This is a genomic window from Streptomyces sp. ISL-98 (genome assembly GCF_018614055.1).
In the GTDB taxonomy this organism is placed as follows: Bacteria; Actinomycetota; Actinomycetes; order Streptomycetales; family Streptomycetaceae; genus Streptomyces; species Streptomyces spiramyceticus.
The window spans coordinates 1-52,613 of sequence record NZ_JAGGPB010000077.1; the positions used below are offsets into that span (position 1 = coordinate 1).

45 protein-coding genes and 1 riboswitch are annotated in these 52,613 nt (G+C 70.3%); of the genes, 12 read left to right on the forward strand and 33 right to left on the reverse strand.

All coding sequences use genetic code 11. From position 1 onward, the window contains the following. Positions 1-78: 78 nt before the first annotated feature. The 7 genes from J7I98_RS36520 to J7I98_RS36550 form a co-directional block, all read right to left on the reverse strand. Complete coding sequence (locus J7I98_RS36520) at positions 79-831, reverse strand: DUF3159 domain-containing protein (protein WP_214929373.1); 753 nt, start codon at positions 829-831, stop codon at positions 79-81. A 3-nt stretch (positions 832-834) separates the two neighbouring features. Continuing rightward, positions 835-1,233: an OB-fold nucleic acid binding domain-containing protein gene (locus tag J7I98_RS36525; RefSeq protein ID WP_214929374.1), complete on the reverse strand. Its 399-nt coding sequence runs from the start codon at positions 1,231-1,233 to the stop codon at positions 835-837. 33 nt (positions 1,234-1,266) lie between these two features. Beyond that, positions 1,267-1,950, reverse strand: a complete 684-nt coding sequence (locus J7I98_RS36530) for a response regulator (protein ID WP_214929375.1) — start codon at positions 1,948-1,950, stop codon at positions 1,267-1,269. Between the two features lie 91 nt (positions 1,951-2,041). After that, the gene (locus tag J7I98_RS36535; protein WP_214929376.1) at positions 2,042-4,585 is read right to left on the reverse strand and encodes a sensor histidine kinase KdpD; all 2,544 of its coding nucleotides are present in this window, start codon (positions 4,583-4,585) and stop codon (positions 2,042-2,044) included. Between the two features lie 225 nt (positions 4,586-4,810). Next, positions 4,811-5,590 carry a DUF3710 domain-containing protein gene (locus tag J7I98_RS36540; RefSeq protein WP_214929377.1) on the reverse strand — a complete coding sequence of 260 codons (780 nt, stop codon included), beginning with the start codon at positions 5,588-5,590 and terminating at the stop codon, positions 4,811-4,813. Position 5,591: 1 nt separating this feature from the next. Then, positions 5,592-6,107, reverse strand: a complete 516-nt coding sequence (gene dut / locus J7I98_RS36545; protein WP_214929378.1) for a dUTP diphosphatase — start codon at positions 6,105-6,107, stop codon at positions 5,592-5,594. Beyond that, positions 6,104-6,646, reverse strand: a complete 543-nt coding sequence (locus tag J7I98_RS36550; RefSeq protein ID WP_214929411.1) for a PaaI family thioesterase — start codon at positions 6,644-6,646, stop codon at positions 6,104-6,106. Before J7I98_RS36550 ends, dut begins: the two co-directional genes overlap by 4 nt. A gap of 124 nt (positions 6,647-6,770) precedes the next feature. Between J7I98_RS36550 and J7I98_RS36555 the strand changes: the two genes are divergently transcribed. Continuing rightward, positions 6,771-7,229, forward strand: coding sequence for a DUF3093 domain-containing protein (locus tag J7I98_RS36555; RefSeq protein ID WP_214929379.1), 459 nt, complete (start codon positions 6,771-6,773; stop codon positions 7,227-7,229). On the opposite strand, the gene J7I98_RS36560 is transcribed toward J7I98_RS36555, so the two are convergent. From J7I98_RS36560 to J7I98_RS36575, 4 genes are all read right to left on the reverse strand, one after another. Continuing rightward, the gene (locus tag J7I98_RS36560) at positions 7,226-8,086 is read right to left on the reverse strand and encodes a hypothetical protein (protein ID WP_214929380.1); all 861 of its coding nucleotides are present in this window, start codon (positions 8,084-8,086) and stop codon (positions 7,226-7,228) included. The two genes, J7I98_RS36555 and J7I98_RS36560, sit on opposite strands and share 4 nt — an antisense overlap. A gap of 13 nt (positions 8,087-8,099) precedes the next feature. Continuing rightward, positions 8,100-8,396 carry a DUF4193 domain-containing protein gene (locus J7I98_RS36565; RefSeq protein WP_214929381.1) on the reverse strand — a complete coding sequence of 99 codons (297 nt, stop codon included), beginning with the start codon at positions 8,394-8,396 and terminating at the stop codon, positions 8,100-8,102. Between the two features lie 393 nt (positions 8,397-8,789). Further along, positions 8,790-10,022 carry a HAMP domain-containing sensor histidine kinase gene (locus J7I98_RS36570; protein ID WP_214929382.1) on the reverse strand — a complete coding sequence of 411 codons (1,233 nt, stop codon included), beginning with the start codon at positions 10,020-10,022 and terminating at the stop codon, positions 8,790-8,792. 6 nt (positions 10,023-10,028) lie between these two features. After that, entirely contained in the window at positions 10,029-10,682 is a 654-nt protein-coding gene (locus J7I98_RS36575) for a response regulator transcription factor (protein ID WP_028814147.1), read from the reverse strand. A gap of 331 nt (positions 10,683-11,013) precedes the next feature. Between J7I98_RS36575 and J7I98_RS36580 the strand changes: the two genes are divergently transcribed. Further along, a complete protein-coding gene (locus tag J7I98_RS36580; RefSeq protein WP_214929383.1) occupies positions 11,014-11,187 on the forward strand; it encodes a hypothetical protein in 174 nt (57 codons plus the stop codon). A 138-nt stretch (positions 11,188-11,325) separates the two neighbouring features. Here the strand turns inward: J7I98_RS36580 and J7I98_RS36585 are convergent, their stop codons facing one another. Both J7I98_RS36585 and J7I98_RS36590 read right to left on the reverse strand, forming a co-directional pair. Further along, positions 11,326-12,126: an inositol monophosphatase family protein gene (locus tag J7I98_RS36585; protein WP_214929384.1), complete on the reverse strand. Its 801-nt coding sequence runs from the start codon at positions 12,124-12,126 to the stop codon at positions 11,326-11,328. A 48-nt stretch (positions 12,127-12,174) separates the two neighbouring features. Then, positions 12,175-13,314 carry a ferrochelatase gene (locus J7I98_RS36590; protein ID WP_214929385.1) on the reverse strand — a complete coding sequence of 380 codons (1,140 nt, stop codon included), beginning with the start codon at positions 13,312-13,314 and terminating at the stop codon, positions 12,175-12,177. Positions 13,315-13,406: 92 nt separating this feature from the next. On the opposite strand from J7I98_RS36590, the gene J7I98_RS36595 reads away from it, so the two are divergent. Both J7I98_RS36595 and J7I98_RS36600 read left to right on the forward strand, forming a co-directional pair. After that, positions 13,407-14,663, forward strand: coding sequence for an MFS transporter (locus J7I98_RS36595; RefSeq protein ID WP_214929386.1), 1,257 nt, complete (start codon positions 13,407-13,409; stop codon positions 14,661-14,663). Continuing rightward, on the forward strand, positions 14,614-15,942 hold the full coding sequence (locus J7I98_RS36600; RefSeq protein ID WP_214929387.1) for a D-arabinono-1,4-lactone oxidase: 1,329 nt from the start codon (positions 14,614-14,616) through the stop codon (positions 15,940-15,942). Before J7I98_RS36595 ends, J7I98_RS36600 begins: the two co-directional genes overlap by 50 nt. Before the next feature lie 22 nt (positions 15,943-15,964). Here J7I98_RS36600 and J7I98_RS36605 read toward each other — a convergent pair whose 3' ends face one another. After that, positions 15,965-16,726: a hypothetical protein gene (locus J7I98_RS36605; RefSeq protein WP_214929388.1), complete on the reverse strand. Its 762-nt coding sequence runs from the start codon at positions 16,724-16,726 to the stop codon at positions 15,965-15,967. A 491-nt stretch (positions 16,727-17,217) separates the two neighbouring features. Here J7I98_RS36605 and sepH point away from each other — a divergent pair, with 491 nt between their 5' ends. Further along, entirely contained in the window at positions 17,218-18,282 is a 1,065-nt protein-coding gene (sepH, locus tag J7I98_RS36610) for a septation protein SepH (RefSeq protein WP_214929389.1), read from the forward strand. A 67-nt stretch (positions 18,283-18,349) separates the two neighbouring features. On the opposite strand, the gene J7I98_RS36615 is transcribed toward sepH, so the two are convergent. Continuing rightward, positions 18,350-19,177, reverse strand: a complete 828-nt coding sequence (locus tag J7I98_RS36615) for a sulfurtransferase (RefSeq protein ID WP_214929390.1) — start codon at positions 19,175-19,177, stop codon at positions 18,350-18,352. A 173-nt stretch (positions 19,178-19,350) separates the two neighbouring features. Here J7I98_RS36615 and J7I98_RS36620 point away from each other — a divergent pair, with 173 nt between their 5' ends. Continuing rightward, positions 19,351-20,130, forward strand: coding sequence for a VOC family protein (locus J7I98_RS36620; protein ID WP_214929391.1), 780 nt, complete (start codon positions 19,351-19,353; stop codon positions 20,128-20,130). Here the strand turns inward: J7I98_RS36620 and J7I98_RS36625 are convergent. Genes J7I98_RS36625 through J7I98_RS36640 form a run of 4 tightly spaced genes read right to left on the reverse strand, consistent with a single transcriptional unit; the run spans position 20,105 to position 25,860 of the window. Continuing rightward, positions 20,105-20,794, reverse strand: coding sequence for a thymidine kinase (locus J7I98_RS36625; protein WP_214929392.1), 690 nt, complete (start codon positions 20,792-20,794; stop codon positions 20,105-20,107). The genes J7I98_RS36620 and J7I98_RS36625 overlap by 26 nt on opposite strands. Positions 20,795-20,847: 53 nt before the next feature. Then, on the reverse strand, positions 20,848-22,035 hold the full coding sequence (locus J7I98_RS36630) for an alkaline phosphatase family protein (protein ID WP_214929393.1): 1,188 nt from the start codon (positions 22,033-22,035) through the stop codon (positions 20,848-20,850). Continuing rightward, positions 22,035-22,622: a DUF5998 family protein gene (locus tag J7I98_RS36635; RefSeq protein ID WP_214929394.1), complete on the reverse strand. Its 588-nt coding sequence runs from the start codon at positions 22,620-22,622 to the stop codon at positions 22,035-22,037. The genes J7I98_RS36630 and J7I98_RS36635 overlap by 1 nt, the downstream gene beginning before the upstream one ends. Before the next feature lie 40 nt (positions 22,623-22,662). Next, positions 22,663-25,860 carry a GNAT family N-acetyltransferase gene (locus J7I98_RS36640; RefSeq protein WP_214929395.1) on the reverse strand — a complete coding sequence of 1,066 codons (3,198 nt, stop codon included), beginning with the start codon at positions 25,858-25,860 and terminating at the stop codon, positions 22,663-22,665. Positions 25,861-26,016: 156 nt separating this feature from the next. Between J7I98_RS36640 and J7I98_RS36645 the strand changes: the two genes are divergently transcribed. Next, a complete protein-coding gene (locus J7I98_RS36645; protein ID WP_214929412.1) occupies positions 26,017-26,298 on the forward strand; it encodes an HPr family phosphocarrier protein in 282 nt (93 codons plus the stop codon). 152 nt (positions 26,299-26,450) lie between these two features. Here the strand turns inward: J7I98_RS36645 and J7I98_RS36650 are convergent, their stop codons facing one another. The 4 genes from J7I98_RS36650 to J7I98_RS36665 form a co-directional block, all read right to left on the reverse strand. After that, positions 26,451-27,140 (reverse strand): GntR family transcriptional regulator, encoded by a 690-nt coding sequence (locus J7I98_RS36650; RefSeq protein ID WP_214929396.1) that lies wholly within the window; start codon positions 27,138-27,140, stop codon positions 26,451-26,453. A 196-nt stretch (positions 27,141-27,336) separates the two neighbouring features. Further along, the gene (locus tag J7I98_RS36655; RefSeq protein ID WP_214929397.1) at positions 27,337-28,158 is read right to left on the reverse strand and encodes a M23 family metallopeptidase; all 822 of its coding nucleotides are present in this window, start codon (positions 28,156-28,158) and stop codon (positions 27,337-27,339) included. 12 nt (positions 28,159-28,170) lie between these two features. Further along, a riboswitch (cyclic di-AMP (ydaO/yuaA leader) is annotated at positions 28,171-28,340 on the reverse strand. 229 nt (positions 28,341-28,569) lie between these two features. Beyond that, positions 28,570-29,952, reverse strand: a complete 1,383-nt coding sequence (locus J7I98_RS36660; RefSeq protein WP_214929413.1) for a pitrilysin family protein — start codon at positions 29,950-29,952, stop codon at positions 28,570-28,572. 20 nt (positions 29,953-29,972) lie between these two features. Then, entirely contained in the window at positions 29,973-31,361 is a 1,389-nt protein-coding gene (locus tag J7I98_RS36665; protein ID WP_214929398.1) for a pitrilysin family protein, read from the reverse strand. A 226-nt stretch (positions 31,362-31,587) separates the two neighbouring features. Here J7I98_RS36665 and J7I98_RS36670 point away from each other — a divergent pair, with 226 nt between their 5' ends. Next, positions 31,588-34,041, forward strand: a complete 2,454-nt coding sequence (locus J7I98_RS36670) for a DNA topoisomerase (ATP-hydrolyzing) subunit A (protein ID WP_214929399.1) — start codon at positions 31,588-31,590, stop codon at positions 34,039-34,041. A 15-nt stretch (positions 34,042-34,056) separates the two neighbouring features. On the opposite strand, the gene J7I98_RS36675 is transcribed toward J7I98_RS36670, so the two are convergent. Then, a complete protein-coding gene (locus J7I98_RS36675; protein ID WP_214929400.1) occupies positions 34,057-35,145 on the reverse strand; it encodes a GTP-binding protein in 1,089 nt (362 codons plus the stop codon). A gap of 181 nt (positions 35,146-35,326) precedes the next feature. Between J7I98_RS36675 and J7I98_RS36680 the strand changes: the two genes are divergently transcribed. The 3 genes from J7I98_RS36680 (at position 35,327) to J7I98_RS36690 (ending at position 38,364) form a co-directional block, all read left to right on the forward strand. Next, a complete protein-coding gene (locus J7I98_RS36680; protein ID WP_308378058.1) occupies positions 35,327-35,944 on the forward strand; it encodes a DUF6082 family protein in 618 nt (205 codons plus the stop codon). 69 nt (positions 35,945-36,013) lie between these two features. Then, positions 36,014-37,690 (forward strand): sensor histidine kinase, encoded by a 1,677-nt coding sequence (locus J7I98_RS36685; RefSeq protein ID WP_214929401.1) that lies wholly within the window; start codon positions 36,014-36,016, stop codon positions 37,688-37,690. Then, positions 37,687-38,364, forward strand: coding sequence for a response regulator (locus tag J7I98_RS36690; RefSeq protein WP_214929402.1), 678 nt, complete (start codon positions 37,687-37,689; stop codon positions 38,362-38,364). Before J7I98_RS36685 ends, J7I98_RS36690 begins: the two co-directional genes overlap by 4 nt. Before the next feature lie 40 nt (positions 38,365-38,404). Here J7I98_RS36690 and J7I98_RS36695 read toward each other — a convergent pair whose 3' ends face one another. The 3 genes from J7I98_RS36695 to J7I98_RS36705 form a co-directional block, all read right to left on the reverse strand. Further along, the gene (locus tag J7I98_RS36695; RefSeq protein WP_214929415.1) at positions 38,405-39,997 is read right to left on the reverse strand and encodes a cation acetate symporter; all 1,593 of its coding nucleotides are present in this window, start codon (positions 39,995-39,997) and stop codon (positions 38,405-38,407) included. An 11-nt stretch (positions 39,998-40,008) separates the two neighbouring features. Further along, positions 40,009-40,494 carry a DUF485 domain-containing protein gene (locus tag J7I98_RS36700; protein ID WP_308378059.1) on the reverse strand — a complete coding sequence of 162 codons (486 nt, stop codon included), beginning with the start codon at positions 40,492-40,494 and terminating at the stop codon, positions 40,009-40,011. A gap of 142 nt (positions 40,495-40,636) precedes the next feature. Then, positions 40,637-42,757: a type IIA DNA topoisomerase subunit B gene (locus tag J7I98_RS36705; protein WP_214929403.1), complete on the reverse strand. Its 2,121-nt coding sequence runs from the start codon at positions 42,755-42,757 to the stop codon at positions 40,637-40,639. Positions 42,758-43,189: 432 nt separating this feature from the next. Here J7I98_RS36705 and J7I98_RS36710 point away from each other — a divergent pair, with 432 nt between their 5' ends. Further along, positions 43,190-43,420 carry a hypothetical protein gene (locus tag J7I98_RS36710; protein WP_214929404.1) on the forward strand — a complete coding sequence of 77 codons (231 nt, stop codon included), beginning with the start codon at positions 43,190-43,192 and terminating at the stop codon, positions 43,418-43,420. 107 nt (positions 43,421-43,527) lie between these two features. Here the strand turns inward: J7I98_RS36710 and J7I98_RS36715 are convergent, their stop codons facing one another. From J7I98_RS36715 to J7I98_RS36740, 6 genes are all read right to left on the reverse strand, one after another. Beyond that, entirely contained in the window at positions 43,528-44,361 is an 834-nt protein-coding gene (locus J7I98_RS36715) for a serine protease (protein ID WP_214929405.1), read from the reverse strand. Between the two features lie 169 nt (positions 44,362-44,530). Beyond that, on the reverse strand, positions 44,531-46,087 hold the full coding sequence (locus tag J7I98_RS36720; protein ID WP_214929406.1) for an RNA polymerase sigma factor: 1,557 nt from the start codon (positions 46,085-46,087) through the stop codon (positions 44,531-44,533). 366 nt (positions 46,088-46,453) lie between these two features. Further along, entirely contained in the window at positions 46,454-47,341 is an 888-nt protein-coding gene (locus J7I98_RS36725; protein WP_214929407.1) for a FadR/GntR family transcriptional regulator, read from the reverse strand. Between the two features lie 159 nt (positions 47,342-47,500). Further along, positions 47,501-49,348 (reverse strand): ATP-binding cassette domain-containing protein, encoded by a 1,848-nt coding sequence (locus J7I98_RS36730; protein WP_214929408.1) that lies wholly within the window; start codon positions 49,346-49,348, stop codon positions 47,501-47,503. 108 nt (positions 49,349-49,456) lie between these two features. Beyond that, entirely contained in the window at positions 49,457-50,221 is a 765-nt protein-coding gene (locus tag J7I98_RS36735) for an NUDIX domain-containing protein (protein WP_214929409.1), read from the reverse strand. A gap of 98 nt (positions 50,222-50,319) precedes the next feature. Continuing rightward, on the reverse strand, positions 50,320-52,326 hold the full coding sequence (locus tag J7I98_RS36740) for a glycogen debranching N-terminal domain-containing protein (protein ID WP_214929410.1): 2,007 nt from the start codon (positions 52,324-52,326) through the stop codon (positions 50,320-50,322). Positions 52,327-52,613 lie beyond the last annotated feature (287 nt).

The following is a 52,613-nucleotide window of genomic DNA, read 5'->3' on the forward strand; positions in this document are numbered from 1 at the left end:
CCGGGCCCTTCCTCGTACGTACCGAAATCAGGTACCCCTACCGAAATCAGGTACGGACCGAAATCAGGCGTAGCGAAATCAGGCCTCGCCGCGCTGCGCCGCGGCCGTCGCCGCCTTGCGCTCCTTCTCGGCCTGCTCCTGCGCCTCCATCTCGGCGAACACGTCGATGGGCGGCGGCGCCTTCGCCAGGAAGACCCAGGTCAGGTACACCGCGAGCAGGAAAGGCGGGATCTTCAGCGCGACCAGGACCCAGCCGAGATGGGTCGTGTCGGCCCACCAGTAGAGCGGGAAGAGGATCGCGCACTTGGTGAGCAGGATCAGGCCCCAGGCCCAGCTCGCCTTGGCGTACGCCTTCTTGCGTCCGGGGTTGCGCTTGCGCCAGGAGAGGTTCTCCTTGAAGACCGGCCCGAGGATGAGGCCGATCAGCGGGACGCCCGCGATCGTGGTCACGATGTACGCGAGGGCCAGGCCCAGCGTGTAGATCATGCCCGGCAGGTAGAAGTCCTTGGCATTGCCGGTCATCATCGCGAAGACGACACCGAAGGCGACGCCGAAGACGCCGCTGAAGGCGTGCTTGACGGTGTCCCTGCGGATCAGCCGTACCGCGACGAGCAGCAAGGACACGCCGAGGGCGGCGATGGCCGAGAGGTGCAGGTCCTTGTTGACCGTGAAGATCGTCACGAACAACAGGCCGGGGAGGACGGTCTCCACCATGCCCCGCACCCCGCCGAAGGCCTCGAACAGGGCGGCCTCGGTGACCGCCTTCGCGGCCTGGGCGTCATCTGCGTCGCTGTCGTGGTCCGTCGCGGTCGGCTTGTCGATAGACGTCACCGGCTACTCCTGTCCGAGCGGTCGGAGTTCGTATTTGGGGTTGAAAAGCACCCGGCGGCCGTGGCTCATGGAGATCCGGCCCGAGGCGATGAGCCTGCGGCCCGGTTCTATGCCCACGATGGAACGCCGGCCCAGCCACACCACGTCCAGGGGCGCGGTGCCGTCGAACAGCTCCGCCTCCAGGGCGGGCACGCCGGCCCGCGGACGCAGGGTGACCGTGCGCAAGGTACCAGTCACCTTGACGATCTGACGGTCGCCGCAGTCGCAGATGGGTGTACACCCCGCGGCCTGCGTATCCTCCTGCAGCTCCGCGGAGTGCAGCTCCTCCTGCGAGGTGGACAGCCGGTCGAGCATGCGGCGGAAACGGCCGGCAGGCTTCTCCGAACGAGGTACGGCACTCATACAGGAAGCCTACCGGGGAGTGACGAGGACGGATCACCGCTCGAAGCGGTATCCCATGCCCGGTTCGGTGACGAAGTGCCTGGGATGCGAGGGATCCGCCTCCAGTTTGCGGCGCAGCTGGGCCATGTAGACCCGCAGATAGTTGGTCTCGGTGCCGTACGAAGGGCCCCAGACCTCCTGGAGGAGCTGCTTCTGGCTGACCAGGCGGCCCGTGTTCCGTACGAGCACCTCCAGGAGGTGCCATTCGGTGGGGGTCAGGCGTACGTCCTTGCCGCCTCGGTGGACCTTTTTCGCGGCCAGGTCGACGGTGAAGTCGTCCGTATCGACGATCACGTCGTCGTCGGCGGCCCCGGTCGGCTCCGCCCGCCGGACGGCGGCGCGGAGTCTGGCCAGCAGCTCGTCCATGCCGAAGGGCTTGGTGACGTAGTCGTCGGCGCCGGCGTCCAGCGCCTCGACCTTCTCGTCGGAGGTGTGGCGGGCGGAGAGGACCAGTATCGGTACGCGGGTCCAGCCGCGCAGGCCCTTGATCACCTCCACGCCGTCCATGTCGGGCAGGCCGAGGTCGAGAACGACCACGTCGGGGTGGCGGGCGGCGGCGAGCTGGAGCGCGGTCGCTCCGTCGGGGGCCGCGTCCACTTCGTACTTGCGCGCCTTCAGGTTGATCACGAGGGCGCGTACGATCTGCGGCTCGTCGTCGACCACGAGCACCCGGGTCATTGGATGCCTGCCTTTCTGCGGGGCGTACGGAACAAGGCGTACGTAAACACGGCGTACGTGAACAGGGTGATGAGCGGGGTCGTGCACATGGTCACGAGGCGACCCGGGCGGTGAGATCGGGGCGGACCGGTCCGTGTCCGTGGACCGCCTTGAGGGTCAGGACCATCGTCATGCCGCCCCCGGGGGTGTCCTCGGCTTCGAGCGTGCCGCCCATGCATTCCACGAAACCGCGGGCGACGGCGAGGCCGAGGCCCACTCCGGCGCCGCGCGGTGCGTCGCCGTAGCGCTGGAACGGCTCGAAGATCCGGCTCTTCTCGTCGTCGGGGACGCCCGGGCCGCGGTCCGCGACGCGTAGCTCGACGCGGTCGCCGAGCGCGCTGGCGGCGACACAGACGGGGGTGCCGTCGGGGCTGTACTTGACGGCGTTCTCGACGATGTTGGCGACGGCCCGCTCCAGGAGGCCCCGGTCGACGGCGACCATCGGGAGCGACTCCGGGATGTCGAGGCCGACGCTGTCCGCGGGTACGCCGACGAGCGCCATCGGGACGACCTCGTCGAGGTCGGTCTCGCGGATGAGGGGGGTGACGGTGCCGGTCTGGAGCCTGGACATGTCGAGGAGGTTGCCGATGAGGTGGCCGAGCCGGTCGGCGCCTTCCTCGATGCCCGCGAGCAGCTCCGCCTCGTCCGCCTCGGACCAGGCCACGTCGTCGGCGCGCAGTGACGTCACTGCGGCCTTGATGGCCGACAGCGGCGTACGGAGGTCATGGCTGACGGCGGCGAGCAGGGCGGTGCGGATGCGGTTGCCCTCGGCGAGCTTGCGCGCTCCTTCCGCCTCTCCGACCAGGCGTTGCCTGTCCAGTACGACGGCGGCCTGGGCGGCGAAGGCGCCGAGCACCCTGCGGTCCTCGGCGGGCAGGACGCGGCCGGAGAGGGCGAGCGCCATGTGGTCGCCGACGGGCATTTCGACGTCGGCGTCCTCGGGCCGGTCCAGCTGCCTCGGTCCGACGCTCGCGGCGCGGGTCCAGGGTTCGACGTCGCTCGCACGCTCCAGGAGCGCCACGGACTCCATGCCGAAGGTTTCGCGTACCCGTTCCAGCAGGGCGTCGAGGGCCGTCTCGCCGCGCAGGACGCTGCCTGCCAGGAAGGAGAGGATCTCGGACTCGGCGCGGAGCCGGGCGGCCTGGTGGGTGCGGCGGGCCGCCAGGTCCACCACGGAGGCGACCGAGACGGCCACCGCGAAGTAGATCACGATGGCGACGATGTTCTTGGGGTCGCTGATCGTCAGGGTGTGGGTGGGCGGTGTGAAGTAGTAATTCAGCAGCAGGGAGCCGACGGCGGCGGAGGCGAGCGCGGGCCGCAGACCGCCGAGCAGGGCGGCGACGACCGTCAGGAAGAGGAAGAGCAGGACGTCGTTGGCGAGCCCCGGGCCGTTCTCCAGGCTGGTGAGCAGCAGCGACAGCAGGACGGGGGCGGCCACGCCGACCAGCCAGCCCGAGACGATCCGGGCGCGGCCGAGGCGTGCGCCACGGGCGACGGGGAGTCCGCGGCCCTTGGCGACCTCGTCGTGGGTGACGATGTGGACGTCCAGGTCGGGCCCGGAGTCGCGGGCGACGGTGGCGCCGACGCCGGGGCCGAAGATGTACTGCCAGGCCTTGCGGCGGCTCGACCCGAGCACGATCTGGGTGGCATTGACGCCCCGCGCGAATTCCAGCAGCGCGGACGGGACGTCGTCGCCTATGACGTGGTGGAAGGTGCCGCCGAGGTCCTCTACGAGGGTGCGCTGTACGGCCAGTTCCTTGGGCGACGCGGAAGTAAGGCCGTCGCTGCGGGCGATGTAGACGGCGAGGATCTCGCTGCCGGAGCCCTTGGCGGCCATGCGGGATGCGCGGCGTATGAGCGTACGGCCCTCGGGTCCGCCGGTGAGGCCTACGACGATGCGCTCGCGTGCCTGCCAGGTGGAGCGGATGTTGTGCTCGCCCCGGTACTGCTGGAGGTACTCGTCGACGCGGTCGGCGACCCACAGGAGCGCGAGTTCGCGCAGGGCGGTGAGGTTGCCGGGGCGGAAGTAGTTGGACAGTGACGCGTCGACCTTGTCCGGCTTGTAGATGTTGCCGTGGGCCATGCGGCGGCGCAGGGCCTGGGGAGACATGTCGACCAGCTCGATCTGGTCTGCGCGCCGGACGACCTCGTCGGGTACGGTCTCCCGCTGCCGTATGCCGGTTATCGACTCGACGACGTCGCCGAGCGACTCCAGGTGCTGGATGTTGACGGTCGAGACGACGTCGATGCCGGCCTGGAGCAGCTCTTCGACGTCCTGCCAGCGCTTGGCGTTGCGCGAGCCCGGGACGTTGGTGTGGGCCAGTTCGTCGACGAGGGCGACGGCGGGGCGGCGTTCCAGGACGGCGTCGACGTCCATTTCGGTGAAGGCCGAGCCGCGGTACTCGATCTCGCGGCGGTGGAGCTCTTCGAGTCCGTGGAGCATGACCTCGGTGCGCGGCCGGTCGTGGTGCTCGACGAAGGCGACGACGCAGTCGGTGCCGCGTTCGACCCGTCGGTGGGCCTCGGAGAGCATGGCGTACGTCTTGCCCACGCCCGGAGCCGCGCCGAGGTAGATCCGAAGCTTGCCGCGTCCCATGGCCCCATTGTCATCATTGTCGTATCGGAAGATGTTGCGAGATATTGCGGCCCGATGAGGCGGCGCTTCCGAAGTTACATCCATGGATTCCGACAAAAGGGACGAGCGCGGGCTTCCAGGACGTGTTTGACGCAACCCTGACGCCCGCCGCCAAGCGTTGGACAAAAGCCGGTGGGCCGTACTCCCGAATCGGGAGTACGGCCCACCGGCCAGGTCTCTCTCAGGTCAGCGGACCTCGGTGATCTCGGGACCGCGCTGCAGCTGCCCCATCCCACCGGAGAAGCGCGAGCCCTCCTGCTCCTCCTGCTGTACGCCCTCGGGGACCATCTGGGCGTCGTTCGGCAGCTTGAGGACGATCGGGTCGCGCGGCGCCATCGGCCCCTCGCCCCGTACCACCACGGTGTCCTTGAAGACATGCTCCAGCACACCCGCGGCCTCGGGCTGCACAGCGCCCTGCCCGGAGATCACTCCGCGCAGGAACCAGCGCGGCCCGTCGACGCCGACGAAGCGCACCATCTGCACGCCGCCCGTGCCGTCCGGAAGCTGTACGGGCACCTGGGCCCGCAGCTCCCAGCCCAGCGGGCCCTCGACCTCGTCGATGATGCCGCCCTGCTGGGTGATGCCCGACGCGATCTCCTCGCGGACCTCGCCCCAGATGCCTTCCTTCTTGGGCGCCGCGAAGGCCTGCAGCTGGACGGCGCTGTCGCGCAGTACGACCGTCGCGGCGACGATCGCATCGCCGGCGACCTCGACCCGCAGCTCCATGCCCTCGACTCCGGGCACGAACATGCCGCCCAGGTCGACCCTGCCCTCTCCGGGCTCGATGACCTCGGACACGTCCCAAGGACCGTCCGGGCGGGGTGCCGGCGGCAGGTTCACCCTGCGCGCTGAGTCCTCGCCGTCCGCGCCGTTCATGGCCGCGTCGGTCTCGACGTCGTCGACGACCTGCTCGGCCTCGCCCGCCACATGGTTGGCGGTTTCGCTCTTCTTGCGACGTCCGAACACGTCACTGTCCTTCCCGGTCGGATACGACCGATGCGTATCGATTCCCACCCGCCCGGCCGTCCACTGCGGCATGACCGCCGGTGGAACCGAAGCCCCCCTCGGCCCGCGCAGAGCCGGGAAGCTCCGCGACCTCGTGGAAGCGCACCTTCTCGACCTGCTGGACGACCAGTTGGGCAATCCGGTCGAAGCGCTCGAACCGCACGCTTTCGCGCGGGTCGAGATTGACCACGATCACCTTGATTTCCCCACGGTACCCGGCATCCACCGTCCCCGGGGCATTCACGAGGGCGACTCCACAGCGGGCGGCGAGGCCGGATCGGGGGTGCACGAAGGCGGCGTACCCGTCGGGCAGCGCGATGGATACCCCGGTGGGGAGGACCGCCCGTTCGCCGGGGGCCAGTTCGACGGCCTCGGTGGTGACCAGATCGACCCCTGCATCGCCCGGATGTCCGTACGAAGGGATCGGTACGTCGGGGTCGACCCGGCGGATCAGCACATCAACAGGGTTACGGGTCATGGGTTCACCTCGAAGGCGCGGGCGCGCCTGGCCTGATCGGGGTCGGCCATCGCCGCCCGGATCTCCTCCGGGCGTCCGTTCTCGATGAAGTGGTCGACCTTGACTTCGATGAAGAGGGCGTCGGCGCGGACGGCAACGGGCCCGTCGGGGCCGCCGATCCGTCCGGTCGCCGTGGAGTAGATCTTGCGGCCGTGCACGGCGGTGACCTCGGCGTCGAGGTGCAGCACGGTGTCCACGGGCACGGGACGCACGAAGTCCGTCTCCAGCCGGCCGGTCACCGCGATCACCCGCAGCAGCCAGTTCAGCGAGCCGAGCGTCTCGTCGAGAGCCGTGGCCAGTACGCCGCCGTGCGCGAGACCGGGAGCGCCCTGGTGGGCGGGCTTGACCGTGAACTCGGCCGAGACACGCACACCTTCGCCGGCCCGCGCCTGGAGGTGCAGCCCGTGGGGCTGCCCGCCGCCGCAGCCGAAACAGTGCTCGTAGTGCGCACCGAGGAGCTCTCCGGGCGGTGGTGCGTCGGGGTGCCGGACCGGGGCTATGGCGTCGGCCGGGGGCTTGAGGGCCGCGGACCCGGGGGCCGTCTCCCGGGAGTTCTCAGTACTCACAGGCGCAGACCTTACCCGCGCGGCTACTCGCGGGTCGCGCCGTGCCAAGCTTGGATTCATGCAGCCTTCCGCCCCGCAGTACACAGAACGTCTGACCGCACCCCGTTCGTGGTGGATCATCGCCGCACTCGTCGGCGTCTCGGGCGCTCTGATGCTGCTGCCGCTGGGTCTCCTGCCGATGTTGGGCGGCCTGGTCGGCGGCTTCGCGCTCGCCGCGGCCGGGGTGAGTTCGTACGGCTCCCAGCGGATCCGCGTGGTGGGCGACGCGCTCGTCGCGGGCGACGCCCGTATTCCGGTCTCCGCGCTCGGCGAGGCGCACGTGCTGGACGCCGAAGAGGCTCGTGCCTGGCGGTCGTACAAGGCCGACCCCCGCGCCCACATGCTGCTGCGCAGCTACATCCCGACGGCGCTGCGCGTAGAGATCACCGATCCGGACGACGCGACTCCGTATGTTTACCTCTCGACGCGCGACCCGGAGGCCCTCAAGGCGGCTCTCACGGGCGTACGGGCGGGCTAGCCCTCCAGCTCCTTGCGGGTGGGCTGCCAGTCCAGCGGCAGCTGCGGCTGTTCCAGCGGGGCCATCAGGGGCAGTACGTCCCAGGGGACCTGCATGCTGCGCAGATCCTTGCGGACCCGGTGGGCGAGCTTTCTGGTGTCGCGCCGGTTCATCACCGCGCCGACGGCCGCGCCGACCATGAACGGCATGAGGTTCGGCAGATTGCGGACCATGCGCTTCATGATCTGCTGCCGCAGCTCGCGCTTCATCTGGCTGCCGAGCGCGGCGTTGTACGTGGCCGGTTTGGTCACGTCGATCCCCCGCTCCTGCGACCAGGAGTTGAGGTAGGCGGTGCTGCGCTCCCTGAGGTTGCCGGGCGGCCGTACGCCGTAGACCTCGTGCAGCTCCGCGATGAGCTTCAGCTCGATCGCGGCAACGCCGGTGATCTCGGCGGCCAGCTCGGCCGGCATCGCGGGCGGTACGGGCAGCATGGCGGCCGCACCGATGCCCGCGCCCACGGTGGAGGTGCCGTTGGCCGCACCCGCCACCAGTTTGTCGGCAAGCTGCTCGGGGCCGAGGCCCGGGAACTGCTTGCGCAGTGTCGCCAGGTCGCGCACGGGAACGCGCGGCGCGATCTCGATGACCCGGTCGGCCAGGTGACCTAGCCAGGCCTTCGCGCTCTCGCCGCCCTTGCGTGCGGTCCGCTTGACAACCGCCAGGCGCCGGGCCCGACCTGTGGGCCCTTCCGCAGCTTCGAGCGAGGCCGGCAGGCCTCGCTCGTCGTCACGTGCGCCGACGGCCGCGCTCACGCCGTGCGGCGCCTCCGGTGATCCCTGCCGCCGGAAGCGCTTTCTCCTGGACGGTGTCGCGCCTGCCACGGCCGACCCGACCTCAGTCGCAGTCGCGGCAGATCGGCTGACCGTTCTTCTCCCTGGCCAGCTGGCTCCGGTGGTGCACGAGGAAGCAGCTCATGCAGGTGAACTCGTCGGCCTGCTTGGGCAGGACTCGTACGGCGAGCTCTTCGTTGGAGAGGTCCGCGCCGGGCAGTTCCAGCCCCTCGGCGGCCTCAAATTCGTCCACGTCAACGGCCGATGCGGTCTTGTCGCTCCGACGTGCCTTGAGCTCTTCAAGGCTGTCCTGGTCGACGTCGTCATCGGTCTTGCGTGGGGTGTCGTAATCCGTTGCCATGTCGCTCTCCCCCTCTGGGTGGTTGCGGTGTCTCAGCGCACGTAACGCGTGAGAGGCCGGACTTGTGCCCGACCTGAGGCGGAGATTTTGCCTCACATCAAGGTCTGTTACTCAATCGACACCCAACCGAGCCCCTCAGGAGTGCTCGGTTTGGATGGCGATCGGGACCGTACACGGTCCTGAGGCCGCACTTCACGAGCGCCACCTCGTGTACTTCCCGTTATCTCACCCCCAGGAAACCCGGACTTTTACCGGCTTTCCGGGGGCGTTGGCGATCACGGAGAGTAGATGGCCGGAAATTCGCTCCTGTGATCGATCACACACGGGCCTTCCGGGATTACGTCCCGAAAATTCCGCGTAAAGCGAACAAGCCGAGCTGCTTCGCGAAACGTCTCAGATCGGGAGAGTGACACGCATCACGAGGCCGCCGCCCTCGCGGGGCTCCGCGATGATACGGCCTCCGTGGGCCCGCGCGACGCTGCGCGCGATGGACAGGCCGAGGCCCACACCCTTGTCACTGCCGGTCCGCTCCGTACGCAGCCGCCTGAACGGCTCGAAGAGGTTGTCAATCTCGTACGCGGGAACCACTGGACCGGTGTTCGAGACCACCAGGACCGCCTGTCCGTGCTGGACCTCAGTGGTCACCTCGACCCAGCCGTCCTCGGCCACGTTGTAGCGCACGGCGTTCTGTACGAGGTTAAGGGCGATCCGCTCCAGCAGAACGCCGTTGCCCTGTACGACGACGGGCGCACGCTCGCCACGGATCTCCACGCCCTTCGCAGCGGCCTCACCGTGTGCCTGGTCGATGGCGCGCGACGCGACCTCGGCGAGGTCGACCGGCTTGCGCTCCACGATCTGGTTCTCGCTGCGGGCGAGCAGCAGCAGGCCCTCCACGAGCTGCTCGCTGCGCTCGTTGGTGGCCAGGAGCGTCTTGCCGAGCTGCTGGAGCTCGGGGGGCGCCCCGGGGTCGGAGAGGTGGACCTCCAGCAGGGTCCGGTTGATCGCGAGCGGCGTGCGCAGTTCGTGCGACGCGTTGCCCACGAACCGCTGCTGGGCCGTGAACGCCCGCTCCAGACGGTCGAGCATCTCGTCGAAGGTGTCCGCGAGCTCCTTGAGCTCGTCGTCCGGGCCGTCCAGCTCGATCCGCCTGGTCAGGTCCGTACCGGCCACCCTGCGGGCCGTACGGGTCATCCTGCCGAGCGGCGCGAGGACCCGGCCCGCTATGGCGTAGCCGAAGGCGAAAGCGATGACGCTGAGCCCCAGCAGCGCGAGAAGCGAGCGGCTGAGCAGCTGGTCGAGCGCGTGCTGGCGCTGGTCGTTGACGCAGGCGTTCATGGCCGCGTTGAACTGCTCGGGCGTGGCCTGGTCGGGCAGGTCGCACACCGAGCTCTCGACCTTGCCGCTCACGATCCTGAAGGGCAGGTCACTGCCCACCGTGAGGGCCTGGGCCGCCAGCAGATAGATGATCGAGAGCAGCAGGATGCCCGCGATCAGGAACATGCCGCCGTACAGCAGCGTCAGCCGTATCCGGATGGTCGGACGCAGCCAGGGGAACGAGGTCCGGTGCCCGCTCGGGTCCCAGGTCGGTTTCGGCGGCGCCACGGGCGGCGCCGGGGTCGCGGCCACCGGGCGTCAGATCCGGTAGCCGGAGCCGGGCACCGTGACGATGACCGGCGGCTCCCCGAGCTTGCGGCGCAGGGTCATGACCGTGACGCGTACGACGTTCGTGAACGGGTCGGTGTTCTCGTCCCAGGCCTTTTCGAGCAGCTGCTCGGCCGACACGACGGCGCCCTCGCTGCGCATCAGCACCTCCAGCACCGCGAACTCCTTCGGCGCCAGCTGGATCTCCTGGCCGTCGCGGAAGACCTCGCGGCGGTTCGGGTCGAGCTTGATGCCGGAGCGCTCCAGGACGGGCGGCAGAGCGACGGTCGTACGGCGCCCCAGGGCACGTACCCGCGCCGTCAGCTCGCTGAAGGCGAACGGCTTGGGCAGATAGTCGTCAGCGCCGATCTCCAGGCCCTCCACGCGGTCGCTGACGTCACCCGAGGCGGTGAGCATCAGGACGCGGGTGGGCATCCCCAGCTCGACGATCTTGCGGCAGACGTCGTCACCGTGGACGAGCGGGAGGTCACGGTCGAGAACGACGACGTCGTAGTCGTTGACCCCGATACGTTCCAGAGCGGCCGCGCCGTCGTACACGACGTCGACGGCCATGGCCTCCCGGCGCAGTCCGGTGGCCACCGCATCGGCGAGCAGCTGCTCGTCCTCGACGACGAGTACGCGCACGTCACATTCCTTCCGCTGATGCCCCTGAGGGCAAGGTCTGTCCCATTGACTGTGCGCTGCCATCCTGCCCCTTTCGGCCATAAACCGGCGGTAAGGCAGGGGGGAGGGGACGGGCCCCTGACAGGGCACAGCGGGGTAATTCCATGATTCTCGGGCCAGTTGAGGTTTTCATGAGGCAGCCCGTGGGGAGGACGACTGCACACCCCGCGATCACGCCCTGTATGTGGCACGCCACAGCCCGCTCTGTCCCCTGTACCCCAGACGGTCCGCGTGATCCACCCGACCCTCGGCACACCCCCGTGCCACCGACCCATGACGAGGGGGCGCACCCATGGACGCTTTCACCGCAGGCCTGCTGCAGCGCATAAAGGCCACGGAATCCGACCTCACAATGGCTCGCGAAACGGGCGACGACTTCCTCGCGGAGGTGGAGCAGGCAGAGCTGGACGACCTGCACCGCCTCGCTGCGGAACATGGCGTGGAGGTGGGCGCCGCGCGCGCCTGACCCGCCCGGTCGACCGTACGGAGCACACGTACACGTACACGTAAGGAAGGGCCCGGCACCGAGGGGAAGGTGCGGGGCCCTTTCGCGTGCCTGCCGCCCCCTGCGCCGGTCCGGCCCGCTCCTAGTCGTGCCAGGCGTCTAGTCGTGCCAGGCGCCGAAGTCCTCCAGCAGGGCCTGGAGCGGCTCGAAGACCCCCGGCGATGCCGCGATCGTCAGCTCGCCCGACGCGGGCCGGCCGGGCCGCCCACCGGTCACCGCGCCCGCCTCCCGCGCGATCAGGTCCCCCGCCGCCAGATCCCAGGGGCTCAGTCCGCGCTCGTAGTAGCCGTCCAGACGGCCTGCGGCGACGTCGCACAGGTCGATGGCCGCCGAGCCGCTGCGCCGGATGTCACGGAGCCTCGGGATGAGGCGCTGGGCCACGTCCGCCTGGTGGGTGCGCACGGTGGCGACGTAGTTGAAGCCGGTCGAGACCAGTGCCTGGTCCAGCGGCGGGGCCACGCGGTGGTGGAGCCGGCTGCCGTTGGCGTACGCGCCGCCGCCCAGGACCGCCTGGTACGTCTCGCGGCGCATCGGGGCCGCCACGACGCCGACGACCGTCTCACCGCCCTGTTCCGCCGCGATGGACACGGCCCAGGTGGGGAGCCCGTACAAGTAATTCACTGTGCCGTCGAGCGGGTCGATCACCCAGCGGACCCCGCTCGTGCCCTCGGTGCTGGCACCCTCCTCCCCTAGGACTCCGTCGTCGGGGCGGTGTTCGGCGAGGAAGCCGGTGATCAGCTTCTCGGCGGCGATGTCCATCTCGGTGACGACGTCGATGGGGCTGGACTTGGTGGCGGCGACGCCCAGGTCGGCTGGGCGGCCGTCCCGCAGCAGTGCGCCGGCGCGGCGGGCGGCTTCCAGGGCCAGTTCGAGCAGCTCGGACTTGAGGGTGTCGGTCACAGCTCTCCTTGTGCGTACGGATGTACGGATGCGTACCGAATGAGACAACTAGGCGTACGGGCTGTCGGCACCCGCCGCAGCGGGCTTGGGCGACCTGGCCGGGCAGCATCCGACCGGGCAGAGGTCGTGCGAAGGGCCGAGTACGCCCAGCGCGCAGCGCTCCACCGCGCGCCCCCGCTCGGTGGCCACCCGTTCGAGCAACAGCTCGCGCACGGCCGCGGCGAACCGCGGGTCCGCCCCGACCGTGGCCGAGCGGGCGACCGGCAGGCCGAGTTCGGCGGCCTTGGCGGTGGCCTCGGTGTCGAGGTCGTACAGGACCTCCATGTGGTCCGAGACGAAGCCGATCGGGACCATGACGACGGCGGGCGCCCCCGCGCCGTGCAGCGCCTCCAAGTGGTCGCAGATGTCCGGCTCCAGCCACGGGATGTGCGGGGCGCCGCTGCGCGACTGGTAGACGAGCTGCCAGGGGTGCTCGACGCCCGTCTCTTCGCGGACCGTCTCGGCGATCAGCCGGGCGACGTCCAGGTGCTGTGCGACGTACGCACCGCCGTCGCCGTGCTCGTCCGCCGGGCCGGAGGTGTCTGCCGCGGCGGTCGGGATGGAGTGGGTCGTGAAGGCGAGGTGGGCCCCCGCCCGTACGACCGGGGGCAGATCGGCCAGGGACTTCAGGACGCCGTCGACCATCGGTCGTACGAAACCGGGGTGGTTGAAGTAGTGCCGCAGCTTGTCGACGCGCGGCGGCTCGATCCCCTCGGCCTCCAGGGCCGCGAGGGCGTCGGCGAGGTTCTCGCGGTACTGGCGGCAGCCCGAGTACGAGGCGTACGCGCTCGTGGCGAGTACGGCGATGCGGCGCCGGCCGTCGGCGGCCATCTCGCGCAGCGTGTCGGTCAGGTAGGGCGCCCAGTTGCGGTTGCCCCAGTAGACCGGCAGGCCGCCCGGACCGCCCATGCCCTGCTCGGCGAAGTCCTTGCGCAGGGCGTCGAGCAGCGCCCGGTTCTGCTCGTTGATGGGGCTGACTCCGCCGAACAGGAAGTAGTGCTGCCCCACCTCCTTGAGCCTCTCCTTGGGGATGCCCCGGCCACGGGTGACGTTCTCCAGGAACGGGACCACATCGTCGGGGCCTTCGGGGCCGCCGAAGGAGAGCAGCAGCAGGGCGTCGTAAGGGGCGGGATCGCGCTGGTCGGGCATGGCTCCGATCCTGCCACCCCCAACTGGCGAGCGGGAACCCGATACCGCCGTAAGCTGTAGTGCCCACCTATACGCCTTACCGGAGCGCCCCCTTGCCCAGTCCCTATCGCGCGATATTTTCCGCCCCCGGCACCAAGGCGTTCTCCGTGGCCGGCTTCTTCGGCCGGATGCCGCTGTCCATGATGGGCATCGGCATCGTGACCATGATTTCTCAGCTCACCGGCCGGTACGGGCTGGCGGGCGCCCTCTCCGCAACGCTCGCGATGGCGGCCGCCGTGCTGGGCCCCCAGATATCGCGTTACGTCGACAGGTACGGGCAGCGCCGCGTCCTGCGCCCGGCCACCCTGGTCGCCGTCGCGGCGGTCGCGGGCCTGCTGATCTGCGCCCATCAGGGCGCCCCCGAGTGGACGCTCTTCGTCTTCGCTGCGGGCGCGGGCTGCGTACCGAGCGTGGGCTCGATGACCAGGGCCCGCTGGGCGGAGATCTACCGCGGCTCACCGCGGGAACTGCACACGGCGTACTCCTGGGAGTCCATTGCCGACGAGGTCTGCTTCATCTTCGGCCCCATCGTCTCCATCGGGCTCTCGACCGCCTGGTTCCCCGAAGCCGGCCCGCTGATCGCCGCCGCCTTCCTCGTCGTCGGCGTCTTCTGGCTGACCGCCCAACGCGCCACCGAGCCCGTCCCGCACCCGCGCGACGAACACACCGGCGGCTCCGCGCTGCGCTCCCCCGGACTTCAGGTGCTGGTGGCCACGTTCGTCGCCGTCGGCGTGATCTTCGGGGCGATCGACGTGGTGACGGTGGCCTTCGCCGAGGAGCAGGGCCACAAGGCGGCCGCCAGCCTCGTCCTCGCCGTGTACGCGCTCGGTTCCTGCCTCGCGGGTGCGGTCTTCGGACTGCTGCATCTCAAGGGCCCGGCGTCGAGGAGGTGGCTGGTGGGGGTCTGCGCCATGGCCGTGAGTATGATCCCCCTCCAACTGGCCGGGAACCTGCCGTTTCTGGCCGTGGCGCTCTTTGTCGCGGGCCTTGCCATCGCACCGACGATGGTGACCACCATGGCTCTCATCGAGGAGCACGTACCGCGCACCAAACTGACCGAGGGCATGACCTGGACAGGCACCGGGCTCGCCGTCGGAGTCGCTCTCGGTTCCTCGGCCGCAGGCTGGGTGGTCGACGCGGCGGGAGCGGACGCGGGGTACGGAGTGCCCGTCGCGGCGGGAGCTGTCGCGGCCGTCGTCGCGTTCCTGGGGTACCGCCGGCTGCGCACGCCGGCACCGACGCGGGGAGGGCACGGGGCAGATGGCCACGACATCCAGGACGGCATCCCGGACGGCGAGCACGTGGCGTAACTGGGCGGGGAATGTCACGGCCCGTCCGGTACGGGAAGTCACTCCGGCCTCGGCGGAGGAACTCGCCGAGGCCGTGCGCAGGGCCGCGGAGGACGGGCTGAAGGTGAAGCCCGTCGGCACGGGCCACTCGTTCACTGCGGCCGCCGCGACCGACGGTGTGCTCATACGCCCCGACCTGCTGACCGGCATTCGCAAGATCGACCGCGCGGCGGGGACCGTCACCGTGGAAGCCGGCACTCCGCTCAAGCGCCTGAACGTGGCGCTGGCCAGAGAGGGCCTGTCGCTCACGAACATGGGCGACATCATGGAGCAGACCGTGGCCGGTGCGACCAGCACGGGCACCCACGGCACGGGCCGCGACTCCGCCTCGACCGCCGCGCAGATCCGCGCCCTGGAACTGGTCACGGCGGACGGCTCGTTGCTGACCTGCTCCGAAAAGGAGAATCCCGATGTCTTCGCGGCCGCCAGGCTCGGGCTCGGCGCGCTGGGCGTCGTCACCGCGATCACCTTCGCCGTGGAGCCGGTCTTCCTGCTGACGGCCCGTGAGGAGCCGATGACCTTCGACAGGGTGACGGCCGATTTCGAAGCTCTCCACGCGGAGAACGAGCACTTCGAGTTCTACTGGTTCCCGCACACCGGCAACTGCAACACCAAGCGCAACAACCGCAGCGCAGGACCCGCCGCCCCGCCCGGCAGGGTCAGCGGCTGGATCGAGGACGAGCTCCTCTCCAACGGCATCTTCCAGGTGGCCTGTTCGGTCGGCCGCGCCGTCCCCGCGGCCATACCCTCCATCGCCAAGCTCTCCAGCCGCGCACTGTCCGCCCGTACGTACACGGACATTCCTTACAAAGTCTTCACGAGCCCACGCCGCGTGCGCTTCATGGAGATGGAGTACGCCATCCCGCGCGAGGCCGCGGTCGAGGCGCTGCGCGAGGTGAAGGCGCTCGTCGAACGCTCGCCGCTGCGCGTCAGCTTCCCCGTCGAGGTGCGTACGGCGCCGGCGGACGACATCACGCTCTCCACGGCGTCCGGCCGGGACACGGCGTACATCGCGGTGCACCTCTACAGGGGCACCCCGTACCAGTCGTACTTCACCGCGGTGGAGCGGATCATGACCGCGCACGGCGGCCGTCCGCACTGGGGCAAGGTGCACACACGAGACGCCGAGTACCTGGCCGGGGCATACCCGCGCTTCGGCGAGTTCACTGCGCTGCGCGACCGGCTGGACCCGCAGCGCCTCTTCGCCAACGACTACTTGCGGCGGGTCCTGGGCGACTGACGCCTCGCTCCTCCCTGCCCGGTTACGGAGTCGCGGTGCTGCCGCCGTCGGTCGCGTCGCCGCCACTGCCGGTGGTGTCGCCGCTCTCCGTTTCGCCGCTGTCGCCGCCGGTGGGTGTCGGGGTCGGAGTGGGTGTGGGCGTCGGGGTCGCTTCGCCGGTCGAGCCGCCGTCCGTCGTGGGCGGCGTCTTGGCCGGGTCGGGCGAGCCGGTGCCCTGGTCAGTGCCGGTGTCAGGATCAGTGCCGGTTCCTGTGCCGGGCCCTGTGCCCTTGTCGGGGCTCTCGCCGCCGTCCTTTACGCTGCCCGGCCTGTCTTCTGACGGCGTGTCCGAAGCCGGGGTCTGCTTCTGCCCCTGCTCCCCGCCGCCACCGCGCAGGACATTGCCCACGGTGCTGCCCCTGCCGCCGCTGAGGTCGCCGCCGGAGGCCAGTTCGTACGCCGTGATGCCTCCCATGGCCACGGCGAAGACGAGGGCGGCAGGGATGGCGGAGCGCTTCCAGCCCCTGACCCGCGTGCCGTGCGTCGTGGCCTCGCCGAACTCGTCGGCGTACGCCGGCACCGGCTCGTCGCGCGCGGGCACCTGACGTGCCTTCGGCTTTGCCTGGACGGTGACTTCGCGGATCTGTTCGCCGGTACGCCGGAAGAGATGCTGGAAAATCGTGCCGCCGCTGGTCGCGACGACGCTGACCACGCCCGCGCCGATGATCGTCCCGTACACACCGAGCTTCGATGCCAGCACCGCCGCCACGATCGCGGCCACCGCACTGCCCGCGACCTGAGCCACGCTCAGATCAATTCGCGGTTTTTTCTGCTCACCTGTCTCGGTTTCCGGGTTCCCGCCCATGTACCAGCCTCTGATCGCCCATCTGATCCGTCTTGCAACAAGAAGAGACATTTGGGCGAAGTGATTAGTTCCGTTTCCGGCGATTCTGTGAAGCAGGACACGCACACACACTGCGCACGGAAGAACAGATCGACTCAACTCCCGTACACCGGCTGAACTTCGGTGGCGCGCCGGTCCACCCCCATGGCCCGAATGGAGTACTGTGGCGAGCCCTGGGTCCGGCCCAATCGGGGGCACCCACCACACAGGGTGACGAGGCGGTCACTATGAGTGGTGAAACGGTAACCGTGCCATAACGGCCATCCGGGGCTGATGCCCGACACGCCGGGCAACTCGGCAATGTTGTGGCAGGCTGCACCCGGGCAGGCCACACTCGACTAGCGGAAGCAGCGACGCACGTGACGTCGGCAGGCACCACCCGGGAGGTTCCCATGCCCGAACTGCGTGTCGTGGCCGTCTCGAATGACGGCACACGACTGGTGCTGAAGGCTGCTGACAGCACGGAGTACACGCTTCCGATCGACGAACGGCTGCGCGCCGCCGTTCGCAACGACCGTGCCCGTCTCGGCCAGATCGAGATCGAGGTGGAGAGCCACCTCCGCCCTCGCGACATCCAGGCGCGCATACGCGCCGGTGCCTCCGCGGAGGAGGTCGCTCAGCTCGCGGGCATTCCGGTCGACCGGGTCCGCCGCTTCGAGGGTCCCGTGCTCGCCGAACGCGCCTTCATGGCCGAGCGCGCCAGGAAGACCCCGGTACGCCGCCCCGGCGAGAACACCGGGACAGGGCCCCAGCTCGGCGAGGCGGTGCAGGAGCGGCTGCTCCTGCGCGGCGCCGACAAGGAAACGGTCCTGTGGGACTCGTGGCGGCGCGACGACGGTACGTGGGAAGTGCTGCTCGTCTACCGCGTCGCAGGCGAGCCCCACTCCGCGAGCTGGACGTACGACCCGCCCAGGCGGCTCGTACAGGCAGTGGACGACGAGGCGCGGTCGCTGATCGGCGAACCGACCGACGCGGACACGGCTGCCGCCCCCGAGCCGAGCTTCCCGTTCGTACCGCGGATCGCGCGGCTGCCCCGGGACCGGCCGCTGGACCGTGCCCTCGACCGTCAGATGGAGCGGCCGACCGCTCCGGAGCCGGAGGAGAGCACCGGCAGCGAGCGGGATTCGCTGACCAGCCTGCTGGAGGCAGTACCGAGCTTCCGCGGTGACATGGTGGTGCCCGAACGGCCTGCGCCGCCCCCGGAGCCGCCGACGACCGAGCCCGCCACCGCGCAGGAGCCCGACTCCGAGGAGCCCCCGGCAACGGCCGCCTCGGCGGGAGCCGGTTCCGCGTACGCCGATGTACTGATGCCGCGTGCGGTGGCCGGTCACCGTGACCGGCTCACCGGTACGACGGACCGGCAGGCGGAGGCCGACGGGGTCCGGCCGGGACGGCGGGCTGCCGTACCGAGCTGGGACGAGATCGTCTTCGGTACGCGCCGCAAGAAGCAGGACTAACAGCGGCGCTGTAACGCCCGCCCGGTGGGCCCGTACGTATCGCGTACGGGCCCACCGGCATGCGCGGCTACAGAGGGTCGGGTCCGGTGGCCACAGGCCGGGCTTTGTCGGCGCACCACTCCGACCAGGAACCCGCGTACAGCGCCGCCGGGATGCCCGCGACCTCCAGGGCGAGCACCTCCTGCGCGGCCGAAACGCCCGAGCCGCAGTACACGCCGACCGCCGGGGCATCGGCAGCGCCCAGCGCCTTGAAGCGGGCGGCCAGTTGGGATGCGGGGAGCAGGCGGCCTTCGGGCCCGACGTTGTCCATGGTCGGGGCGGAGACAGCGCCCGGGATGTGGCCGGCGACCGGGTCGATCGGCTCCACCTCGCCCCGGTACCGTTCGGCCGCCCTCGCGTCGAGCAGCAGCCCCGTACGGGCCAGTTCGGCGGCGCCGTCGGCGTCGAGGACAGGTACGGCGCCGGGGACGGGCGTGAAGTCACCGGCAGCCGGGGCCGGGACCTCGGACTCGGCCGGGCCCGTCCACGCGGCGAGACCGCCGTCCAGAACCCTCACGTCCGGGTGGCCCGTCCAGCGGAGCATCCACCAGGCACGTGCCGCGGCCCAGCCCTGCCCGCCGTCGTACACCACGACCGGCCTGTCCTGGGAAACGCCCGCACGGCGCATGACCGCTCCGAACGCCTCGACGTCGGGGAGGGGGTGACGGCCGCCCGGTCCCGGCGGGCCGGCGAGTTCCGCCTCCAGGTCGACGAAGACAGCTCCCGGGATGTGGCCCGCCTCGTACGCGGCACGGCCGTGAGGTCCGCCCATCTGATAGCGGACGTCCAGGAGGACCGGCGGCCGGTCCCCCGCCGACTCGCTCGCGAGTTGGGATGCGGTGATGATTGCGTTCATAAGTGCCATCCTTGCGCAGCGGGCATTCTCTCCTGCGGGAACCTGTGAAAACGGCGCGGCCGGACCACACGGCGGGGCAGGTGGTGCAAGATCTGCACGGGTGCGCCCCTTTGACGACGGCTCGCCCGGTTCCTGCACGACCACCAACCCGATGGTCCAAGGAGAGAGTGACGATGACCGAGCCAGCGATCCCGCGGCACACGCCTGGTGCGCCCTGCTGGGTAAGCCTGATGGTGCACGGCCTGGCCGCGACCCAGGATTTCTACCGGGCGCTGTTCGGCTGGGAATTCAGGCCAGGACCGGGGCAGCTCGGCCCGTACGTCCGTGCGGTGCTCGACGGGAAGGAAGTCGCGGGCATCGGCCAACTGCCCCCGGACCGGCACCTGCCCGTCGCGTGGACGCCGTACTTCGCCACCGAGGACGCCGATGTCACGGCCGAGTCGATCAGGAGCCACGGCGGCACGATCGGCGTCGGCCCGCTCGACGCGGACCACGCCGGCCGGATGGCGATCGGCTCCGACCCCTCGGGCGCGGTGTTCGGTATCTGGCAGGCCGCGGCGCACCTGGGCACGGCGATCGCCGGGACTCACGGCACGCCCGCCTGGAACGAGTTGATGACCCGTGAGACGGCGACGGTCAGCAAGTTCTACCAGGCGGTGTTCGGCTACGAGGTGGAACCGGACGCCTCTGCCGACCCCGATGATTATCTGACCCTGCGCCTCGAAGGCCGGCCCGTGGCTGCCCTGCGCGGCGTCGGCAAGGCCCTGCCGCGCGACAGGGGCCCGCACTGGATGACGTACTTCGAAGTCGAGGACACCGACGCATCGGCCCGTACGGTCCAGGAACTCGGCGGGCATGTCCTGCAGGCCCCCGAGGAGGGCCCCAACGGCCGGGTGGCGACCGTCGCGGACCCGGAGGGCGCGGTCTTCACGATCGTACGGTCGACCCGTTGAAGGCGGAGCCGGGAGTGAGGGCGTCCACGGGCAGCACATCGGGCGACAGTGCCCCTGCCCGCGCGGACGCGGCCGTCATCCGGCGCCTGTGGTGCCGGCGGCACAGCACCTCGTAACCGATCTCGTCGGGCGACTGGTTGACGTCGCCGACGACGACCTGGGCGCCCTCGACCACCATCTGGCCGCCTATGGTGCGGGCGTTGTGCGTGGCGCGCGCGCCGCACCAGCAGAGCGCCTCGACCTGGAGCACCTCCACCCGGTCGGCGAGCTCGACCAGGCGCTGCGAGCCGGGGAAGAGCTTGGAGCGGAAGTCGGTCGTGATGCCGAAGGCGAAGACGTCGAGTTCCAGGTCGTCGACGATACGGGCCAGCTGGTCGATCTGCTCGGGGGCGAGGAACTGGGCCTCGTCCACGATCACATAGTCGGCTCGGTTGCCCTGGGACAGGTGGGCGACGAGGTACGCGTAGAAGTCGAAGCCGTCGGCGGCCTCGACGGCGTCGGTGACCAGGCCGAGGCGGGAGGACAGCTTGCCCGCTCCCGCACGGTCGTCGCGTGTGAAGATCATGCCCTGGAGGCCGCGTGCCGACCGGTTGTGCTCGATCTGAAGAGCGAGGGTGCTCTTTCCGCAGTCCATCGTTCCGGAGAAGAACACCAGCTCGGGCATGAGGAGTTGAAGACCTTTCAGATCTGTGCGGTCTGCGCGGGGGTGGGGAGGGCTTACGAACGTACTTCGATGAGCGGGACGAGCTGCTCCACCGCGGTCATGGAGCCGTGCATGCCCACCATCGCGGACTCGTGCGGCTCCCGCCGCGAAGCGATGATCACGACGTCGTCGTGGGCCGCCGCGACGACGTCGCCGATGCGTCCGTACACCCGCTCGTCGACCGTCGGGCCGAACCAGCCCGCCGCGATCGCCTCGTCCCTGCTCGCCACCCAGAACTGCTCTCCGAGCACCTCGCGCCAGACCGTGAGCACGTCGGTGGCGGCGCCCGGGACGGCGTACACATGACGGGCCCGGCCCTCGCCGCCGAGCAGGGCGACGCCCGCACTCAGCTCCCAGTCCTCGTCGAAGTCGATGCGCGACTGCTCGTCGAAGGGAATGTCGATCATGCCGTGGTCGGCGGTGATGTACAGGGCGGAGCGGGGCGGCAGCTGCTCGGCGAGGCGCTGGGCGAGCCGGTCGACGTACATCAGCTGGCCGCGCCAGGCGTCGGAGTCGACGCCGAAGCGGTGACCCTTGCCGTCGACCTCGCTGTAGTACGTGTAGACCAGCGAGCGGTCGCCGACGGCCAGTTGATCAGCGGCGAGGTCCATCCGGTCCTCGCCGGTGAGCTTGCCGCGGAAGGTGCCGCCGCTCAGCGCGACCTTGGTGAGCGGGGTGTGCTGGAAGTCGGGTGACGAAACCTGCGCGGTGTGTACGCCCGCGGCGTCCGCGAGCTGGAACACCGTGGGGTACGGCTGCCAGACGTGCGGGTCGGTCCACGGCTTCCAGCGCAGCTGGTTCATCAGCGCGCCGGTGTCCGGGTCGCGGACGGTGTAGCCGGGCAGGCCGTGCGCGCCGGGCGGCAGGCCCGTGCCGACGGAGGCGAGGGAGGTCGCGGTGGTGGCGGGGAAGCCCGCGGTGAGCGGGCGGCCCGTGCCGCCGCGCGAGCTGCCGAGGAGTGAGTGCAGGTACGGCGCCTCGTCCGGGTGGCTCTTTATCTGCTCCCAGCCGAGACCGTCGATCAGGAACACGCAGTTCCGGTCCGCGGGCGTGAGCTCGGGGATCATGGCGCTCGTACCGGGTACGCCCATGCCTGCCGCGAGGGTGGGCAGCAGGTCGGCGAGCGAACCGCTGCCGTACTCGGGGGCCGGCGCGGAGTCGAGCGCGAGCGGAACCGGGTCGGACCAGGCGGGCAGTGCCATCAGCGGTCGGCCGCGGCGGTCGCTTCGGAAAGCGACTGGGCGAAGGCGAGGGTCTGGCGGACGGCGTCCGGGCCGTCGCCGGCCTCGCTGACGCGCAGGCTCAGGTCGTCGGCGGTGCTGTTGCCGGTGTAGCCGTGGTCCGCCTCGCAGTTGGGGTCGCCGCAGGCGGCGGGCTCCAGGTCGATGCGGGAGACGGCGCCCCAGCCGATGGTCAGGACGACCTCGCGGGGCAGTGTGCCGGGGACGTACTTCTCGGGGTTGGCCACGACGCGGCTCACCACGACCGACGAGATCCGGTCGAGCTTGACCGACTCGGTGGATGTGGTGGCGTACGGCGTCGGGGACGTGGTGTCGGCCGCCTGCTCGTCGGTGTGGCTCACGATGAAGCGGTTGCCGGTGAGGACGAGGACCGTGACGTGGCGGCGTACCTCGTTGGAGTCGAAAGTCGTCTCCTGGTGCACGAGGTATGAAGAGACCGGCTCGCCGCCGACAGCGGCCTCCACCGCTTCGGCCACAAGGGCCGGGTAGTAGCCGCTGCGCTCGATCGCCGCGCGCAGCCCCTGGGTCGTCGTACCGGTCTTCGCCATGCCCTCCATCCTACGGGGCTCTGGGGGGCGGGAATGCGGGTCAGTAACTGGGGAGGCGACGGGGGCCGACGTCGTCGCGTGCGGGTGGTGGTGCGAGACGTACGGTCGCGCCGAGTACGGACAGGCCCCGCGGGGCGACGACCACCGGTTCGAGAGCGACTCCGACGACCTCGGGATGGTCGTCGACCAGTCGCGATACGCGCAGCAGGAGCTCTTCGAGGGCGGCGGTGTCGACGGGGGCGGAGCCTCGCCAGCCGAAGAGGAGCGGGGCGGTCCGGATCGACCTGATCAGCTCGGCGGCGTCCCGGTCGGTCGCCGGGACGAGCCGGTGCGCGGTGTCGCCGAGCAGCTCGGAGGCGGCTCCCGCGAGCCCGAAGGACAGCACGGCTCCGGCGGCGGCGTCGATGGTGGCCCGTACGACGGTGTCGACGCCGCGCGGGGCCATGGCCTGGACGACCGGCTGGAGCTCCTCGGGCTTGCCGAGGGCGTCGGTCAACTCGGCGAAGGCCCGACGCAGTTCCATTTCATTGGCGAGATCGAGCCGTACGCCGCCGAGGTCCGGGCGGTGGCGGAGGTGCGGGGCGGTGGTCTTGAGAGCGACGGGGTAGCCGAGCCGCTGGGCGGCCGTGGCGGCGGCGTCGGGGCCGGGGGCGGCGAGCGTCGGCCGTACGTCGATGCCGTACCGGCCGAGGAGCTCGCGGGCAGCTTCGGCGGTAAGGGGCATGCCGCGCGGCACGGCACCTTCCGTCAGGAGGGCGTCGATCTGCGCGGCGGCGCCGGCTTCGTCGATGTCGTCGTACTGCGGCACGCGCCCCGGGTCGGCGGCCTGCCGTCGCCACTGCGCGTACCGGACGGCCTCGGCAAGAGCCCGCACGGCACGCTCGGCGGCGGGGTAGGCGGGGATACCCCGCCGGGCGGCGCCATTGCCACCGCCCTGCCCGGAGGAACTGCTGACGGAAGGGGCAGCCTCGCCGGGCGGTACGGCGGGCCGGTCGCCCGGGGGCGACGGAGCCGTACCGTCGGCCCGGGGGCCGGTACCCGTATCCGTGCCCTGCGCCGCTCCGGAAGGGGCGGCTTCGCCGGGCGGTACAGCGGCCCCACCGCCCGGGGGCGGGGCTGTGGCGTTGGCGTCCGCCCCGGGCTGCGGGGGCGGGGCGCCCGGTCCGGGAGTCTGGGGGGTTACCCCCTCATGCGGCGGAGTCGCAGATGTCACAACCGGGGAGTGGCGGGGTGGGGGAGAAAAAAGCCCCGACCCCGGCGCCGAACCGGCCCCGGCCGCGTCGGCTCCCACCGCGCCATGCCTCCCCGCCGACGTCACCGTCGCCGGGCGGGCCGTGCTGGTCGCGGCGGCCAGGGCCTCCGCCAGGCCGCCGATCTCCACGTGGACCACCGCCACCGGCTTCGCCGGTCCCGTGGCCGCCGCCGCGCGCAGCGCATCGGCCAGGACCTCCCCGTCGCCCGATTCCATGGCGCCGTTCTCCCCGACCCAGGGAATCGCTGTCACCACGACCGCATCGCACGCCGCGTCCGCGAGCGCGTCCGCCAAGGCCGCCCGGAAGTCCGCCGGGGTCGCGGCAGTCGTCAGGTCGCGGGGCGGCAGCGGGCGCAGCCCTTCGGCGAGGCAGGCGTCGTACGAGAGGAGGCCGAGGGACTCGGAGTTGCCGAGGATCGCGACGCGCGGCCCCGCGGGCAGCGGCTGGGAGGCCAGCAGCAGCCCTGCGTCGACGAGCTCCGTGACCGTGTCGACACGGATGACCCCCGCCTGGCGGAACAGCGCCGAGACCGTCGCGTCCGGGATCCGGGTGGCCGGCACCGCGTGCCCCGGCGGCGTACTGCCACTGTGCCGCGCGCCCTTCACGACGACGACCGGCTTCGCGGCCGAGGTCCGCCGCGCGAGGCGGGTGAACTTGCGCGGATTGCCGATCGATTCGAGGTAGAGCAGGACGATGTCGGTGTCCGGGTCCTCATAGCAGTACTGGAGGTAGTCGTTGCCGGAGACGTCCGCGCGGTTCCCCGCCGAGATGAACGACGCCAGGCCCGCGCCCCGCCGGTAGAGCCCGGAGAGCAGCGCGATGCCGATCGCACCGGACTGGGTGAACAGGCCGATGCGGCCGCGCTCGGGCGGCTCCGGCGCGAGGGAGGCGTTGAGGCGTACGGCCTCGGAGGTGTTGATGATGCCGAAGGCGTTGGGGCCGATGATGCGCATGCCGTACGAGCGGGCCTGGCGCACGAGTTCCCGCTGCCGCTCCCGGCCCGCCGCACCGCTCTCTGCGTACCCGGCGGACAGGACGACGAGACCCTGGACGCCGTGCTCCCCGCAGTCGGCGACGACCTCCGGCACCCGCTCGGCCGGAACGGCGACGACGGCGAGGTCGACGGCCTCGTCGATCCCGGCGACGGAGCGGTGCGCAGGGACGCCGTCGAGCTCGGTGAGGCCGTCGGGGAAGGCGCGGTTCACGGCGTACGTACGCCCGGTGAACCCGGCGGCGAGCAGGTTCCGCAGGACGGTTCGGCCCACCCCGCCCGGCGCGCGCCCGGCTCCGATCACGGCGACGGCGCCGGGTGCGAGGAGGCGCTGCACGGAGCGGGACTCGGCGCGCTGCTCGCGGGCGCGCTGCACGGCGAGGGAGCGGGCGGTCGGCTCCAGGTCGAATTCGAGGTGTACGACGCCGTCCTCGAAGCTGCGCTTCTGGGTGTAGCCCGCGTCCGTGAAGACCTTGATCATCTTGGTGTTGGCGGGCAGTACTTCCGCCACGAAGCGCCGGATGCCGCGCTCGCGGGCGACGGCGCCGATGTGTTCGAGGAGGGCGGAGGCGACGCCGCGGCCCTGGTGCGCGTCCTGGACGAGGAAGGCGACTTCCGCCTGGTCGGCGTCGGGGCCCGAGGCGGGGCGGCCCTGGGCGTTGATGCGGTCGTACCGGACGGTGGCGATGAACTCGCCGCCGACCGTGACGGCGAGCCCGACCCGGTCCACGTAGTCGTGGTGGGTGAAGCGGTGGACGTCCTTGTCCGAGAGGCGGGGGTACGGAGCGAAGAAGCGGTAGTACTTCGACTCGTCCGACACCTGCTCGTAGAAACTGACCAGGCGCTGCGCGTCGGCGGCCGTGATCGGGCGGATCCGCGCCGTTCCTCCGTCGCGCAGCACGACATCGGCTTCCCAGTGGGCCGGGTAGGCATGGCGCATGCGGTGATCCGGCTCGGTCTGCTCCTGCGGGGTCTGCTCCGGCGGATGCTGCATGACGAAAGCCTACGGGGCGGGGTCGCGTCAGCGCGCCGGGCGAGGCAGGCTGGGGGCGGCCGGACGGCTGTGGAAAGGGGCCGAAGGCGGTCACCCGCCGACCGCCCGCCATGAGATAGTGGTCTAGACAACCGTTAGAACATGAAGGGCAACACCATGGTTGAGCGCCGCGTCACCGTCGGCTGGGCCGAGGGCCTGCACGCCCGGCCCGCCTCCATCTTCGTCCGCGCAGCGACCGCCTCGGGCGTCCCCGTGACGATCGCCAAGGCCGAAGGCAACCCGGTCAACGCGGCCTCCATGCTCGCGGTGCTCGGCCTGGGTGCGGCGGGTGGCGAAGAGATCGTGCTCGCCTCCGAGGCCGACGGCTCCGACGCCGCTCTCGACCGCCTGGCGAAGCTGGTCTCCGAGGGCCTGGACGAGCTTCCCGAGACCGTCTGAACCCCGGACGAGCAAATTCTTGAGAAGGAGCCGCGTCCCCGAAATTCTTCGGGGGACGCGGCTCCTTCTTTTATGCGGCGCGATACGCCGAAGAATGCGGGCAGCGCGAATTGACCCCCGCCAATTCACCCTCTTTGTATACGGCGCACCTGTTAATGACGCCCACTCGCCGTGTTTACGGCATGTTGCGAAGTCCTCACACGCTCCCGGTCCCGGTCCGGCTGCCGCAACCGGTGTACCGCGACCGCCCGTTCGGCGTGCAGCGCCATGAGAGACCTGGCGCGCTCCGCGTCACCGCGCGCCACGGCGTCGACGATCGCGCCGTGTTCGGCCCACGACTCGACGGGGCGCGCGTGCTGCTCCACGGCGTACATCCAGGCGATCTTGTGCCTGAGCTGAGTGAGCAGCGCCGTCAGGCCTGGGCTGCCGGAAGCCTGGGCGAGCGTTTCGTGGAACCAGCCGCCGAGTGAGCGCAGGTCCTCGCCCTCACCCCGGCGAGCCCGCTCCTGACCCAGCCTGACCAGCCCACGCAGCACCTTGAGGTGCGCGTCGGTGCGCCGCTGGGCGGCGCGGGCCGCGCTCAGCGGCTCCAGCAGCGTCCTGACCTCCAGGAGGTCGGCGGCCTCCTGCTCGGTCGGCTCGGCGACACACGCACCGGCGTGCCGGCGGGTGGTGACGAACCCCTCGGATTCCAGGGTGCGCAGGGCTTCGCGCACCGGGACGCGCGAGACACCGTAACGACGCGCAAGCAGCTCTTCGGTGAGCCGGCTGCCGCGCTGGAAGACACCGGAGACGATGTCGTCACGGATCGCCGTGCATACCGATTGCGCGGGAATGCGCATGACCTGACCTCCGCCTTAATCCCCGCGAAACGCGGTCGATTGACGCTTGTTCAGCGACTCTATTGCAGAGGCGGGGAATTTCCGAAGGGAGGCCGGAATCCATGGATATCTTTTGGCCAAGCCGAAGGCCCCGGCGGGGAAGCCGGGGCCTTCGGGGAAAGCAGAGGCGAGTCGGACCGCGTCGCCGGAGTCGGGGTCAGATGCTGACGCCGTGCGCGCGCAGGTACGCGGTCGGGTCCATGTCGGAGCCGTAGTCGGGCGTCGTACGGGCCTCGAAGTGCAGGTGCGGGCCGGTCGAGTTGCCGGTCGAACCCGAGAGGCCTATCTGCTGGCCGGTGGTGACGGCCTGTCCGACGGAGACGCCGATGGACGACAAGTGCCCGTACTGCGTGTACGTACCGTCGTTCATCCTGATGACGATGTTGTTGCCGTACGCGCCGCCCCAGCCGGCCTCGACGACGGTGCCGCGGCCGACGGACACGACGGAACTGCCGGACGGCGCACGGAAGTCGACACCGGAGTGGCTGCCGGAGGACCAGAGCGAGCCGCCGGCGTTGTAGCCGGTGGTCACGACGGAACCGGCGACGGGAAGGGTGTAGCTGTTGAGGCGCTTGCGCTCGGCGGCGCGGGCGGCACGCTCCTTGGCCGCGCGCTCCTCGCGCACCTTCTTGGCCCTCGCCTCCGCGGCGGCCCTGGCCTCGCGCTCGGCTTCGGCCTTCCGCTCCGCCTCGGCCTTGCGGGCGGCCTCCGCCTTGACGGCGGCCTGTCGCTGGGACTCGGCCTGGGCCGCGATCTGGTCGGCGAGGGAGTCGCCGATGACGAGGGCCTGGGTCAGGCCGGTGTCCGCGACGGAGTGGGCCGCGTCGGCGCTGGTGTCACTGCCGGCGGCGAGGGCCGGAGAGGCCAGGCCTCCGATGACGCCGGTCGTCGCGAGGGCGGCAACGCCCGCCATGTTCGCACTCTTGCGCGTCAGACGGCTCGGACGACGGTGCTTCCCGGTGGGACGGGTGAACGCCATGGAGTGGCTGATCCTTTCCTTCCTTCTCGCCTACCGGGTTAGCTGACGGGTTCGGAGCAGGAAGGTCTCCTACGGACCCCTCCGTGCGTACGCGCACAGAGGCCGTCCGATTCACCCCAGGGACTGAGTGGGTCCCCGGCTCCCCAGGCTCGCGCCTGACGGGGACTCGGCGATGACTGTCCGGTGCCGCGGATGCGGCGCATTGCTGACGAACAGCCGGACAGACGCTAAACGGGACATCTGTCAATCACCAAACAGACACGAGGTTTTGTAACGCACCCCACAGGCCAGACAGGCAACCTCCACAACAAAAGGGACATACAGGAAGGACCCCGGCGGCCTGTAGGCCACCGGAGTCCCTCTATTCCGTCCCTCTATGCCCCATTACGGGGGCATTTGGCGCGCGGCTGATCAGCCGGCCACCACCTTCACCTCGCCGATGCCGAGCGCCCTGACCGGCTCCTCGATCTGGGACGCGTCCCCGACAAGGATCGTGACCAGACGGTCGGCAGGGAAGGCGCTGATGGCCGCTGCGGTGGCCTCCACCGTGCCGGTCTCGACGAGACGCGCGTACAGCTGGGCCTGGAAGTCGTCCGGCAGCTGCTGCTCGACCTGGTCGGCGAGCGTGCCGGCGACGGCCGCGGCCGTCTCGTACTTCAGCGGTGCGACGCCCACCAGGTTCTGTACGGCGACATCGCGCTCGGCGTCGGTCAGGCCCTCCTCCGCGAGGGTGCGCAGCACCTTCCAGAGGTCGTCCAGCGCCGGGCCCGTGGACTCGGTGTCCACGGAGCCGCTGATCGCGAGCATCGCGGCGCCCGGGGCCCCTTCCGGGCCGGAGGGGGCCGCGGAGCGCAGCACCTGGCCATAGGCGCGCACGCCGTACGTGTAGCCCTTCTCCTCGCGCAGGACACGGTCCAGGCGGGAGGTGAGCGTGCCGCCCAGGCAGTACGTACCGAGGACCTGGGCCGGCCAGACACGGTCGTGCCTGTCCGGGCCGATGCGCCCGATGAGGAGCTGCGTCTGGACCGCGCCGGGACGGTCGACGATGACCACGCGGCCCGTGTCGTCCGCCGTCACCACCGGGACGGGGCGGGGCTCGGCGGTGTTGCCCGTCCAGGCGCCCAGGGTGTCGGCCAGCACGACATCGAGATCGGTGCCTTCGAGGTCGCCGACCACTACGGCGGTGGCGGTCGCGGGACGCACGTGCGCCTCGTAGAAGCCCCTCACGGCGGCGGAGTCGATGCGCTCCACCGTCTCCTCCGAGCCCTGGCGCGGCCGCGACATGCGCGAGCCGGCGGGGAAGAGCTCCTTGGAGAGCTGCTTGGCGGCCCGACGGGACGGGTTGGCCGTCTCGTGCGGGATCTCGTCGAGCCGGTTGCGCACCAGTCGCTCGATCTCGCTGTCCTCGAAGGCGGGCGCGCGCAGCGCGTCGGCGAGCAGGCCGAGCGCCTTGGGCAGCCGGGAGACCGGGACCTCCAGGGAGACCCGTACGCCGGGGTGGTCGGCGTACGCGTCGAGCGTGGCGCCGCAGCGCTCCAGCTCGGCGGCGAACTCCTCGGCGGAGTGCTTGTCGGTGCCCTCGGAGAACGCCCGCGCCATGATCGTGGCAACGCCGTCGATGCCCTCGGGCTCCGCCTCCAGCGGGGCGGCGAGGAAGATCTCCACGGCCACGACCTGCTGGCCGGGGCGGTGGCAGCGCAGCACGGTCAGACCGTTGGGCAAGGTGCCGCGCTCGGGGGCGGGGAAGGCCCACGGCTGGGCGGTGCCCGCCTTCGGCTGCGGGTGGAACGTCATGCTCACGGCTGCGGTGTCGGTCACTTGTCCGCCCCTTCCTGCGCGTCGGTCTCGTCGGCGGCGGCATCGGCGTCGGCCGTGCCCGCGGTGTCGGCGGTGTCGTCGGCGTGTGTGGGCTCGTACACCAGCACCGCCCTGTTGTCCGGGCGCAGCCGGGCCTTCGCCGCGGCCTTGACCTCGTCCGCCGTGATGTCGAGGACGCGCTGGACCGCGGTCAGGGCGAGCTGCGGGTCGCCGAACAGGACGGCGTACCGGCACAGTTCGTCGGCGCGGCCCGCTACCGTACCGAGCCGGTCCAGCCACTCGCGCTCCAACTGGGCCTGCGCGCGCTCCATCTCCTCGGGCGTGGGGCCCTCGGCGGCGAACTTGGCCAGCTCTTCGTCGACGGCACGCTCGATGTCGGGCACCTCGACACCGGCCGACGTCTTGACGTCCAGCCAGCCGAGCGAGGGTGCGCCGGCCAGGCGCAGCAGCCCGAAGCCGGCCGCGACGGCCGTCTGGTCGCGGCGCACGAGGCGGTTGTGCAGCCGGGAGGACTCGCCGCCGCCGAGGACGGTGAGCGCCAGGTCCGCGGCGTCGGCCTCGCGGGTGCCGTCGTGGGGCAGCCGGTAGGCGGCCATCAGCGCGCGGGCCGGGACCTCCTCGTGGATCTCCTCACGCAGCTCCTTGCCGATGATGTCGGGCAGGGTGCCGTCGCGCGGCGGCTGCTTTCCGTCGTGGGACGGGATGGAGCCGAAGTACCTCTCGATCCAGGCGAGCGTCTGCTCCGGGTCGATGTCGCCGACGACCGAGAGCACCGCGTTGTTGGGTGCGTAGTACGTACGGAAAAAGGTGCGCGCGTCTTCGAGGGTCGCGGCGTCCAGGTCGGCCATCGAGCCGATCGGCGTGTGGTGGTACGGGTGGCCCTCCGGGTAGGAGAGGGCGGTCAGCTTCTCGAACGCCGTGCCGTACGGCACGTTGTCGTACCGCTGGCGGCGCTCGTTCTTGACGACGTCGCGCTGGTTCTCCATGGACTCGTCGTCGAGCGCGGAGAGCAGCGAGCCCATCCGGTCGGCCTCCAGCCACAGGGCCAGCTCCACCTGGTGGGTGGGCATCGTCTCGAAATAGTTGGTGCGCTCGAAGCTGGTCGTGCCGTTGAGCGAACCGCCCGCACCCTGCACCAGCTCGAAGTGGCCATTGCCCTTGACTTGCGCCGAGCCCTGGAACATCAGGTGCTCGAAGAGGTGAGCAAGACCGGTACGGCCATTGACCTCGTGGCGCGAACCGACGTCGTACCAGAGGCAGACCGCGGCGACCGGGGTCAGGTGGTCCTCGGAAAGCACCACGCGCAGGCCATTGGCCAGCCGGTGCTCAGTCGCTGTCAGGCCGCCGGAACCGGCCTGCGCTGTGGCCGTGTGACCCATGGGCATGTACGTCCCTTCGATCGCGATATGGAGAAGTCCTGCCACTGTATGCAAGCGCGCTGACACCTGGCGAAGTTCCCGGGCCGCGTACGCCCTCAGGGAACGCCCGTGGAGCGCCCCGGGAGAGCGCTACGGACGGGTCGAGGTCGGCGTTGTCAGTGCGCAGGTCCACAATGGTCCGCATCAGGTCCAGAACTTGCCCCGACAGAACCGCGAAGGAGCCGCAGCCGCGATGGCCCGCCGCAGCACGAAGACCCCGCCGCCGGACGATGCGTTCGAGGAGAAGATCCTCGATGTCGACGTCGTCGACGAAATGCAGGGCTCCTTCCTCGAGTACGCGTACTCGGTGATCTACTCGCGAGCGCTGCCCGACGCCCGCGACGGCATGAAGCCGGTGCACCGCCGCATCGTCTACCAGATGAACGAGATGGGGCTGCGGCCCGACCGCGGCTATGTGAAGTGCGCCCGCGTCGTCGGCGAGGTGATGGGTAAGTTGCACCCGCACGGCGACGCGTCGATCTACGACGCGCTCGTGCGGATGGCGCAGCCCTTCTCGATGCGCCTGCCGCTGGTCGACGGCCACGGCAACTTCGGCTCCCTCGGCAACGACGACCCGCCGGCCGCCATGCGGTACACGGAATGCCGGATGGCCGACGCCACCTCGCTGATGACCGAGTCGATCGACGAAGACACGGTCGATTTCGCGCCGAACTACGACGGGCAGGAGCGGGAGCCGGTCGCGCTTCCCGCGGCGTATCCGAACCTGCTGGTCAACGGTGCGTCCGGAATCGCCGTCGGCATGGCGACGAACATGCCGCCGCACAACCTGGGCGAGGTCATCGCCGCCGCCCGCCATCTGATCAAGCACCCCGGTGCCGACCTCGACACCCTGATGCGTTTCGTCCCCGGTCCCGATCTGCCGACCGGTGGCCGGATCGTGGGCCTCGGCGGCATCAAGGACGCGTACGAGAAGGGGCGCGGCACCTTCAAGATCCGCTCGACGGCCACCGTGGAGAACGTCACGGCACGCCGCAAGGGCCTGGTCGTCACGGAACTGCCCTTCACCGTCGGCCCGGAGAAGGTGATCGCCAAGATCAAGGACCTGGTCTCGTCGAAGAAGCTCCAGGGCATCGCGGACGTCAAGGACCTCACCGACCGCATGCACGGGCTGCGTCTGGTCATCGAGATCAAGAACGGCTTCGTCCCCGAGGCGGTGCTTGAGCAGCTCTACAAGCTGACGCCGATGGAGGAGTCCTTCGGCATCAACAATGTGGCGCTGGTGGACGGTCAGCCGCTGACGCTGGGCCTGAAGGAGCTGCTGGAGGTCTACCTCGACCACCGCTTCGAGGTCGTACGGCGCCGCAGCGAGTTCCGCCGCACCAAGCGGCGCGACCGGCTGCACCTGGTCGAGGGCCTGCTCGTCGCCCTGCTCGACATCGACGAAGTCATCCGGCTCATCCGCTCCAGCGACAATTCGGCGCAGGCGAAGGAGCGGCTGATCGAGCACTTCTCGCTGAGCGAGATCCAGACGCAGTACATCCTGGACACCCCACTGCGCCGGCTCACCAAGTTCGACCGGATCGAGCTGGAGAGCGAGCGCGACCGGCTGAACGGCGAGATCGACGAGCTGACCGGGATCCTGGAGTCGGACGCGGAGCTGCGCAAGCTGGTCTCCTCCGAACTGGCCGCGGTCGCGAAGAAGTTCGGCACCGACCGGCGCACGGTACTGCTGGAGTCCGGCGCTTCGCCGGTCGCCGCGGTGCCGCTGGAGGTCGCGGACGACCCCTGCCGCGTGCTCCTGTCGTCGACCGGGCTGCTCGCCCGTACGGTCACCGGCGAGCCTCTCGCCATGGACGACGCCCGGCGTGCCAAGCACGATGTGATCGTCTCGGCCGTGCCGGCCACGGCGCGCGGCGATGTGGGCGCGGTGACGTCGGCCGGGCGGCTGCTGCGGCTCGCCGTGATCGACCTGCCCCAGTTGCCGTACACGGCCTCCGCGCCGACCCTCTCGGGCGGGGCGCTGGTCTCGGAGTTCCTGTCGCTGGAGGAGGGCGAGACGCTGGTCTGTCTCACCACGCTCGACGAGTCCTCGCCGGGTCTCGCGCTCGGCACCGAGCAGGGTGTGGTCAAGCGGGTCGTGCCCGACTACCCCGCCAACAAGGACGAGTTGGAGGTCATCACCCTCAAGGACGGTGACCGGATCGTCGGCGCGGCCGAGCTGCGCACCGGAGAGGAGGACCTGGTCTTCATCACGGACGACGCCCAGCTGCTGCGCTACCCGGCGGGCCAGGTCAGGCCGCAGGGCCGTCCGGCGGGCGGCATGGCGGGCATCAAGCTCGCGGACGGCGCCAAGGTGATCTCGTTCACCGCGGTGGATCCGGCGGCGGATGGCATGGTCTTCACGGTGGCCGGAGCGGCGGGCACCCTGCTCGGCGATTCGGAGACCTCGGCGAAGCTGACGCCGTTCGACCAGTACCCGCGCAAGGGCCGGGCCACGGGCGGCGTGCGCTGCCACCGGTTCCTCAAGGGCGAGGACATCCTCATCCTGGCCTGGGCGGGCGCGGCTCCGCCCCGGGCGGCGGCGAAGAACGGCACACCGGTGGAGCTGCCGGAGCCGGACCCGCGCCGCGACGGCTCGGGCACACCGCTGACGACGGCGGTGGCGGCGCTGGCGGGCCCGGTCTAGTCCGGCCTAGTCCGCCTAGCCCTCGCCCTGTACGTACCGCAGGACGCCCCACATGCTGCGCTCATCGGCAGCTGCGGTGGCGTCCTGCGGCCCGTCCGCCCGGCAGGACGCCAGCTCCTTGCCCAGCGCTTCGCCGTCGATCCCCGACCCGATCAGCACGAGCTGCGTGACCCTCGGCTCGTCGCGGCCCCAGGGCTCGGGGTAGAAGCGCAGAAACCGGCCGACGGCGTGCAGTGCGTACCGGTTGCGGGCGTCGGCCGCGCCGAAGTCGACGTAACCCTTGATCCGGTAGAGCCCCTCCGGCCTGGTGTCGAGGAATTCCATGAGCCGGCGCGGGTTCATGGGCTCTTCGGAGGTGAAGGAGACGCTCTCGTACGCCGCGTGCAGATGGCCGTCGTGGCCGTGCTGGCCGTGCTGGCTGTCGTGATCGTGCTGGTCGTCGTCCTCGGCCCGCAGATCGTCGAACGACAGCTGCCGGACTTTCTCCGCCGCGTCGTCCGGCCGCGCCGCGGGGTCGAAGAGCAGCTCAGGATCAATCCGCCCGTACGACGCCCGGACCACGGCGGTACCGCCGCTGAGGCCACCGACGGTGTCGAGGGTGCGGCCGATCTGCTCATCCCCCACGCGGTCGGTCTTGTTCAGGACGACGAGATCGGCGATGGCGAGGTGCCGGTCGATCTCCGGATGGCGCTCGCGGGTCGCGTCGAACTCGGCGGCGTCGACGACCTCGGCCAGCCCTCCGTAGACGATCCGTTCGTTCTCGCTGGCCAGGATCATCCGGACCAGCTCCTGCGGCTCGGCGAGACCGCTCGCCTCGATGACGATCACGTCGAGCCGGGCGGCGGGTCGGGTCAGCTTCTCCAGATACTCGTCGAGCTCGCTCGCGTCGACGGCGCAGCACAGGCACCCGTTGCCGAGCGAGACCGTGGAGTCACCGAGCTGACCGGCCACGGCCATGGCGTCGATCTCGATGGACCCGAAGTCATTGACGATCGCACCGATCCTGGTGCCTCTGCTCTGCCGCAACAGATGGTTGAGCAGGGTGGTTTTACCGGATCCCAGGAAGCCCGCGAGGATGATGACCGGAATGGGTTGCCTGACCATGGGCCGATCGTATGCGAGCGCTCTGACACGACCGTGTGCGCCCCGGGGGCCGCGTTTCCGCTGCGGGTCTCACGGGCAAGTTGCCTCGAAACCTTGGGGGCGGGGGCGCATGGGGCGAGCGTGGCGAAGCACAGCACGGTTCGGCGGTTGGGCGGCTCTGTGCGTTCTCGGAATAGCGCTGGTGGGCGCGGCATCCGTCATTCTCAGCGGCTGGCTGATAGACGCAGTGGTGCGGGCCAACAGCCATACAGAAAAAGCAGCCGAACGAAGCGGTATCGGCGACTACTTCGGTGGAGTCAACTCGGTCTTCTCCGGAATCGCTCTGATTCTCCTGGTCATAACGCTGGTGATCCAGCAGCACGAATTGCGGCTCCAGCGCCAGGAGCTGACCGCCTCGCGCAAGGAGCTGCGCCGGAGCGCCGAGGCGGACCTCCGCAGCCTGCACATGCAGCTGACCCAGATGCAGATGCAAGACCTCTCTCTCGCAGATGTCTGGAACGATTACCCCGGCGAGACGGAACTCGCGATCCGGCAGAACCTGTTCGCCAACCTCACTTTCTGCCACTATTTGCTCCTTCTGAAATGGGAAAGCGTTTCTGAGAACGAGATGCTCGTCCATGCCAGAGACCTCATCCGCTCCCCCGCATTTCGCCGGTACTGGGCTGCCTCACGTGACATGAAAGCGTCCCTGCCGCCGGACAGCGACGAGAGGCGGATGTTCCTGATCTTCGAACGTGCCATGGCCGAGGCCGATCATGGAACGCCCCCGGACGACCCGGATTCCGCTCACGCGCGGTGATGCCCGAGTTCCACTCGCGGGAGCAGGGAATTTCGGAAAGGTGTGCCCGGCGCTTTACCGTTCATCAGCATGACCGCCGAACCGACCGCCTCCGGCAGACGCCTGCGTCTGGGCTGGCCCCAGCGCGTCTTCTCGCAGGTACTGCTGATGCAGCTGGCCATCGCCACAGGCGTCACCGTGCTGGCCACCGGCCTCTTCCTCGCCCCGCTCAGCGCCCAGCTCGACCAGGAGGCCATGCGGCGCGCGCTCGCCATCGCGCAGACCACGGCGGCCCAGCCGCAGCTCGCCGACGCGGTGACCGGGTCCAGGCCCACCGCCGGAGGGCCCGTACAGACCGAGGCGGAACGCATTCGGCGATCCACCGGCGCCGAGTACGTCGTGATCATGGACAGGCGCGGCGTGCGGTGGTCCCACACCGACAGACGCCAGATCGGCAAGGTCGTCTCCACCGACCCCAGCGAGCCGCTCGCCGGCCGGGAGGTCATGGGGATCGACGAGGGTACGCTCGGCCGCTCCGCCCGCGGCAAGGTCCCGCTGCGCGACGCCGACAGGGAGATCGTCGGCGCCGTTTCGGTCGGTATCGAGTACGACAGCGTCCGCGCCCGGCTGCTGGCGGCGATCCCGGGGCTGCTCGCGTACGCCGGAGGCGCCCTGGCCGTCGGCGCGCTCGCGGCGTATCTCATCTCCCGCAGGCTCCAGCGGCAGACGCACGACCTGGCCTTCTCGGACATCTCCGCGCTGCTCGCCGAGCGCGAGGCGATGCTTCACGGCATCAGGGAGGGCGTCGTAGCCCTCGACGCCACAGGCAGGATCCGGCTGATGAACGACGAGGCGCAGCGGCTGCTCGGGCTCGGCGCCGAGGCCACAGGGCGGCCGCTCGACGAGGTGCTGGGCGAGGGCCGTACCGCCGATGTGCTGGCAGGGCGAGTGACCGGCGACGATCTGCTGACGGTGCGCGGGCACCGCGTACTGGTCACCAACCGGATGCCGACGGACGACGGCGGCGCGGTAGCGACCCTGCGCGACCGTACCGAGCTGGAGCAGCTCGGCCGCGAGCTGGATTCGACGCGTGGCCTGATCGACGCCCTGCGCGCCCAGGACCATGAGCACGCCAACCGGATGCATACGCTCCTGGGGCTGCTGGAGCTGGGCATGCACGAGGAGGCGGTGCAGTTCGTGACGGAGGTCGCCGGGGTGCACCGTGCCACCGCCGAGCAGATCACCGAGAAGATCCACGACCCGCTGCTGGCGGCGCTGCTGGTCGGGAAGGCGACGGTCGCGGCCGAGCGCGGTGTCTCGCTGCGGCTCTCCGGGGCGACGCTGCTGCCGGACCGGCTCGTGGACCCGCGTGGCCTGGTCACCGTGGTCGGCAATCTGGTGGACAACGCACTGGACGCCTCGGCCGGATCGCCCGACGCCCGGATCGAGGTCGAGCTGCGCGCCGAGGGGCGTACGGCCGTACTGCGGGTGGCCGACAGCGGGCCCGGCATTCCGGCCGAGCAGCGCGAGCTGATCTTCACGGAGGGGTGGTCGACCAAGGAGCTGCCCGCGCACGGCAAGCGCGGCCTCGGCCTGGCGATGGTGCGCAGGCTCGCGGAACGGCAGGGCGGCAGCGCGCGGGCCGGCGAAGGCGCGGAGGGCGGCGCCGAGTTCAGCGTCGTACTGCCGGAGGCGCTGACCGATGCGCCACCGAGCACGGAGGAGCTGTACACGGCGGAGCTTGATACGGCAGGAGAGGCGCGATGATCGACGTACTGGTGGTGGACGACGACGTCCGGGTCGCGGAGATCAACGCCGCCTATGTGGCCAAGGTGGCGGGCTTCCGCGTAGTCGGCCGGGCTCACTCCGCCGCCGAGGCGCTCGCCGCGCTCCGGGCGCACCACGTCGACCTGGTCCTCCTCGACCACTATCTGCCGGACCGGAACGGCCTCGCGCTCGTACAGGAACTGCGGGGCCTCGGCCTCCAGACCGACGTGATCATGGTGACGGCGGCGCGCGACATCGCGACCGTGCAGGCCGCGATGCGTCAGGGCGCGCTCCAGTACCTGGTGAAGCCCTTCAACTTCGCCGGCCTGCGCACCAAGCTGGAGGCGTACGCCGCCCTGCGCCGCACTCTCGACGGGGGCGGCGAGGCGGAGCAGGCAGAGGTGGACCGCATCTTCGGCGCCCTGTCCGTGGCAGGCTCCCCCGGCCTCCCCAAGGGGCACTCGCCGACGACGGCGGAGCTGGTCCGGCAGGTGCTGCTGGCCGCTGACGGGCCGCTGTCGGCCCAGGAGATCTCAGAGCGCGCGGGCATGAGCCGGCAGACCGCGCAGCGCTATCTGAAGCTGCTGGAGCGGTCTGGGCGGGTGCGGCTCAGCCTCAAGTACGGCGAGACAGGCCGCCCGGAGCACCGCTACGCGTGGACGTCCGGCCGCTGAGGTCGGGGGTGAGAGGCACCACCGCCACCGTGCGGACGGGTCAGACCGCGCCCGCGCCCGTCAGCGAGCGCACCTCCGTCTCGGCGTGCTTGGCCGCGTCCGGCGGTTCGGGCGACAGCACCGTACCGAGCCAGCCCGCGAGGAAGCCCAGCGGAATGGAGACCAGGCCCGGGTTCTGGAGCGGGAAGAGCTGGAAGTCGGCGCCGGGGAAGAGCGCTTCGGGGCTGCCGGAGACAACCGGCGAGAGCAGCACGAGCAGTACGGCCGGAAGCAGGCCGCCGTACACCGACCAGACCGCGCCCCTGGTGGTGAAGTTCCGCCAGAACAGCGAGTAGAGCAGCACCGGCAGATTGGCGGAGGCCGCGACTGCGAAGGCGAGGCCGACCAGGAACGCGACGTTGAGGTCGCGGGCGAGCAGGCCGAGGGCGATGGCCACGGCTCCGATACCTCCCGCCGCGATACGGGCCACCGCGACCTCGCTGTGCGGCTTGGCGTGCCTGCGCCTGAGCGAGGCGTACAGATCGTGCGCGACGGAGGCGGAGGAAGCCAGGGTGATGCCTGCGACGACCGCGAGGATGGTGGCGAAGGCGATGGCCGCGACCACGGCGAAGAGAACCGTTCCTCCTGTGGAACCCACGCCCCCGCCCAGATCGAGCGCCAGAAGCGGAACTGCCGTGTTCCCCGCGGCATTCGAGGTCCGTACCGCATCGGAACCGACCACTGCCGCCGCGCCGAAGCCGAGCACGATCGTCATCAGGTAGAAGCTGCCGATGAGGCCGATGGACCAGACGACCGAGCGGCGGGCGGCGCGCGCGGTCGGCACGGTGTAGAAGCGGGACAGGATGTGCGGCAGGCCCGCGGTGCCGAGGACGAGCGCGAGGCCGAGGCTGATGAAGTCCAAGCGAGCCGTCACGTCCCCGCCGTACTTGAGACCGGGCGACAGGAAGTCCTTGCCGTGGCCGCTGCGTTCCGCGGCGGTGACGAGCAGCTGGTTGAAGTCGCCGTGGAAGCGCACCAGTACGAGCACGGTGAGCGCGACCGCGCCCGCCATCAGCAGCACTGCCTTGACGATCTGGATCCAGGTGGTGGCCCGCATCCCTCCCAACGACACGTAGATCACCATCAGCGCGCCCACGCCGATAACCGTCCAGGAGCGCGCGGCCTCGCTGCTCCCGCCCAGCAGCAGCGCGACCAGGCTGCCCGCCCCCACCATCTGCGCCACCAGATAGAGAACGGACACGGTGACCGAAGAAGTTCCCGCGGCGATACGCACCGGGCGCTCGGCCATCCGGGCGGCGATGACGTCGGCGAGGGTGAACCGACCGCAGTTGCGGACCAGTTCGGCGACGAGCAGCAGGACGACGAGCCATGCCACGAGGAAGCCGACGGAGTAGAGCATGCCGTCGTAGCCGAAGAGGGCGATCAGTCCCGAGATGCCGAGGAAGGAGGCCGCGGACATGTAGTCGCCCGCGATGGCGAAACCATTCTCCATAGGAGAGAAGAGCCGTCCGCCCGCGTAGAACTCCTCGGCTGAGCCGCGGCGGTTGCGGCTCGCCCATGCCGTGATGGCGAGCGTGGCGGCGACGAACGCGCTGAACAGCAGCAGTGCCAGGGTCTGGTGCTGCGTCGTCATGGTGTGCCCGGTCAACGCTTGATCCCCCGCGTCAGTTCCTGGGTGTCCCACCGGAGTTCGAGCGCCGGGCGGTCCCTGCGCAGCCGCGCATGGCGTGCGTACGCCCAGGTCAGCAGGAAGGTGGAGAGGAACTGGCCGAGGCCGGCGACCATCGCGACGTTCACCGCGCCGACGACGGGCCGGGCCATCAGGTCGTGTGCGGTGGTGGCCGCTACGACGTAGACGACGTACCAGGTGAGGAAGGCGAGGGCCGCCGGGACGACGAACCGCCGGTACCGGCTGCGCACTTCCTGGAAGGCGGCGCTGCGCTGCACCTCCAGATAGATCTCGGCCGCACTGTGGCCGGCCCCGCGGGTCGCACCGCCTGCGGGAGCGGGCGACGGTACGGGTGTGGGGGCACCCGTTCCGTCCAGTTCGCCCCACCCGGAGGCAAGCGCGTCGTACCAGGGATCATCGAGCCGCACCGCTGCGGCTTCGCACCCTTCGGGCTTCTCCACCGAACAACTCTCCTTGTCCGCGAACGCATTGTTCGCGTGCCCAAGGATGGACAGAGTAGGAAGATCCCGGACTCTTCAATCCCCGCTCTTCACCCCATTAGGTGACGGATGTCCCCAACTCAGGAGTCACCCACCGGTGGACTCAGGCGTCGATGCGCGAGCGGTCCAGCGTCGCCGCCGAGCTGGTGATGAACTCCTTGCGGGGCGCTACTTCGTTGCCCATCAGCAGATCGAAGACCTGCTCGGAGGATTCCAGGTCACCGATGTTGATCCGGCGCAGCGTGCGGTGGCGCGGGTCCATCGTGGTCTCCGCAAGCTGGTCGGCGTCCATCTCGCCGAGGCCCTTGTAGCGCTGGATGGAGTCCTTGAAGCGCACGTTCTTGCGCTGGTACTCCAGCAGCGTCTGCCGCAGCTCGCTGTCCGAGTACGTGTAGACGTACTTGTCCTGGCCCTTCTTGGGCTGGACCAGCTCGATCCGGTGCAGCGGGGGCACCGCGGCGAAGACGCGTCCCGCCTCCACCATCGGCCGCATGTAGCGCTGGAAGAGCGTGAGCAGCAGACAGCGGATGTGCGCGCCGTCGACATCGGCGTCGACGAGCAGCACGATCTTGCCGTAGCGGGCGGCGTCGAGGTCGAAGGTCCGCCCGGATCCGGCTCCTATGACCTGGATGATCGCGCCGCACTCGGCGTTCTTGAGCATGTCCGAGACGGACGACTTCTGTACGTTGAGGATCTTGCCGCGGATCGGCAGCAGCGCCTGGAATTCTGAATTCCGGGCGAGCTTGGCCGTACCGAGCGCGGAGTCTCCCTCGACGATGAAGAGCTCGCTGCGCTCCACGTCGTCACTTCGGCAGTCGGCGAGCTTCGCCGGCAGCGAGGAGGACTCCAGCGCGGTCTTACGACGCTGCGCCTCCTTGTGCTGGCGGGCCGCGATGCGCGTCCGCGCGGCGGCGACGATCTTCTCCATGACCGAGCGCGACTGCTGCTTCGCGTCGCGCTTGGTGGAGGTCAGGAACGCCTTGAGCTCCTTGGCGACCACATTGGCGACGATCCGCGTGGCGGCCGACGTGCCGAGGACCTCCTTTGTCTGCCCCTCGAACTGCGGCTCTGCCAGGCGCACGGTCACCACGGCCGTGAGGCCCTCCATGGCGTCGTCCTTGACGACGTCGTCCTCGGCGACGCGCAGCAGCTTGGCGGAGCGCAGAGCCTCGTTGACGGTCCTGGTGAGGGACCGCTCGAAGCCGGAGATGTGAGTGCCGCCCTTGGGTGTGGCGATGATGTTGACGAAGGACTTGACGGTGGTGTCGTAGCCCGTCCCCCAGCGCAGCGCGATGTCGACAGCCAGCTCGCGGGTGACCTCGGTGGCCGTCATGTGGCCGCGGTCGTCGAGGACCGGCACGGTCTCCTTGAAGGTGCCGTGCCCGGTCAGCCGCAGGACGTCACAGATGGCTTTGTCCTGCGCGAGGTACTCGCAGAACTCACTGATGCCCCCGTCGAAACGGAAGATCTCCTCGGTCTTGCCCTCGCCCTCCAGGGCGCGCTCGTCGCGCACGATGATGGTCAGGCCGGGCACGAGGAAGGCCGTCTGGCGGGCGCGCTGGTACAGCGTCTCCAGGTTGAGCTTGGCGTCCTTGAGGAAGATCTGCCGGTCCGCCCAAAAGCGCACGCGCGTACCGGTGCGCACCTTGGGGACGCGCTTGCCCTTGAGCAGCCCGTTCGCCGGGTCGAAGGGGGCGTCGGGGCCCGACTCGGTGAAGATGCCGGGGACGCCTCGGCGGAAGCTGATGGAGTGCGTCGCGCTGTTGCGGTCGACCTCGACGTCCAGGCGGGCGGAGAGGGCGTTGACGACGGAGGCGCCCACACCGTGCAGACCGCCGGAGGCCGCGTAGGAGCCGCCGCCGAACTTGCCGCCGGCGTGCAGCTTGGTCATCACGACCTCGACGCCGGTCAGGCCCGTCTTGGGCTCGACGTCGACCGGGATGCCGCGGCCGTTGTCACGGACCTCGACGGAGCCGTCCTCGTGGAGGATGACCTCGATGTGGTCGCAGTAGCCACCGAGGGCTTCGTCGACGGAGTTGTCGATGATCTCCCAGAGGCAGTGCATGAGGCCGCGGCTGTCGGTGGACCCGATGTACATGCCAGGACGCTTGCGGACGGCCTCAAGCCCCTCGAGTACGAGAAGGTGCCGCGCGGTGTAGTTGGAGCCGTCACGGTCTGCACCGGTCAGAAGCGCAGTGGACGGCACGGACGTCTCGGCGGTCACGCGGTTCGCTCCTCGCTGAATTTCACATGTGTCCCGATGGGGTACGGGTCCGGCGTCGGTCGCCGGTCAGAGGGTACCGAGGCCTGGTAGAGCCGATGTAACGCCACCCTCGGGAAAACTCATGCTAGTCCAGAGTCGTATGAACGTTCGATCCCTCGATGGGGTGACGCACAGGTCACGTTCCCTTTGGCGCATGAACCATTTAGGCTCCGGGCACGTCCTCCTCAACAACCGGCAAGCCAGCCGGGAGGGCAAACCGAGACAATCGACGCGAAACCGTAAAGCGACGCAATACGGCTCCTTCGCCGCTAACCGGCAGCAGACAGCCACCTTCGGAAGAAGTTTCAAGGAAAAGCCACGAGCGGGAACGTTTTCGGCCTGGTTGGATGTTGACCCTGGTACGACAGCTCGTCGAGCTAGAGAAGAGGCGACGTGACTACTGTTCTGACCCCCGCGAGCCCGCTGACGGCCGCTGACCGATGCGACCGCTGCGGCGCCCAGGCCTACCTGCGTGTCGTCCTGGCCAGCGGCGGCGAACTGCTCTTTTGCGCCCACCACGGTCGCAAGTTCGAGCCGGAACTCAAGAAGATCGCCGCTGAAATACAGGACGAGACAGACCGGCTGACCGCCGTGCCTGCGTCCACAGAAGACGAGGAACGCTGAACACCTCGCGATCACGACGAGCGAAGGGCCGGTTACCCACCGGTCGACGGGCGGCCTCCCCTGGTAACTCAGGGTGGGCCGCCCGTTCTCGTACGCTGCAAGCGTAATCAGTCGCTTGCAGGCAAGAGATCCTCCGGGACGGCCGACAGCCGTGTGTACACCCCGGGACTCCTGGCCTGGCCGCAGCCGTTCCCCCAGGAGACGACCCCGATCAGACGGCCGTCCGCGACCAGCGGCCCGCCACTGTCCCCCTGGCAGGCGTCGTGGCCGCCATCGGGATCCCCGGCACACAGCATGGTGTCTGCCCGGTACGCGGGCTCCCCGCGGCCGGGATAGGACCGCCTGCAGGCTCTGTCGGGCAGCACGCTGACGCGTGCCGCGCGCAGGCCGAGCGGGTAGGCCCCGTTGCCCGTCGTATCGCCCCAGCCGTAGACGGCGGCGGGCGTACCGGGCTCGTCCGCCATGTGCCGCGGTCGTGCGGTCCGGATGACATGGCGCGTCGGCAGAGCGCTGGACAGAGTCAGCACGGCGAGGTCTCCGGAGTTCGTGGCTGCGTCGTACTCCGGATTGATGCGTATCCCGCGCACCGGGATCTCCCTGCCCCCTTGCCCGCGCAGATCGCCGCGCCCCGCGATGACCTCCAGGTCACGCACCTGATTCAGCGGCACGCCGAGCACCTGTGAGCTCATGCAGTGCGCCGCTGTCACCACCTTCTCCGGCGCCACCACCACTCCCCCGCAGAACTGGCCAGCCCGCGTACCTCCGAACCGGTCACGGCTGGACAGTGCCACGACCCAGGGCGTCTCCGAGATTCGTACGGGCTGCCCGCCTATCACCACACTGTCCGCGGCGGCGGAACCACCCGATGCGGTAGGCGCCACAACGGCCGTGGCCGTCAGGGCCAGCACCCCCGTCAGTGATCCGGCAAAAGAACGACGCATACGGCCTCCTGTACTCAGTGCTGCACATTGCACACACAGGGTCAGCCGGACGGCGGCGGGCCGCACCCGCGAAAGCCGATGGCCCGGAGTCCCGTGGAGGGGACTCCGGGCCATCGGCCCGAGCGGTGAATGACGACTGGGCACGCGACCTGGTCGAGGTGGTCGTGACCTAGTCGAGGTAGTCGCGCAGGACCTGCGAGCGCGACGGGTGACGCAGCTTCGACATCGTCTTCGACTCGATCTGACGGATGCGCTCACGCGTCACGCCGTAGACCTTGCCGATCTCGTCCAGCGTCTTCGGCTGGCCGTCGGTGAGGCCGAAGCGCATGGAAACGACGCCCGCCTCGCGCTCGGACAGGGTGTCGAGCACCGAGTGCAGCTGCTCCTGCAGGAGCGTGAAGCTGACGGCGTCGGCCGGGACGACGGCTTCCGAGTCCTCGATGAGGTCACCGAACTCGCTGTCGCCGTCCTCGCCCAGGGGGGTGTGGAGCGAGATGGGCTCGCGGCCGTACTTCTGGACCTCGATGACCTTCTCGGGGGTCATGTCGAGTTCCTTGGCCAGCTCCTCCGGGGTGGGCTCGCGGCCCAGGTCCTGGAGCATCTGGCGCTGCACGCGGGCGAGCTTGTTGATGACCTCGACCATGTGCACCGGGATACGGATGGTGCGGGCCTGGTCGGCCATCGCGCGGGTGATCGCCTGACGGATCCACCAGGTGGCGTACGTCGAGAACTTGTAGCCCTTGGTGTAGTCGAACTTCTCGACCGCGCGGATCAGACCGAGGTTCCCCTCCTGGATGAGGTCCAGGAAGAGCATGCCGCGGCCGGTGTAGCGCTTGGCCAGCGAGACCACGAGTCGGAGGTTGGCCTCCAGGAGGTGGTTCTTGGCGCGGCGGCCGTCCTCGGCGATGATCTCCAGCTCGCGCTTGAGCTTCGGCGCCAGCTTGTCGCTGTTGGCCAGCTTGTCCTCGCCGAACAGACCCGCCTCGATGCGCTTGGCGAGCTCGACCTCCTGCTCGGCGTTGAGGAGCGGGACCTTGCCGATCTGCTTGAGGTAGTCCTTGACCGGGTCGGCCGTGGCACCGGCGACAGCGACCTGCTGCGCGGGTGCGTCGTCCTCGTCCTCGTCGGAGAGAACGAAACCCTTGTTCTCGCCGCTCTCTTCCTCTTCCTCGCCGACTGCCTTGGCGGTGGTCTCCTCGGTGGTCTCTTCACCCTCGGAGACCTCGTCGCCGTCCTTCTTGGCGGAGGTCTTCTTCGCGGCCGTCTTCTTGGCCGCGGTCTTCTTCGCGGCGGTCTTCTTGGCCGCCGTCTTCTTGGCGGCGGCCTTCTTCACCGGTGCGGGCTCCGCGGGGTCGTCCGCCACGGCCTCCACCGTTTCGGATGCGGGAACGGCCGTGGCCGCCACGGTCTTCGCCGGGGTCGCCCTGTCCCCGACGGTCTTGGTGGCGGTCCGCTTGGCCGGGCTCTTCGCTGCGACGCTCTTGCGGGGGCGCTTGGGCTCCTCCGCGGCACTGACCATCAGCGTCACACCCTCTTCCTCGAGGATCTGGTTGAGGCTGCGCAGAACGTTCTTCCACTGGGCCGACGGAATCTGGTCGGCCAAGAATGCCTGGCGCACGTCATCGCCGGCGATCTGCCCATCAGCCTTTCCCCGCTCGATGAGCGCCATCACAGACTCGGACTCGGCGATCTCCGGCGGGAGCGTACGGGATGTGCTGGCCGACACGAACAACCTCTCGGAACGATGGGAACGGCTTCCGGCCTCGCCCTGAGTGCGGGCCTCGGCCGACGACATCGGCTGGGGATGTACCGACGGCGCAGGTTGAACCTCGGACTTGTTACAGCGCCGACCATGGCGGCTGTATTCCCTCTTCGGCTGTCACCTCTTAGGTCATCGCACAGTTCCGAGGAGTGTTACGCCCAATCTTCGTGGCCCGAGTCACACCCCTCGGAGGCGACGGGGAACAGAACGGGACATCGTCCCACCATCATGCGGCCCCATAATCCTGTCGCCGGACCCGACGGGCCCGGCGACACGAGATTCGTCAGCGCAGCAATGCCGCAAAGAGCACACCCTGGCCGTGCTCCGCTGTCAGTGCTCGCGCGGTGCGGGCACCACACGCTCCACCTCGGGGTGGACGGTGAGCAGTTGGCGCATGGCGTTCTCTGCGGCCATCGCGTCGCCGGCGGCGAGCGCGTCGACAATGCAGGAGTGGTGGACGAGCGCGCTCTCGGTGGGGCGGTCACAGCCGGTGACGGGGCCGCCGGAGACCTGGAGCGCGGCGGAAACAATGCCGGAGAGGTGCTCGAGCATGCGGTTGCCCGCGAGCTGGATGAGCAGGGAGTGGAATTCGGCGTCGGCCCGGGAGAACGTCAAGGAATCACCCTGAGCGAGGGCGTGGCCCATGATCTCGACCATGTCGGCGAGGCGCTGCTGGACGTCCTCGCGTCCGTGGCCGGCCGCGAGTCGTGCCGCGAGCGGCTCAATCATCCACCGCAGCTCACCCAGTTCGCGGCGCTGGTCGTCCCGCTGAGGGCCGAATGCCCGCCATTCGATAATGTCCGGATCCAGCAGATTCCAGTCGCTGACGGGGCGGACCCGGGTGCCGACGTTGGGACGGGCACTGACCAGGCCCTTTGCCTCCAGCACGCGCAGGGATTCCCGTACGACGGTACGGGACACCTCGAAGCGCTGGCCGATCTCTTCGGGGACGAGCGGGCGGTCGGCGCCGAGATCGCCCGAGACGATCATCTGGCCGAGCTGCTGGACGAGTTGGCCGTGGAGCCCGCGGCCCCGGCTGCCCGCCGAGCGGCGGCCCATCCGGCCCAGGTCCGTGTCGGCGCTGTCCCAGGAGGGCACGCCGACGCGGTCGGCGGCCGACGCCTCTCCGTAGGGGTAGCGGTCGAGTTCGCCCGGGCCTGCGAGGCCGGTCTCGACGGGGCGGGCGGCGGTCATCATGGTGTGCGCAAGGGTACTCACGGATCCTTTGTCGGCGGGACTCACACGACCCTTGAGGTCTTTGGTGAAAAGCACACGAAAGGGTGATCGTCGCCCGCCCTGCAATTGACGACTTATCGGAAAGAAACGGACGCTCTCGGGGAAGTTGCGAGCGGCCCGCGCCCTTCGTGTCCGAGCCGGTCACCAATGGGCTTTCCGACGAAGGCCAGTGAGCAAATACGCGCAGAGCAGGGCACACAGCGACAACGCCAGGGCCGTACCGACCGGTTCAGCCACGAGTCGCATCGCCGCCACCATCCATCGGTCGACCTCGTACGGCCACTCCAGCCAGGCAACTTCGCGCAGCCTGGCCGGGAGTCCGGCCACCGAACGTGCGGACGGGGCCACGATCACCTGCTGTGCGACCGGGGTGACGACGACCGGAACGGCGAGTACCGCCGCCACGCCGGGGGCCGTGGCGCGGAAGACTCCGGCGCCGAGCAGTCCTGCCCAGGCGCAGCCGACCGTCAGGCCTCCCCAACTGGCGGCCATCGAGGGCCATTTTTCCGGTACGTGCATCAAGTCCGGGCCGTACAGCAGCCGGAGGGCCTCCGCGTCGGCCGCCACGGCAAGGAGGGCGAGAAGCAGTGCGGCGGCCGCGGAGACGGTCAGCTTGGCGAGGAGCAGGCCGAGGCGGCGGGGCACGGTGCCGCGGGCGGCGGCCAGGGCCGGGTACCGGTATTCGTCGCCGAAGGCGAGGGCACCGAGCAGTCCCGCGCCGAACGCGGCTGGCGGCAACGGAAGGATGTCCGGCCAGGCGGCGAGGACGCTCGGCAGCGGCGTACTGCCTGTGTGCGCGAGGAATGCGGAAAGCGCGACGGAGGCGGCCAGAACAGCGGTCACGACCAGGAACGTCGACCTCGTGCCAAGGAGGCGGCGCACTTCGTAGCGCAGGGCGTGGACGGGGCTGCGAGCCGGGCGCAGAGGCAGCGGCGACGGGAGTGGTGCGCGCTCCGTGGCGGGTGCGCCGGCGCAGGAAGCCGGCCACCGTGCGCCGGTCCCGGCTTCTGCCGCCGCCCTGGTCGCCCCTTCCGCCCGGGTCCCGGCTTCCGCTGCCGCCCCGGTCCCGGCTTCCGCCCGGGCGGGCTGGGGCGGCGCCTCCGGGCCGGGGGCAGGGCCCGTATCGCCGATCTCGTCGGCCAGGCCATGGATCAGGATGCCGTGCCGGAAGGCGGTCTCGCCGATGCGGGCACAGTCACTGCCGTAGACGGAGAGGCGGCTGCCACCCTCGGCGACCACCTCGACGGACTGCTGGGCAGCGCGGGCTTCCCGGCTGACGAGGACGCCGAGGCGGGCTGCGTGTGGCGTCCTGACGGCGACGCGGGGGCGGAGCCTGGTCCGGGCGAACTCGGCGGCCTCCTGATCCGCCATCAGGCGGCCGCGGTCGATGGTGACGACCCGGTCGGCGGTACGGGCGGCCTCTTTGGCATCGCTCGTCGTGTACAGCACGGCGCCGCCGCGGGCGGCGTGACTGCGCAGCACCCCGAAGAGCCAGTTGTACTCGAGCGGAGAGAGGCCCTTGGCCGGTTCGTCGAGGAGGAGCGTGTGCGGGTCGCCCAAGAGGGCTGAGGCCAGGCCGAGTCGGCGGTCCATACCGACCGAGAGCGTGCCGAGGCGCTGGTCGCCAAGACCGGCCAGGCCGACGAATTCGAGCATTTCGACGGCGCGGGCCGCGGGCGCGCCGGCTGCGGCGCAGAGCATGCGGAGCTGGCCGACGGCGGTACGTGCGGGGTGGCCCGGCACGTCGCCGAGGAGCGCTCCGACTTCGCGGGCGGGGTTGGCGATCCGGTGCAGGGGGCGGCCGCGGAAGTACGTGACGCCGCGGCCGGGTTCGAGTTCGAGCATCAGGCGGAGCGCCGTGGTCTTGCCGGATCCGGCGGCACCGAGGAGGGCGGTGACCTGTCCCGGCCCAGCCTCGAAGGTCAGGTCGTTCACGGCGGGCGGGAGTTCCCGACGGGGGGCGCTGGTGAGTCCGATGACCTGGAGCATCGCTTCTCTCGCGGAAGGTGAGACCGCTCGGCGGCAGGGCGTACCGCAGCAAGATAACGCGACATATCCGACTTTTGGTGCAGCGGGCGAACTGCGGGGGTGCGGGTGTCAGACCTCCGGGCGCAGCATCGGCGGATTGAGCAGCGTCGCTCCGCCCGCCCGGAAGAGCTGGGCGGGGCGGCCGCCCTGGCGGGTCGTGGTGCCGCCCGCGGGGACGAGGAAGCCCGGGGTGCCGGTGACCTTGCGATGGAAGTTGCGAGGGTCGAGAGCGACGCCCCACACGGCTTCGTACACCCGGCGCAGCTCGCCGACCGTGAACTCCGGAGGGCAGAAGGCGGTGGCGAGCGACGAGTACTCGATCTTGGAGCGGGCTCGCTCCACGCCGTCTCCGAGGATCTGCGCGTGATCGAAGGCGAGCGGCGCCGACTGCTCGTCCTCACGGCCGAAGGCGCTCTCCTGGTTGAGCAGGGCCTCGACCGTCGCCCAGCGCACGCTGTTCGCGTCGCCGCCCGCCCGGGGCGCGGGGAGATCCGGTGCGAGCACCAGGTAGGCCACGCTGACCACACGCATGCGGGGGTCCCGCTGAGGGTCGCCGTAGGTGGCGAGCTGTTCGAGGTGAGCCCCGTTTCCGAGCGCCGGGGTTCCGGGTTCGTGCGCGCACAGTCCGGTCTCCTCGGCGAGTTCGCGTGCCGCCGCAGCCCCGAGATCCTCCTCCGCCCGTACGAAGCCGCCGGGCAGCGCCCACCGGCCCTGGTACGGCGGCTCGCCGCGGCGTACGACCAGTGCGCAGAGCGCGTGACGGCGCACGGTCAGTACGACCAGATCCACGGTGACGGCAAAGGGAGGAAAGGCGGATGGGTCGTAGGGCGACATGCCGCGATCATAGTCGTCTGCTTGACGATAAACAGTCCCTGTGCCGGGGCCGCTGATGTCGGTTTCGCCCTCTCGGCGCCACCCGTCGGCATTCACGGTCACACTCCCAACTGGAGCTTGTCGGCGGCTTCCTCGATCATGCCGAGGCCCAGCCTGCTGATCCGTACGGCGAAGGGCTCCCCCGCGACGCGCAGCCCAGAGAACTGCACCGCGCCGAGCGGCGAGCAGTGCACGGGCGACAGTGCCACCGTGCCCGCCGGGGCGTCGGGGCGGATGCCGGCAAGAGCGGTGAGCAGATGGATCCCGGCAGCGGCCGCCACGGCCGCAGGCCTGCACGCGGCCGGGTGCGGTACGGGATGGCTGCCCGCGGTGCGCTGCTCTCCCGCGTACATCTCCGGCAGGCGGTTGCCGAAGGCTCCCGCCGCATCGAGGACGCCGCGCAGCAGGGACGTCGCTTCCTTCTCGTATCCGGCCGCCGCAAGCCCCGCGACGGCGACGGCGGTCTCATGGACCCGCACCGCGCCGCCGCGGTGGCCGAAGGGGTTGTGACCGCTCTCCCTGGCCCCGAGGCTACGCAGCCCCCAGCCGGAGTCCATGGCAGGGCTGCCCAGCAGTCTCGCCACCTGCTCGGTCTGCACCTTGTCCAGCAGGCCGGGCGCGAGCCGGCCCGCTCCGAGCAGGCCGGTGTCCAGGAGGTGGGCGGCGCCGCCACCGAGGTGCGGCACGAGCCGTCCCACGGCCGAGCGTGCGGTTGCCGGGCGACCGCCCGCCCGGTCGTCGATCCAGAAGTTCTCCTGGAAGGTGCGGCGCAGTGCCCGGGCCCACTCGCGCCACCATTCGGCACCTGGGCGGTTGTACGCCGCCAGCAGATCGGCGCCGAGCAGCGCCGCCCGGTGGGCGTGAGCCTGCGTCTCGCTGCGCCGGTGTCCGGCCGGGCCCCGTTCCCGCAAGCAGCCGTCGTCTCCGGCCGCCCTGCGCAACCAGAGGAGGCAGCCCTCCGCCACGGGCAGCAGCTCCTCCAGGTCCTGCTCCGCCATCCCCCATCGCCTCGCCTCGGCGAGCACCACGGGGAAGGCCAGCGTCGCCTCCACGCCCGTACAACTGGGCGGGAGGTACGGGCCCGCGTCCCTCAGCGGTCCCGGGATGCGCCCTTGGTCGGGCCCTGGGTTCCGCAGCTGCGTATGGGCGACAGTGCGCAGTGTGGCCGCGGCGAGCCGGGTGCCGAGCGGCAGCGTCATGCGCGCCGCCCACAACGCCTCGGCGGGCGCGAGCCCGCACCGCCACGGCACTCCCGCCGCCAGATACACATCCGTGGGCCGACGGGAGTCGCGCATCAGCAGGGCCCGCAGATCGTCGAGGCTGGTTCGCAGCAGCTCTCGCACCCGAGGGTCGTCCGCCTCCGCCGTCGCGTCGGAGAGCAGACCTGACCCCGCTTTCGTGACAGGTCTGACTCCCCGGTCCGTACGGATGCGCAGCTCGATCGTGCGCGATGTGCCGGGCAGCAGCTCGATCTCCCACCGCAGCAGACCGGCGGATGCGAGCGCGTCCTCTGGAGGTGGATCGGCGGTGACCACGGCCTGGGCCCCAGCAGCCGTCCAGCGCATCCCCGAGGCGTGAACGCTGGCGGGCAGCTCCGGGCCGGAGCGGCCGGCGGCGACGGCGCCCAGGTCCGCGAGGTCGGTGCCGAGTCCGATCTCCACACGGAGCCGCAGGGTGCGGCTCGCCGAGCTGCTTAAGGTGATCCGCTCTGTGCCTTCGGCATGCCGCAGCCTCTCCACCGTGATCTCGGGGTCCGGCCCGCCGTCGGCCGCCGTACGCACAACGGAGACGAACCGGGCACGGCCGGCCGAGAGCAGCCTGCCCTGCACAGAGACCGGTTCACGTCCCGCCACCCTCAGCTGGCAGCGGGAGAGGAGACGGCGGCCCGACTGGTAGAACCCCTCGAGACCTTGGCCGGTGAGCTGTCCGTGTTCCGCGGAGACGGCGAGTCCCGGCAGGTCCGCACAGATCAGCAGCCCATGGACGGAGGGCAGCTCGCCGGGAGGCCGTGCAGCCCCTGCCAGGGGCCGTCGTTCGATGGCAAAGGACGGGACGGTGAGGGTCATACGATGCCTCCTCTGCGCGGGGGACAGCGGCGCCGACCGGAGCGGCGCGGGACGTTCGCGGTACCGCCACACAGGGGAACGGCCGCACGGGCGTCCGGGTCACGGCCGTCATCGCCCGCTCCTGCTCCCGCGCTGCCCGTCCCGCCTCCGGACCCGCCCCCGTGCGGCGGCTGCGCCGGGACGCGCCTTGGTGGGCCGGTTCCCGTTCCTGGTCACGGACGGCCGGGCAGAACGCGCGGTGGCCTGCCTGCGTACGGCGCGGGGGCTAGGCAGTGTCTGACAAATGA

Coding starts and splice junctions, on each gene's coding strand:
- J7I98_RS36740 (WP_214929410.1), bottom strand. CDS start 52,326: ATGACCCTCACCGTCCCGTCCTTTGCCATCGAACGACGGCCCCTGGCA.
- J7I98_RS36535 (WP_214929376.1), bottom strand. CDS start 4,585: ATGGGACGCGGCAAGCTTCGGATCTACCTCGGCGCGGCTCCGGGCGTG.
- J7I98_RS36630 (WP_214929393.1), bottom strand. CDS start 22,035: ATGGCACTGCCCGCCTGGTCCGACCCGGTTCCGCTCGCGCTCGACTCC.
- J7I98_RS36660 (WP_214929413.1), bottom strand. CDS start 29,952: ATGACGTTCCACCCGCAGCCGAAGGCGGGCACCGCCCAGCCGTGGGCC.
- J7I98_RS36530 (WP_214929375.1), bottom strand. CDS start 1,950: ATGACCCGGGTGCTCGTGGTCGACGACGAGCCGCAGATCGTACGCGCC.
- J7I98_RS36645 (WP_214929412.1), top strand. CDS start 26,017: ATGGTTGAGCGCCGCGTCACCGTCGGCTGGGCCGAGGGCCTGCACGCC.
- J7I98_RS36650 (WP_214929396.1), bottom strand. CDS start 27,140: ATGCGCATTCCCGCGCAATCGGTATGCACGGCGATCCGTGACGACATC.
- sepH (WP_214929389.1), top strand. CDS start 17,218: ATGCCCGAACTGCGTGTCGTGGCCGTCTCGAATGACGGCACACGACTG.
- J7I98_RS36675 (WP_214929400.1), bottom strand. CDS start 35,145: ATGGTCAGGCAACCCATTCCGGTCATCATCCTCGCGGGCTTCCTGGGA.
- J7I98_RS36690 (WP_214929402.1), top strand. CDS start 37,687: ATGATCGACGTACTGGTGGTGGACGACGACGTCCGGGTCGCGGAGATC.
- J7I98_RS36580 (WP_214929383.1), top strand. CDS start 11,014: ATGGACGCTTTCACCGCAGGCCTGCTGCAGCGCATAAAGGCCACGGAA.
- J7I98_RS36735 (WP_214929409.1), bottom strand. CDS start 50,221: ATGTCGCCCTACGACCCATCCGCCTTTCCTCCCTTTGCCGTCACCGTG.
- J7I98_RS36590 (WP_214929385.1), bottom strand. CDS start 13,314: ATGCCCGACCAGCGCGATCCCGCCCCTTACGACGCCCTGCTGCTGCTC.
- J7I98_RS36670 (WP_214929399.1), top strand. CDS start 31,588: ATGGCCCGCCGCAGCACGAAGACCCCGCCGCCGGACGATGCGTTCGAG.
- dut (WP_214929378.1), bottom strand. CDS start 6,107: ATGACCCGTAACCCTGTTGATGTGCTGATCCGCCGGGTCGACCCCGAC.
- J7I98_RS36695 (WP_214929415.1), bottom strand. CDS start 39,997: ATGACGACGCAGCACCAGACCCTGGCACTGCTGCTGTTCAGCGCGTTC.
- J7I98_RS36625 (WP_214929392.1), bottom strand. CDS start 20,794: ATGCCCGAGCTGGTGTTCTTCTCCGGAACGATGGACTGCGGAAAGAGC.
- J7I98_RS36620 (WP_214929391.1), top strand. CDS start 19,351: ATGACCGAGCCAGCGATCCCGCGGCACACGCCTGGTGCGCCCTGCTGG.
- J7I98_RS36565 (WP_214929381.1), bottom strand. CDS start 8,396: ATGGCAACGGATTACGACACCCCACGCAAGACCGATGACGACGTCGAC.
- J7I98_RS36600 (WP_214929387.1), top strand. CDS start 14,614: ATGGCCACGACATCCAGGACGGCATCCCGGACGGCGAGCACGTGGCGT.
- J7I98_RS36525 (WP_214929374.1), bottom strand. CDS start 1,233: ATGAGTGCCGTACCTCGTTCGGAGAAGCCTGCCGGCCGTTTCCGCCGC.
- J7I98_RS36655 (WP_214929397.1), bottom strand. CDS start 28,158: ATGGCGTTCACCCGTCCCACCGGGAAGCACCGTCGTCCGAGCCGTCTG.
- J7I98_RS36730 (WP_214929408.1), bottom strand. CDS start 49,348: ATGCTCCAGGTCATCGGACTCACCAGCGCCCCCCGTCGGGAACTCCCG.
- J7I98_RS36685 (WP_214929401.1), top strand. CDS start 36,014: ATGACCGCCGAACCGACCGCCTCCGGCAGACGCCTGCGTCTGGGCTGG.
- J7I98_RS36635 (WP_214929394.1), bottom strand. CDS start 22,622: ATGGCGAAGACCGGTACGACGACCCAGGGGCTGCGCGCGGCGATCGAG.
- J7I98_RS36715 (WP_214929405.1), bottom strand. CDS start 44,361: ATGCGTCGTTCTTTTGCCGGATCACTGACGGGGGTGCTGGCCCTGACG.
- J7I98_RS36555 (WP_214929379.1), top strand. CDS start 6,771: ATGCAGCCTTCCGCCCCGCAGTACACAGAACGTCTGACCGCACCCCGT.
- J7I98_RS36665 (WP_214929398.1), bottom strand. CDS start 31,361: ATGCCCATGGGTCACACGGCCACAGCGCAGGCCGGTTCCGGCGGCCTG.
- J7I98_RS36615 (WP_214929390.1), bottom strand. CDS start 19,177: ATGAACGCAATCATCACCGCATCCCAACTCGCGAGCGAGTCGGCGGGG.
- J7I98_RS36640 (WP_214929395.1), bottom strand. CDS start 25,860: ATGCAGCATCCGCCGGAGCAGACCCCGCAGGAGCAGACCGAGCCGGAT.